Source organism: Bradyrhizobium sp. S3.2.6, assembly GCF_040546885.1.
Classification (GTDB): Bacteria; Pseudomonadota; Alphaproteobacteria; order Rhizobiales; family Xanthobacteraceae; genus Bradyrhizobium; species Bradyrhizobium cytisi.
The window spans coordinates 57,370-113,543 of sequence record NZ_JBEPOS010000003.1; the positions used below are offsets into that span (position 1 = coordinate 57,370).

Below are 56,174 nucleotides of genomic sequence, written 5' to 3' on the forward strand. Positions count from 1 at the left end.
AGCAGGGCAGCGCCGATCGAATATTTTCGCACTGGACCGACGCCGTGCGTGAGCAACAGCCAGCCCTCATCGAGTTCGATCGGTGAACCGCAGTTTCCGATCTGCACGAACTCCCAGGGAAATTGCGGCTTCAGGATCGCCTGACCGCCGTCCCATTGATGCAGATCGTCCGAATAGATCAGATAGAGGTTCTCATTGTCCTGACGCGCGATCATGGCGTACTTGCCGTCGATCTTGCGCGGGAACAACGCCATCCCCTTATTGCGTGCGGCGGTCCCGCGCAGCGGCGACATTCGAAATGACAGGAAGTCGCAGGTCTCGATCAGCTCCGATCGAATCGCCTTGCCGCTGTAGGCGGTATAAGTGGCGTAATAGGTCTTGCGGCCGCCATCGTCGAATTCAACGAAGCGGGCGTCTTCGATGCCGTTCGACTGGGACTCCGTAACCGGAAAGATGACGCGCTCACTGAGTTCCTCGTCCGGGTTGAACGTCAGTTCGATGTCGTCGCCATCTGGTTTGGGTATGCGAAGCTTGACCCGAGGGCTGGAAGCAAGGCGGGCTGTTGGATCGACGGTCAGACTGCCATCGGCGGCGATCGTGCCGGCGCGAAAGGTCAGTGACGATATATGGCCTTCACCGACGGCACGGAGGCTGAGAATAAAGCGCAAGCCGCCCCTCGGAGCGTCCGACTGGTCGGGATGCGGCACGATGCTGGGATTGAACAGTGCCGAGGCTTCGAACGAGTATTCGTTCAGAAAATAGGCTCCGATCAATTGGCGCTGGACGCTGGAAAAAGGCCCGTGCGCTGCCAGCGCTTGTTCCATGACGTCGGTACGCGCCTCGAACGTCTCCAGCAGGTTACGATGCCGGCCCTGAAAATTTTCCAGCACATCCGCTAATAGGCTGGCCGCAATCTTCGGGTCAAGCGCAAGAACCCGTTCGACGATGTGGTTGGCGCGGGTCTTATCGGTCGGGTTGAGATCGCGCGGTTCGGTCGCCGGCTTGAACGGGCGTACGATCACGCGCGCGGTGTCGGGACGCAGATAGAGCGCCTGCCGATTCAGGAAAGTGGCGTGCGACAAGATGTCCTCGGTTCGCTGGAGGGAAAAATGTAATCAGGCGCCGATGGCGCGAAAGGCCACGGGGGGTGTTTCGCTGACGTTGACGCGCGCAAGCTGACGAATATCGGCAAGACCGAGCAGATAGGACACGACTGACTCACCGCCTCGGTTTTCGTTGGCGCGGTCGGGATGCAATCCATCCCGGCAACTGCCGGTCTCGGCATCGACGAGCACGATCGATAGATCGTTGCGGCCGAGAAACCAGGCGAAAACGCTGGTTGCGATCGCTTTCCATTCGGCGTCGCCGTCTGCTCGCCAAGCGGTCAGGCAGGCGGCGATCGTCGCCGTGGCTTCCACCGGCTGCTGGTCGAATGGGCGAGGCGGTTGGCGCAGTTCGCCGAAGCCGGCGGTGCCGATGGGGCGGAAATGCCCGGTCGAAGCCGTTTGTTGTTTCATCAGCCAACGCAGGGATCGCATTCCGGCATCGAGGTAGTCAGGCGTTTGCGTGGCCATGCCTGTCAGCATCAAGGCCTGCGGCAAGCGCGCATTGTCATACGCCAGACACTCCTCGAACCACGTCCAGTCCGGCGTTTCGACCGACGCGAGGCTCGACATCAACCTGTCGGCGAGGAAGTGCCGGATTTCCAGGGCGCGCGCGTCATCGGGAACGACGGCGCAATAACCGTCCAGACCCAGCAGGGTGAAGGCCAATGCACGCGGCGAAGCAAAGGCCTCAACAGTCGGCAACGCCTTGGCAAACAAGGCTTCAGCCCATCGACGTCGCGACGGGCTTGCATCCTTCCGTGCGCACTCACCCAGCGCCCACAATGTTCGTCCATGGCTGTCTTCGGAGCCACGGTCTTCCAGCCAGGTTCGATTGAAGCCCATGAAGTTGCGAAAGCGTCTGGTGTCGGGATTCCACGCATGCTGCACGAATGCGGCAAAGCGGGCAGTCAAAACCTCAGGCAGACGTTTTTCGCCGGGATTGTTGAGGGCGCAGGCGAGCAGCAAGGCGCGCGCATTGTCGTCCACGCAATAGCCGTGCGCGCGATCAGGTACCGAATGCACCGCATGCTGGAACAGGCCGGTGTCGTCGCACATCGAAAGAAAGTGATCCAACTGCATGTCCGACGCCGCAGGGCTGTGCGCGATCGCAACCGGTCCGGTGCGCGCGATCACCTTGAGCCAGTCGCCCTGCCGCGCGTCTTCGAATACGGCAATATAGCGCTCGGCCGTGCGAACCCATGTCATCGATCGGCTGACGGCGTAGGCGCGCTCGCGCATCGCCTGACGACGAGGGGTATCGGTGAGCAATCGCGCAATTTCCTTGCCGGTCGCGGCAGAATTGCCGAAGGGAACGATGACGCCACGACCGTCATCCAGCAGCTCCAACGCGTGCCAATAAGGCGTCGAAACCACCGGCTTCCCGAGACCGAAGCTGTAGGCCAGCGTGCCCGACGTCATCTGCGCTTCGTTGAGATAAGGCGTGACGTAGACGTCGCACATCGAAATGAATTCGAGCAGCGTGGCCTGATCGACGAACTGGTCGAGGAATACGACGTGGTTCTCACCCCCAAGTTCGCGCACGCGCTTCATCAGGCTTTCGCGATAGGCCTCACCCTGGTCGCGCACCAGATTGGGATGCGTCGCGCCGAGTACGACATAGACCGCGTCCGCGCGGCGCTCCAGAATCGAGGGCATGGCGTCGATCATGACCTCGATGCCCTTGCTGGGGGAGAGCAGGCCGAAAGTCAGAATGACCGAGCGGTTGCTGAATCCAAGTTTGGCCTTGGCAGCATCGGGCTCGACAAAGGGAAAGTCGGGAATGCCGTGCGCAATGACCTCGACCTTGTCGTCCGGCACGCGATAGACGCTACGCAGCATCTCGCGTCCCTTGTTGGCCATCACAATGATTTTCGAAGATGCCTCGACGATACGCTCCATCACCGCGCGCTGGGCGGTGGTCGGCTTGGCGAGCACCGTGTGTAGCGTCGTGATAACCGGCATGCTGAGGCGTGAAAGCAGCTCGAGAATGTGAGCGCCGGCTTCCCCGCCGAAGATTCCGAATTCGTGTTGCAGGCAGACGACGTCGTAGCGACCGGCATTCAGGAAGGCTGCGGCACGCACATAGTCTCCAATGACGTCATCCTTGATCTGGAATGCGACCGAACCGGGATAGTCGTAGGCCTGTGCGTGGTCGTTCATGGCGATAATACTGGTCTCCAGGTCCGGCCTTGAATTCGAAATCGCGCGTTCAAGGTCGGTCGTGAAGGTGGCGATACCGCAGCGGCGAGGCAGTGAATTGCCGATCAGGGCGACGCGGCGAAGCGGCATCATTCGAGGCCTGCAAATTGCGGAACGGGGATCGCAGCTGGATTGGCAGGCTTGCCCGGTTGCTTGCTTAAACTCTGCAACAGGGAATCGATCGGGCGACTTGCAGGATACGCAATCAGCGCGCTCAATCCGTTATTGCCAACCTCTATGCTGGTGCAGCCGCCACCGATGAAGATGGCATGTCCGATAGCTGCCGCGGTTAAGCCGATTGCCGCATGGCCGTCGAGGGTGAGAATCCAGGTTTCCGGTTCTGCAAGCAGCGCCCAGCTTGACCCCTCGAGCAGTTCAAGCCGCTCGAGAACGAAATGCTTGCTCGCGACCAGTACCGTTCGGTTTACGGTCAAGGGCGTCGGATTGCCTGGCGTTGGAAGGGGCCATGGGTGGGCGACGGCGACCCCATTGTCTTCATGCAATTCGCGCTGCCGGCCGTAGTCGAATAGCCGGAATGTGGCGTCGCTGTGCTGCTGAATTTCAGCGAGCACGATGCCGGCGCCGACGGCGTGGATGGTACCGGCCGGGATGTAGATGACGTCGCCTTTGGCAACCGATCGCCAGTGAATGAGTTCGGCGATCGAACCGTTCTGGATCGACGCGCGCAATTGTTGTGGAGTTATCTGGTGCTTTAATCCAACGCCGATCTGCGCGTCGGGCTGGGCCGCGAGGATATACCATGCCTCGCTCTTGCCGTTCGGCATCCCCATCGCACGTGCGTAAGTGTCGTCGGGATGAACCTGGATCGACAATGGTTCGCTGGTGAACAGTAGCTTGAGGAGCAACGCCGGGGTGGGCGCATCCTTGTTGGCCCGCTCGAACCACAACTCTCCGACGGCACGACCAGACCCGTCGACGCTGCTCCACGGTTGCAGATCGCGAACCCCCCACGGTTTGTGGACGACCCGCACGGCGGCTTGTTCGGTAGGCATGAGATGTCCTGACCGGGGTGACGCGCACGTCAAGGCGACGTGCCGTTGGCCGTTGTCGACCGTAAGATTTGGCGTGGCTAAGCGTCGCGTGTCCGGACAGGCGCTTGAAGCGGGCCGGATGCTGAGTTCGTTAGGTGGCTACTCCCCGACTTGATTACAACGGTCGCGTTCTGCTTTACCCTCCTTCTCAGCAACCAATTGCGCTTCTGAGTCGTATTTGGTCTAGCTTAGCTGTTCGGGCGTCAGACTTCGGTCCGAGGGCCGGTCCACACGGAGAGCCCATCCCATTCGGCCGCCACACCTAGAGCATGGTGGGCGGAGACTGTTGACGAATCTGAAATTGGGAGGATCGACCATCGCGCGGATCACTCAGCGCCTTTACCCCCCAAATAGCTAGGAAATTCCTCGGAACTGAGCAGCCTTTACGGCTGCACCGCAACGTCACAGGTCTCGCAATTGAAGTTGGGGCCAAATTCGGTATGCACGGCCTTTCGATCGGCCTGAGCCAACCCCAATCAAACTTCGTCGCCTGGACGGCTGGCAAGGCTGCCTCCTTCGCGATGCCCTTGCCAGACCCGGTGCGGTTCGGAGTGTCGCCATCATTGCATATACGCCGCGATACGAATCCTCCGCGTGGCCAGGTCTCCAGTTCCTACGCTCCAGATCTGCCGCTGATTGACCCATGCATACTCTTTGGAGGCGGTGGTGAGCCGGATGTTTGCAAAGATATCGACCACCGGCTCGCCGTTTCGCAGTGCCGCCTGGCCATCGCCCGACAACGCAATCCGATGCCCATCGTCGGTGTCGACGATAACGTGCAGGTTGAGGTCGATGCGACCATCAGCGCGCATTCGCAAATAGTCGATGCCATGCTGGCGTCCCGAAAGGCGGCCCTGACAGGGTCCATCGATATGAAGGTCGAAGCGTGCTCCTTGCAGTGGGACCGCTTGCTTGCCGGCAAGGATATCGTCCATGCTTACGCCGTAGTCCGTTACGCCCGTGAGAGCGAGATCGCATTCGTATATCTTCTCGCCTCTCATTCCAGGATCTTGAGCCATTGCACTTCTCCGAGTTGTTCGACTGGGTTGCCGACATCCAGTCGAACCGGCGGCCGCCAAGGCGACATGTTCAGGACAAATTATTTCGCAGCCTCGCTTGCCGGCGCAGTTGGCGCTCTCAAGTCGGCTCGTGACAGGCGAAACCACATTGGCGGATGACTTCGAAGCAGGCCGAACGGCAGGCTTGTGGTATTTGGCTTCAGCTTGTGAGCCGAAGAGGGACATGATAGTGTTGTAGTTCGGGCCTTCGACAACCGCCCGATCAGCTTCCGAGCCAAGGTTGTTTCGCTCCATTACGGAGGTGAAACATGGCTTGCAGCAGCACCACCCGCGGCTCACCCGATACATCCCGCCCAAGTCTGCCCGCTTTTCCAGATCTTCGATGGTTCTGGCAACTCCCCCTCGCGCTCTTGACCGGAATAGCACTGGGGTTGGAGCGACGCCGTCAATACAGGGAACTTCTCGAGCTGGACGACCGATTGCTCGCCGACATGGGCCTATCGAGGACGGACGTTGAAGAAGTACGAAGGTGCTCCTTGTATGTGGACGCCTGGCGCGACAGCCGATGAGTCTCCAATATCCTTCCTGGTCCAGGCGGCGCGCGAGAGGCCGCCTGCGGACGGCGCGTCAACCCGATCGCCTGGGTCGAGATAACTTGATCTCGCTGGCGGTCGCTCCTCGTTGTCGAACTTCCGCCTCGGGCCGGAAGCTCAATGACTTCCGTCCGCGATCGATTTGAGCGCGTGAGAGCGCCGAGCCATTTTCACGTGAGGCGCTCCGCCCTAAACGAAAATCGGCTGATCACAGTGCCGGCCGGATCGCAGACCTCGAAATGCCAGTCGAGGTCCGGCCTGATGTCGCCAAACTTGATGTCGCGGATCATGTCGCACGCGGTCACGGCGGCTTCGTCCCAAAGTGCGCTTGCATCATTGCCGTCATGGGGAACCGACCATTCCTCCTCGATCCCGTTGGCCCAAATCCGGAGCCGGTAGGACGTCGTTGCGGGCTGGGAGTCGTGCATCGGCGCCACCATGAACCCGGCGGGAGCACGATCCTCTCTCAGTCACCGGTCGAAGCCGCGGACGGGACGGTGATGAGGGAGGCTATCTTATGTCGGATACCGGACACAACGGCAGGCGTTCGGTTCCCCGGGATGATGCAGTTCCAAGGTCCTTCAGCACGTCGTTGCGTCAGACCGCGCTGGTCTTGAACTCCAGCAGGTAGATATCTGCGCCGGCAGCATCCTTGACCTTCATGGACCACTGATCTCCGGGCAGGAGCTTGCCATCGAGATCGCGGAGCAGCTCTCCACATGCGGTCGTTGCTTCCACCCAGGCAGCGTCGCGGTCGGGCAGCTCCAGCCCGTCGTTCTGGATTTCCATGTTTCGACCATCGGCGACGACAAAGAAGAATCTCGGCATCTTTCCCTCGTGAGTCCGGTTCCGAACATTAAATGTTGCGTTTGCCCTAGTAATGCATCGGAATCGGGCGCCTAGTTAAACCGCGCTCGTGGAATTCAGCTCCTGGTATAAGTCGGAAACCGTACCGACGAAATGCCGGTTTGTAGCCTACCTAGAAATTCCCGTGGAGGCGTCAACTCGGAACGCTACGTCAATCCCCGCGGAAGACGGCCCAGACCGACCGGGCGGGATACACTATGCCGACCGCACCACTCGCCAACTCCCTGCTGGCCAGTCTGCCGCGGGCCGAATTTGAGCAACTTCGGCCCCAAATGACGGTGCTATCCCTTGCGCAAGGCAAGGTGCTCGCCGAGGTCGGCGACGAAATCGACCAAGTCTACTTTCCCTTCGGCGGCATGATCTCGCTCCTCACGATCATGAGAAATGGCAAGGCCGTCGAGACGGCGACGATCGGCAAGGACGGCGCGTTTGGCGCTTCTGCGACGTTCGGCCTGCACAAGTCGCAGGTTCGGGCGATCATTCAAATCTCGACGACCGCGGCCGTCATTCCCGCCGCGTCCATGAGACGGCACGGCGAGACCAGCAAAGCGCTTCAGCTGATGTGCCTGCGGTCCAACGAGAACCTGCTTGCCCAGGCCCGCGTGACAGCCGCCTGCAATGCCCTGCATTTGATTGAAGAGCGATTTTGCAGATGGCTGTTGCAGACCAGCTCGGTGACGCAAAACATGACCATTCACCTCACCCAGGAATTCCTCTCTGAAATGCTCGGCGTCCGCCGCACGTCGGTCACCGAGGTCGCGCAAAAACTTCAAGAGGCCGGGCTCATCAATTACTCGCGTGGCGTCATCAACATCCTCGACCTCGATGCCTTGAAAGCACGGTCCTGCGAGTGCTTTGAAACACTTCGCGAGCAGAATGTGATCTAGAGCTGTTTCCATTCCGATGGAATCGGAACATGGCTCCAGGTTTTTGCCTTGACATGCTCTCTTCGCGAACCGGCATCAGCTTCGCGCGAAAATGCTTTAATCGAACAGCCTGTTGATCGAGACCTGTGCCTCGAACTCACGCGCCTTTTCCAAAAGCGCCTGCGCCTCCGTTCCTCGAAGAAGCTTTGCTTTGGCACGGCATTCTTCCGCAGTTTTCCTGAGGCGCTCATCGAGCGAAAGCGTCTGCTTGAATCGTCTTCGCTTTGCGGTCATCGGCAAGCTCTTTTATCGACGTGATTTTAGTCCCGCCACGTGGCTGCTCAAGTCGGATTTTTCCGACCCAAATGTCGGATTCCGGACGGACAGGCTTCTTGCGCCTTGTTAACTTTTTCGTTTTCGGCGAGATGCTTTTCCTTTTTGGTGAGATGCGATGTCTGCATCGACAGTGGGTTCATTGATCACTATCGAACGGCCGCGTTGTCGAAGATGCCAGACGCGGATGGAGCTGCTGAGCGCGTCTCCCAAACCCGACAATTGCGAAAAGCGCATCTTTGAATGCCCGAAGTGCCGTTTCATCGAGACCAAGGTGATCGCCGATCCCCTGACCTCAAACGACATCAGGCGTCTGACCAGCCACCTTCAGCCTCCATCGTGACATCCAGGTCGATCGGGGGAGTCACGCCGTGACCGATAAGAGAGATTCCCGAAAGTGCAACAACATCGTCCTCATCGGCGCCGGCGCCGGAGCTCTCTCGATGTCGGTTGCCGACCACGTCGACGAAGCGGAGGCGCTGGACCTCGCAAAGCGGATCGCGGATCAGACGGGCCGCACGGTGTCAGTCCGGGACGCCCGAGGAGCGGTTCTTGGGAAAATTCCGGGATCTAAAAGGAACTAGGAGAATTGGCTTCGGCGCCGGACCATTCATTCTCCCCGCCGCACTCACGTATCCCCTCAATTCAGGCGACCGGGCCCCGCGAGCAGGCCCAGCACGATCGAAAACTATTCGTTCTGCGCGGAAATGCCGAGCCGCTCATAGGCGCGCTTGCGATAGGTCTGGGTCGAATGCAGGCTGATGCCGAGCGCTTGCGAGATCGCCTCCGAGCCGAGACCGAGCAGGATGTGCCGGCACACCTCCTGCTCGCGCGGCGTCAACGCGGAAAGTGGCGCGCACGTCGCAAACAACGCGGCGAGGTTCTGGCCGGGCGTTGCCGTCGCGGCCTTTACGACAAATCGTGAGACGCTCTTTCGCCCTTCGCGATTGCCGGTTTCCGAATACCATGGTACAATCTGCAGTTGTCGGGACGGCATTTCCGTCCCGCATTTGGGGAGATGTCTTATGAAATTGTCATCAGGCTTCGCCGTGCCGTCAGCCGTCGTTATTTTGTCAACTCTCTTGCTGTGCAGCACAAGCGGTACGGCAATGTCGCAAACCACAACAGGCTCCGACTCCTCGCTTCCCGCCGTCTCGGTCGAAGCGCCGAAGCAGATGGCAAGACCAACGGTTACATCGCCGCGGAGGTCAACGACAGCGACAGCCCACCGGACATCCGGCTCGTCAACCGCTCAAACCCCAGTGTTCGCGCCGAATACGGCATTGGGGCGGCTTGCCAGGCTGGAGAGATCCGCCAGCACTTGCAACGGTGGTTGCGAAACAAGTTACAGGGTCGGCAACGCGCCCTGGGTTGGATGTAGTATAAGTGGGGATCGCGATATCAGCAATTTCTCACCGACGTGCCGAGACACGCTGACCTACAACACCTACGCGCAGTGCGTCGACACCAAAACCTTCCTGGGCTCGACCTCCAGAGAGGCTCGGTGGCTTTGCAGCAGCCTGCTAGCCGGAGGCAAGTTGGCCGGCGAAAATCAAGTCGCCGAAATCAAGGGCCGCCGCTAGTCCACGCCGGCCCGTCGGCTGCGCCCGAGACACAGGATCGCATGGCTCGAGGGATTTCGAGCCATGCAGAGGCGGTTTGACGCTATTTCCCCAGTGCTGCGGCGACTTCGCCAACCAGATTCTCTGCCAGCGTGTGATAGCCCTCTGGCGTGAGATGTTGCCCGTCAGGCTGATGCGGCAGTCCGTGCAGCATCCCATTCGGGAGCATGACAACCTTGATTCCCATCGCGCTTAGCCGACTTTGGATGGCAGGGGTGTTGTCGGCGGCTAGCTTCCTCCGGTCGTTACCGCCGGGCTGAAGGATCACAACGCTAGTTCCTTTCGGGACCACGCGATCCAGTCGGGCCAGCATGCCTCCCGTGGTGTCACCGTTGACGCCAGCATTGATGACACGGACGTTGAGACCCTTCGAACGGAGAAGCGTTTCAAGCTGTGCGGGATAGGCTTGGCTACGCGACACACCCTTACCGAAGGTGTTGCTGGCCCCGAGGGCCACAACGGTTGCAGCGTGAGCGGCGCCAAGCGCGGAGAGCACCCCGAATGCACCAACAAGAATGATCTGGCCAAGCTTTGCTGCCACTCTCGCGTCCCCCGACAGGCATGAATTCCCGCCGCATGCTTATCACCAACTGCTCATTATGAGAACGCGGACGTCGGCTCGGGGCCAAAATGCGACCGTCCCGGAGCGCGGACCGCGTGTCCGCCTTGCTTTCGGAGAGCAGAACTTAGAGTACCCCTCAGTTCAGGCGACCGGGCCCCACGAGCAGGCCCAGCACGATTCCAAACAATTCGTTCTGCGCGGAAATGCCGAGCCGCTCATAGGCACGCTTGCGGTAGGTCAGGGTCGAATGCAGGCTGATGCCGAGCGCTTGCGAGATCGCCTCCGAGCTGAGACCGAGCAGGATGTGCCGGCACACCTCCTGCTCGCGCGGCGTCAGCGCGGAAAGTGGTGCGCACGCCGCAAACAACGCGGCGAGGTTCTGGTCGAGCGGCGCAGTCGCGGCCTGCCGGAAATGACGCGCGACGCTGGCGCCAATCGCCGGCGCGATCGCGTGTAGCCGCGCACGGTCGACGTCGCCAAAGCGGCCCTGCACGGCGATACGATAGAAGTTGACATAGAAGCAGGTGTCATCAGCCCAGATCGCGGTCGCGCATTTATCGACGATGCCGGAATCGTGAAAAAAGATCTTGCGGTAGCGCGCGCCATACATGCGCGGCGCGAACGACGGCAGCATGATCGGCGCGCTGCCCTCGGTTTCGAACAGCGCATCGCGATTGGGATCGGATTCGTGGAACTGACCGGCATAGGCGGCACCGAGATCGCCGCCGGTCGGGATGTTGCCGGCATCGAGCAGACAGCTCGCCGCACCGGCGCGCGTCAGCGCGAACACCATGCAATGGCCGACGCCGGCCTGCCGGCGCAGCGTGTCAATGAGGATGTTTGGAAAATCCGGACGGCCGATGGCGAGCACCGCGGGCGTGACGTCGCCAGCCGCCAAATTTGAGGCCATCGCGTGGGGCCGCATGGGTATCCTCCGCCAAGGTTGTTTTGGCGGACGATATCAGCAAGGGCGGTGCGCCGGAAGCGGCCCCTACCCCGCCGCCGCCTTCGCCGGCGCGACATTGATGGCGAGCTTGCCGTAGCGGTCGGTGAAGGCCTCGGTGTCGATCTCCTCGAGCTTGATCTCGCCGCTCATGACGCTCCTCTTCCAGGCCGCCTGTGCCGGATCGCTCTGGAACTCCGGCATCACCTCGCGGCCGAACAGCTCCAGCGATTCGCAGATGTGCTCGTGGCTGTTCTTGCCGGCCTGGTTGAGCAGGATGACCTGGTCGATATGCGACGATTGGAAGCGCTTCAGCTTCCTGCGGATCGTCTCCGGCGAGCCGATCAGGCCGCCGCGCAAGGCCGCCTCCTGCGCTTCCGGATTGTCGCGCTTCCACTTGTTGTACTCGTCCCACATGTTGACGGTGTAGGGCGCCGGACGCTGGCGGTTCTGCGAGGCGCCGTAGAAGCGCAGCGCGAACTGGAAGAAGGTGGCGCCGTCGGCACGCGCACGCGCCTCCTCGTCGGTCTTGGCGCACATGAAGAACGACACCAGCGCCATGTTCGGGTTGATCTCGTAGTCGGCGAGCTTGTGCAACCGCTTGGTCATCGCGTTGTAATAGGCGTGCACCCAGGCATGCGCGGCATCGGCGCTGACGAACTGGAAGCCGAGCGCGCCAAAACCATGACGACCCGCGCGCTCGATGGTCGGCAGCTGCGAGCACGCCATCCACAGCGGCGGGTGCGGCTTCTGCACCGGCTTCGGCACGACATTGCGCAAAGGGATGTCAAAGTATTTGCCGTGATGCTCGCTTCCCGCATCCCCGAACATCGGGAAGATCGCGGCGACGGCCTCTTCAAAGACCTCCTTCTTGGTCTCCATGTCGCGGCCGAACGGCGTCAGCTCGGTGATGGACGCGCTCTCGCCCATGCCGAATTCGCAGCGGCCGTTGGAGAGCAGGTCGAGCACCGCGACGCGCTCGGCAACGCGCGCCGGATGGTTGGTGGTGAGCTGGAGGATGCCGTGGCCGAGCCGGATGTTTTTGGTGCGCTGGCTCGCAGCAGCGAGGAAGGATTCAGGCGAGGGCGAGTGCGAATATTCTTCAAGGAAGTGATGCTCGACCACCCAGGCATGGTCGTAGCCGAGCCTGTCGGCGAGCTCCATCTGCGAGAGCGCGTCTTGATAGAGCCTGAGCTCGTCGCCGGCCACCCAGGGCCGCGGCAATTGCAGCTCATAGAAGATGCCGAACTTCATGGCGCCATCTCTCCCAAGTTCTCTTGCAATTTTTTTGCAAGTTTTTTTGCAAGTTTTCTTGCCCGCTTATTTCTTGTTGCGAGCATCTTAATGCGTGGGGCGGCGCTGTCTACGCAGTCGCAATTCCGCCCTGCGGGAGGACGCGCTTTTCGGCGCGGCGGCCATTCAGCACCGCACCGATGAAGGTGAAGCGCACCAGCAGATGGTAGCTCGCCAGCATCAAGGGAATCGCGACGACTAGAATGATTGCGAACTTGATCAGCCCGGGCCAGTCGCGCTGCGACAACGCGACCTGCAGCGCCATCACGATCGGCATGTGGATCACATAGAGCCAATAGGATGCATCGGCGAGATAGCGCCAGGTCGGGCTGAAGCCGGACATGAAGCGCAGCACGAGCCCGATGACTGCGAAGGTCGAGATCCAGATCGCCGGTGCATAGAGGATGGCAGAGACAAGCCTGAGCGTGGCGAAGCTGAAAGGCAGTTTCGGCGCGCCCGGTGAGGACAGGATCACGCCTGACAGCACGAAGCTGATCAGGATCAGGCCGAGCGCGAGCACAAGATACGGGAGCCAGCGTCGCTCGAGCAGCCGCAGCAGATCGACCTGCCGATGCAACAGCCAGCCAACGCCGAATGCGGTGCCGAAGCCGATCCAGGCCTGCGCATTGGTGATGAGCGATTGATCCGGCGTCCTCACGCCCATCACGTTGATCCATCGTTGATCGAGGCTGAAGGCGATGCCGATCGGGATCGCCAGCACCAGCGGCGCCAGCGGATGTCGCATGGTGCCGGCGAAGATGCGGTCAACAACCGCTCGCCAAGTGCCTGACACATCGAGCCAGACAATGGCGGCGCGCAGCAGCAGCATGGCGGCATAGAGCTCCAGCAGCACATAGAGAAACCAGAGATGGGTCAGGGGGAAATTCGGCAGCACCGGCGGCCAATTGCGCACGCCGTGGAACGGGCCGGCATTCGGCAGATAAGATGCCCAGATCACGATCAGGGCGATGGGCGTGAAGACGATCGGCCAGCCGATCACGAGCGGCAGGGCGATCCGCTGCAGCCTGTCCCGGATGAAGCCCGAGGTGCCTCGGCGATGAAAGCTCATGCGGGCGAAGAAGCCGGCCATCAGGAAGAAGGTCGTCATCCGGAAGACGTGGATGGTGAAGGACAGCAGGCCGAGCAGCAGGCTTGGATGGGTGTCCCTGACGAACCAGAACTGGGCCGAGGCGGGCAAAAATGACAATGTCGCGTGCAGGACGATGCCGAGCAGCAGGGCGCCACCCCTGAGCGCATCGAGCGCGTGCAGTCGTTCCGATACGGGGGCGCCGGTCGCATGGGACATGGATGGGCTCGTGCTGGTTGGCGAGGGGTTCTCGCCGGACAGTCTGCCTAATCGCGGCGCGGCCCTCTCGCCCGATCCAAAAATCGGCTAGCCGATTTCTCGGCGCGGCTGGGTGATCCCGGGATCGCAGCCGGTTTCCGGCCGGCTCAGCGCCTCGCGCCGGAATTCGGTCGGGGTCACGCCGGTCTCGGCCTTGAAGGCGCGATTGAAGGGGCCGATCGATTGGAAGCCGGCATCCATGGCGATGGTCAGCACCGGGACCTCCCGTTGCGTCACATCGGACAGCGCCAGCCTGGCATCCTCGATGCGATAGCGATTGAGGAACGCATTGAAGTTCCGATAGCCCAGCCCTTCGTTGATGGCCTGGCGAAGCCGGTGCTCCGGAACGTCGAGCCGTGCCGCGAGCGCTCCGATCGCAAGACCTTCCCGCCGGTAGGTCCGCTCCACACTCATCAGATGATCTAGGCGCCGCAGCAGGATCGGATCGACCACGAGCCTTCCTGCGGGAGGAGCACGATCGGCACCGCGTCCGCTACTGGATGCGATTGCCGCCATGGCGTCGTTGACGGGCACGGCCGGCTGCGCGGCAAAAGCCCCCAGTCCGGCAATCATGGCCACCACGAACAGGCTGAGCGCGGTCGGCAGACTGCCGGGCGCGCCGGGGACCGCGACAGGAATTGCGGCGAAGCCGGCGCCGGCGACGACAGCGATGAGTCCGACATTGATGGCCAGCATCGCCAGCCGAAGCCGGCGGCGCCGCGCGACCAGATCGGCGCGCCAGGTCTTGACCGTCTGAACCGCGGCCGCGAGAGCCAGCGCCAGATTGATCAACGCCAGGCCTCGCCCGCCGGCCCCGGCCAAAGCGGGCCAGTACGCCCAGCCAAGCGTGAGCGCAAAGCCAAAGGCCACGATGCCGAGCCAGAGCACGCCGTGCCATCGCCTCAGCACGAAATCGTCGTCGAACGCCGCGCGCGCCCACAGCCAGAACACGGCAGGTTGCCCGGACAGGATCGGCAACACCCACCACCATGACGATTTGGGAAACAACGGCGCGGTCGTGATGGCGTAGAGCACGCCACCGGCAGACATGGCCATGCCCAGCAACGCCTGCTGGCCGGTCGCACGACGCAACAGCGTAGCGACAATGATCAACAGGAACACGCCGCTCGTTGCGCCGCGAAGCCCGAGATCGATGGCCGTGAGCCCCATCGCGTTCACAACTCACATTCCCCCCGGTTCGAGATCGAACTCTCGCACCGCCCTCGCGCGGGCACAATCCAAAATTGCGCGGTGGTCGCGGCATAGGGGTGGCGGCCCCGCTTGAACCGGCGGGGCGAATGGTTAGTTTTGGGGAATCGCGAATCGCCTCGTTTCGCACCTTTCAAGACAGTCATGGCCACATTCACCCCGCATCAGGATGCCGCGCTGAAAGCCGTCGGCGACTGGCTCAAGGCAAAACCCGGCCGCAACGGCACGCCGCCGGTGTTCCGCCTGTTCGGCTTTGCCGGCACCGGCAAGACCACGCTGGCGCGGCACATCGCCGACGGCGTCGACGGCGAGGTGAAGTTCGCCGCCTTCACGGGCAAGGCGGCGCTGGTGATGCGCAACAAGGGGTGCGACGATGCCTCCACCATCCATTCGCTGATCTACCGCGCCCGCGAATCCGGCGAGGAGCAGCCGAGCTTTGAATTGTGGGACGACGCGCCGGCCTCCAAGGCCAAGCTGATCGTGATCGACGAATGCTCGATGGTCGATGCCGAATTGGGCCGCGACCTGATGTCGTTCGAGTGTCCGCTGCTGGTGCTCGGCGACCCTGCGCAGCTGCCGCCGATCCAGGGCGGCGGCTTCTTCACCAATACCGAGCCGGATGCGATGCTCACCGAGGTGCACCGCCAGGCCCAGGACGATCCGATCGTGCGGATGTCGATGGACGTCCGCGAGGGCCGCGAGCTCGACATCGGCCGCTACGGCGAGAGCGAGGTGGTATCGCGCAAGGAGCTCGATCCCGATCGCGTCATGGGCGCCGACCAGGTGCTGGTCGGCCGCAACAACACCCGACGCGCCTACAACATGCGGGTGCGGCAGCGCCAGAACATCGAGGATGTCTTTCCGGTCGCCGGCGACAAGCTGGTCTGCCTGCGCAACAACCGCAAGAAGGGCCTGTTCAACGGCGGCCTGTGGCGCGTGAAGTCGCGCAACACCTCGCGCTCGAAATCGCGCATCCTCAGCATGCGGCTCTCGCCCGACGAGGATTTCGGCCACAAGGTCACAAAGGTCTCCGTGCGCGCCGATTGCTTCGAGGGCGGCATCGAGCAGATCGCCTGGGAGCAGCGCAAGCCTTATGACGAGTTCGACTACGGCTACGTGCTGACCGTGCACAAGTCGCAGGGCTCGCAATGGGACGACGTCGTGCTGTTCGACGAGAGCTTTGCGTTCGGGGAGAGCCGCGCAAGGTGGCTGTACACGGGCATCACGCGCGCGGCGAAGCGGCTGAGCATCGTCGTCTAAAACCCCGCTCCGGCGATTGCCTCACTTCCCCGCCACGAAATAAAAATCTTCCCGGCCCGGCGGCGAGCCATACGAAAACGGCTGCTGCTCGTGCTTGGTGACGGTCCAGACATCGTCGCGCACGATGTCGAACAGCTTTCGGATCTCGATTTTCGGCACCTTGATCTCGCGGGCGAGCGCGCTGGAGAACGGGCTGTCGGCACCGTTGTCGCCGTCGATCGCGGTCTCGCCGTGCTTGGCGGCGTAGACCACCATGAAGCCGGCACCGGGCTCGATGTTGGAAAAGCCCTTGTCGACCAGCTTCAGCGACAGCGTGTGCTGCATGGTCGGCGCGAACGGATTGTCGCGGCAGGCGTCCAGAATCACCAGACGCACTTTTCTTGCCGCGCCCACCGCTGCGATCACCTGCTCCAGGGCGACGGCTTGAGTCTCGGCATCCCGGTCGACGGCGAGCTTGGCATCGATGGGAACGAGATAATTCACCCCGCCAATCTCGAAACCGTGGCCGGCATAATAGACCACCGCCCAATCGGCCTTCTCCGCTTCGTCGGCAAAGGTCTTCAGCGCGTCGAAGAACTTGTCGCGGGTGAGGTCACTGACGGAGATCACGGTCTGGAAGCCGACCTCCTTCAGCACGCTCGCGATCAGCTTCGAATCGCGCGGCGGATTGGGCAGAGCGTGGACGTTCTTGTAGGCGCCGTTGCCGATCACCAGCGCAACGCGGCGCCCGCTGGGCGCGCCGCCCGGCGTTTGCGGCGTCAGCGCGGCGAGCCGCTCCTGCGCGATGGTGCGGGCGCGGGCAACATCGAGCTCGTCGAACTTCGTCAGCGAATAGGCGGCCGAGCGATAATCGGCGCGGGCCTGGGCGAGATCCTTCTTGCGCTCGTAGACCTGGCCGCGGCCGGAATGCGCGCGGATATTGTTCGGGTTGAGCTGAAGCGCCGTGTTGTAGTCCTTCAGCGCGGCGTCGAAATCGCCCTTCATGAAATAGACGTCGGCGCGGTTGTTGATTGCGTAGACATTCCTCGGCTGCTTCTCGATCAGGCCGTTGCAATCGGCAAAAGCCTGATCGTACTTGCCCATCATGCCGTAGGTGGTGCAGCGGTTTCCGGCAATCTGTTGCGCGGCCGGATCGATCTTCTCGGCCTCCGCGAAATCGGCGAGCGCGCCGTCATAATCCTTCATCAGCGTGCGCACGCGGGCACGGTTGGTCCAGCCGAGGATGAATTTTGGCGTGTATTTGATCGACAGGCTGAAATCATCGAGCGCGCTTTGCAGCGCGCCGCGGCGCAGCTGGATAACGCCGCGATTGTTGTAGGGAACGCCGTAGGTCGGTCGCTTCTGGAGCGCGAGGTTGTAGTCGGCCATCGCAAGGTCGTCCTTGCCGGTGCGCTCATAGGCGAGGCCGCGCAGGTTGAGGATGACGGCATTGTCCGGGTCGAGGCCCGCGGCCGTGGACAGGACATCGATCGCGCGATCGTAGTCGCGCTTGTTGATCAGATTATTGCCGCGCACCGAGAGCGCGACCGCCTTGTCCTTGCCGGTGACACGATCGGCGTTGAGCAGGTTCTCGCAGGCCGTCGTCCGCGCCTGAAGGTCAGCCTGGCGGTCGCGGCAGGTGGCGAGGTCGTCGCCGGCTTGCGGCTCCGCCGCGGCGATCGCAAAGCTGGAGACGAGCATGACTGATATCAGGAGGACGACGCGCAGCATGTTGTCGGATCAGCTCCAGCCACCACATCTTAAGTCGATCGGCGATCGCGCCGGTTCATCTAGCCCGGAGTTCCCCACCGCGCCAAGCCGGGCCAAGGATTTCACGGGTTCGTGTCTCCAAAGCCGTAACAATCGCCCGGTCCGCCCGTATCTCCGATGTCTGAAAACGCCGGGCAGGCTGTTCGCCCGCCCTCAACCGCCCTAAACTGTCAGGCCTTCCGAAAGAGGATCCGCCATGCGCCGCTCCGTCCTGTCCCTGCTCGCCGCCACCACCGCCTTGACGCTGGCCTTTGCCGCACCGGCCCGGGCCGCGGAAGACGCCGTCGTGATCCCTGCCCCCGCAATGGACACAGCACCCGCAAGCGGCATCCAGACCGCGGTGATTGCCGGCGGCTGCTTCTGGGGCGTGCAAGGCGTATTCCAGCACACGGCCGGCGTCGTCAACGCGGTCTCCGGCTATGCCGGCGGCAGCAAGGCGACCGCCGATTACCAGACTGTCTCGGGCGGCCGGACCGGCCACGCCGAGTCGGTCGAGATCAAGTTCGACCCGAAGAAGATCTCCTACGGCAAGATCCTCCAGATCTACTTCTCGGTGGCGCACGACCCGACCCAGCTCAACCGCCAGGGCCCCGACAGCGGCACGCAATATCGCTCGGCGATCTTCACCACCTCAGACGAGCAGAAGAAGGTCGCGGAGGCCTATATCGCCCAGCTCGACGGCGCCAAGGTGTTCAGCAAGCCGATCGTGACCAAGGTCGGCGCGCTGGAGGCGTTCTACCCGGCCGAGGCCTATCATCAGGACTATCTGACGCTGCACCCGAGCCAGCCCTACATTGCCTATAACGACATCCCGAAGGTCGAGAACCTGAAAAAACTGTTCGCGGATAACTACATCGAGAAGCCGACGCTGGTGAGCGCCAGCAAGGCCACCAACTGATCGCGAGATCACCGAAAACAAGATCATCAGAAAACGGGAGACCCATGCCCGACACCAAGACGAAAATCACCGACGACAAGGTCATCAAGAGCGAACAGCAGTGGCGGCAGGAATTGTCGCCGATGCAGTACGCCGTGCTGCGCGAGAAGGCGACCGAGCGTCCCTTCTCCGGCGAATATGAGCACGATCACCGTGCCGGCACCTATGTCTGCGCCGGCTGTGGCAACGTGCTGTTCGAATCCGACGCCAAGTTCGACTCCGGCTGCGGCTGGCCGAGCTTCACTGCGCCTGCGGCCGAGAGCCATGTCGACGAGGAGCGGGATACGACGCACGGCATGGTCCGCACCGAGGTGCTCTGCGCCAAATGCAGTGGCCATCTCGGCCACGTCTTCCCCGACGGACCGGGACCGACCGGCCTGCGCTATTGCATCAACTCGGCTGCGCTCAAGCTGGAGCCGAAATAAGGTTGCGCGCCGCCGGTTCCCCGGTGGAACCCGGCGGCGCGATATGCTTTTCTTGTCTGGCGTGCAGCCGATGAGCCTAATCCGGCCGCCGCCAGGGAGGACACCATGTCACTCGGGACCATCCTGATCATCCTGGTGATCATCTATCTCTTGGGCGGCTGGTCTGGCCGGATCGGCGGCTATGGCTACGGCATGGGCCATTCCGGCATGGGGATCGGCGGCGTCGTTCTGGTCGTGCTGGTCGTCCTGCTGCTTCTTGGCAAGCTGTAAACCATATAACTCATTGAAACTACTTTTGTTATAGCCTCTGCGGGGCTGCCATGCGCGGATTCATCATCTCCCATCGCAGGGGTCGCATTTCTGTGAAAACAGCCTATATTAGTGGACGAAAATGATGTGCGGCGGGCTCGCCTGATTGTGGCCTCCGCCTCCCCAACCCCACGCGCTTAAAGCCCCAGACAAGATCACGAGGTCTTTGACCATGCGTCCACTGCGTCCGTTCAACTTCAACACCTCCGCCGAGCTCTTCCCCGCCGCCATCCGCAAGAAGAAGCGCGCGGGCTTCACCTATCGGCGGTTCGGCACCGCGGCCGAAGCCGTGCAGTTCGCGATGGAGCAGTTGCCGACGGATTCGCTGAATGGCGCGTATCTCCAGGTCGAGGAAGCCCGTTTCGACCAGAACGGCATCCGCTCGCTCTATGAGAGCGAGGCCTTCCCGCTGCCGCGCCACCGCAAGCCGGAGCCGGTCGCGGAAGCCGACGCCGACGCGGCGTAAATTTTCTTAAAGTCTCCGATGTGCGCAAAGCGCGATGGCCGAACGGCTGTCGCGCTTTTCGCTTTTCTTAAAGGGCGGGCTTCAGAGGCGCGGCTGCTTGTCGAGCCAGCGGCGCAAGAGGCGCACGTTGCGCATGTTGGCGCGGAACATGACGTCGAAGGCGTCGCCCGCGAACGGCACGATGCCGACCACGCCGTCGAGGGCGACATTACCGAGCATGCGGGCCGTAAGATACCAGGGCGCGCCGAGCGCGCGGGCCTCGCGCACGAGCCAGAGCGAGATCGCGGTGGTGATGATATCGCCGACGACAGGGATCAATCCGATCAACCCATCGATGCCGTAGCGGATATTGGTGCCGGGCAGGACGAAGGCGACGTCGAGCAGCTTGGCGAGCGCCTCAAGCCGCGCGATCCGCTGCTCGCGCGTCAGGTTGCCGAACGGATTGCCTTGGCCGAACTCAAAGCGAAACTCGCGGAACCCCTGCTCCAGGGTTTCGGGAGCGATCTCGTGGCCTTCCTGGTCGATGATCGGTCCGCGCGCCGCGCGGTCCGAAACATCGGCGCGCGACTGCGTTCCTGAGCGGGACTTGCGTGGCGCGAGAATGTCGTCGTCGGGCATGGTCATGTCCATCAGGAAACGCACGAGCACAACAGAGGTTGCTGCGCCGCGTCCGAAGGTCGCGCGCTCAGCTCGCCGCCGCCGCGGGCCGCGGCTCCTCGACATAGCGATGCACGAACCAAGAGGACAGCACCGCCGGCACGAAGCCAACCAGGCCGTACAGGATGAACTGCACCGCGCCCGAATCCGACCCGCGCGAGCCGTAGGTCAGCGATGCCAGGATGAAGGCGAACAGGCCGACCAGCAGCATCCGCCGCACCGGCCCGACGCGCCTGACATGGATCAGGATGTCGTCGACCGCGCCGATCATCAGCGAGGGCAGGAAGCCGAACAGATAGCTGTATTGCAGCGTCTTGAAGAATACGACGAACAGCTTGCCGACCTCGCCGAGACTGGTCTGGGCCCAGTAGCCGGACTGGTAGGTCGTCGTCAGCAGCAGCAGGAAGCCGCCCACGAACGGACCGACGAGCGCAAACACCAGATAGCGTTTCATCAAGAACTCCTCATACGCACGAGCTTTTATAGCAGCGCGGCGGGAACCTTGGATAGCGCGGTTGCGCGCTGTTTGGGGGAACAAGCAGCAAAGCGACGAGTTCAGACTGGAGGTTGAGATTCATCTGTCAGATCTGGAGCCGCCGATGTCTCGTAAACTGGTATTGCTGGCGACGATCACTCTCTCGGCTCTCGGCGGCCTGTCGAATGCGCCCGCCTTTGCGCAAGGCCATATGGGCACGCCGCAGGAGCAGAATGCCTGCTCGCGCGACGCCTCGCGGCTGTGCCGCAAGGATCTCGGCAATGACAATGCGGTGCAGGGCTGCCTGCAGGCGAACCGGGCCAAGCTGTCGAGGTCGTGCAGCAAGGTGTTCCAGACTCACGGCATGTGAACGTCTCACATTTTGCGTGACGGTCGCGCAACAATTGCGAATTCATTCGCGCCGCCCATTGCAGCTCTTTGACAATCGCGCATACTTCGCTCGGGCGGCGCAGCACTTTTCGATTCGAACATCAACAGATCGAGCGACCACATGCGGGACCAAGGTTCCCGGCGTGAAGACTGTGACATGCGGCAGATCAAGTCGCGTGCAGCGCCCCAAAACCAAGTGGTTCGACCCACGGAACTCGGGGACGCATTGTTCATGACACGCTACCAAACCATCGCTTCGCTCTTGAAGACCGCCGCTTCGCTGTTCGCTCTCACCGCCACCGCGATCGCCCTCCAGACATCACCCGGCCTCGCCTTCTCGTCCGAAGCACAGCAGATGTGCACGGGCGATGCGATGCGGCTGTGCTCCAGTGAGATCCCCGACATCACGCGGATAAGGGCCTGCATGGTCCAGAAAAAAGCGCAGGTCAGCCCCGGCTGCCGCGCCGTGATGGACCGCGAGCACGCAGCCGCCACTGCGGCACGCAAGCGGGAAGCGACCGCGCAGTAACCCATCTGCAAGTCATTCCGGGGCGGCGCGCAGCGTCGAACCCGGAATCCATCTCGCTGCACAGCGCGCGGCACGATGGATTCCGGGCTCGCGCGTCGCGCGCCCCGGAATGACGGAAGAGAACTAGGCCCGGCCTAATCGCCCCACTGCGCGAAGGCGTCGTTGAAGGCGCGTTCGCCGGGGGCGCCCTTCTCGATGGCGATGATGGCGCGGCGCTGGTTGGCGTAGACCAGCGGCACGTCAAACCACGAGCGCTCCTTCAGAAGCTGGACGTTGCGGGAGCGGTCGGCGTCGACATTGGAGAGGCCGACCAGGAAGAAGCCGTCGGTGACCTTGACCGCGAGTCCCGCGAGCGGCGTGCCGCGCGCCTGCTCGTTCGACTTCATCAGGATGCCCGGCACGTTGGAGACGCTGCCGCCCGGAAAGTCCGGCGGCAGGATGAAGGTCAGCTCGGCTGTGTGGCTCGCCGGCAGCGACGAGTCGGTGTTGCGGCGGAACGACATCGTCATCTTGAACTTGCGGTCGGGGATCTCGATGTCGGCGCGCACGGCGACGTCGGCCTTCTGGTTGCCCGAGGCCTTGATCGGCTCGAGCCGCCACACCACCGAGCCGACATATTGCTTGCCCTTCGGGTCGGACGGATCCTCGTCATAGAGCACGACCTTCTGCGCCACCGGCGCAGCCGGCTGGTCGCTCGCCGAGGGCTGGCCGACGCGATCCGGAATCTTCGGCTTGCTCTGCGGCTGCGCGGCATCCTTCGGCGCCTCCACCACCTGGGTGGGCGAGGGCTTGAACAGATTGGTCGCGGTCTGCACCAGCGACTTGCCCCACAGGATGCCGGCGCCGACCAGGATCAGCACGATGCCGATGGCGATCGCACTCTTGAACGGGAAGATGGAGCCGGCGCGCTTGGGCTTCCTGGCGCCGCGGTCGGCTGCGATGCGCGGACGCGGCGACGACGACTGCGGCGCGTAGCGCTCGGCCTCCTCTATCGACTCGTCATAGGAATAGGGCGCGTCGGGTTCGGCGGCGCGGTTCTCCAGGCTCGGCTCGAGCCGGTCGAATTCCGGCGAGGGCGACGGCACGTTGGCGTAAGTGCGGCGCGCGGCGCGGTTGGCCTGCGCGGCGGCGCCGCCGAGATCGTTGACGTCGGCGGTGATGTCGCGGAAGCCGCGTACGCCTGGCGCCGGCGGTGGCGGCGGTCCGCCATCCGGCGGGCGGCGCGAGGGCGAGCGATCGCGCCCGGCCGGCGGCTCCGGCGCAGCCGGCTGGCGCGGCGCATCGAAACGCGGGGCGCGGGGCGGACGCGGCGCGTCGTTCTGGTCGTCGCCGCCGAGCGGCGGGCGATCGCTGCGCGACGGCGGTGCGGCGGGACGGGCCCGCGGCGGCGCGGCCGACTGAGGAGATGCGGGCGGGTTGTTGTCGGCCGCACGGGCGCTGGCCCGTCGGAACGCATCGCCGCTGCCGCTCCCGCTGCGGGCGCCACCACCGGGGCGCGAGGCCTCGCGGGCACGCTGGGCGGCCTCCGATTCGACCTTGCGGACGGCCTCCTCCAGCGACAGCCGCTCGCGGGTGATCTCGGATTCGGAGAGCGGCGGCTGGACGCTGCGGAGCTGCGCGATCAGGGCCGTGCGCGCCCGCTCATAGAGCGCGCGCCGGCTTTCGCCGGGAGCGTTGGGGTCCAGGGCGGCAATAGCGCGGGCGATCAGCGGATAGTAATCAGCCATTTCTACTCAACTATACGCGCGTCCTGGTAAGAGATCGTTAAGCCTCAAACGGGTTTTGTACGAGGATAGTATCCTCGCGTTCGGGGCTGGTGGAAAGCAGCGCCACCGGGCATCCCACCAATTCCTCGATCCGGCGGACATATTTGATGGCCTGGGCGGGCAGATCGGCCCAGGACCGCGCGCCGGCGGTCGGCTCCTTCCAGCCCTCGATGGTCTCCCAGATCGGCTCGACCCGGGCCTGGGCGCCCTCGCCGGCCGGCAGATGGTCGATCTCCTTGCCGTCGAGCTTGTAGCCGACGCAGACATCGATCGAATCGAAGCCGTCGAGAATGTCGAGCTTGGTCAACGCCAGCCCGTTGATGCCGCAGGTTCGCACGGTCTGGCGGACCAGCACGGCGTCGAACCAGCCGCAGCGGCGCTTGCGTCCGGTATTGACCCCGAACTCGCGGCCGCGACGGCCGATCTCCTCGCCGACCTCGTTCAACAGCTCGGTCGGGAACGGTCCCTGCCCGACGCGGGTCGTATAGGCCTTGCAGATGCCGAGCACGTAGCCGACGCCACCCGGACCGATACCCGTTCCGGTCGCAGCCTGCCCCGCCACCGTGTTGGACGAGGTGACGTAGGGATAGGTGCCGTGGTCGACGTCGAGCAGCGCTCCTTGCGCACCCTCGAACAGGATGCGCTTGCCGGCACGCCGCTCGATGTCGAGCAGGCGCCAGACGGTCTCCGCATAGGGCAGCAGCTGGGGCGCCAGCGCGCTCAGCTCCTTCAGGATCTCGTTGCCGTCGAACTCCGGCAGGTTGAGGCCACGACGCAGCGCATTGTGATGCGCAAGGAGCCGGTCGATCTTGTGCGGGAGCGTGTCGAGGTCGGCGAGATCCATCAGCCGGATCGCGCGGCGGCCGACCTTGTCCTCATAGGCCGGTCCGATGCCGCGGCGGGTGGTGCCGATCGCGGTCGCGGAATTGGAGGATTCGCGCAAGGCGTCGAGCTCACGGTGCAGTGGCAGGATCAGCGTGACGTTCTCCGCGACGCGCAGATTCTCCGGGCCGACCGCGACGCCCTGGCTGCGCAGCTTGGCGACCTCGTCGAGGAAGGCCTGCGGATCGAACACGACGCCGTTGCCGATCACCGACAATTTTGACGGGCGCAGCACGCCGGAGGGCAGCAGCGCGAGCTTGTAGGTCTCGCCATTGATCACCAGCGTATGGCCGGCATTATGGCCGCCCTGGAAGCGCGCGACGATGTCCGCCTGCTCCGACAACCAGTCGACGATCTTGCCCTTTCCTTCGTCGCCCCATTGGGCGCCGACGACGACAACATTGGCCATTCGCGGGTAATCCTTCGAAGAATTTAGATGCGCCCAGCCCAATTCCCGGCCCGGAGCCGTTCGTACGCGAGGCACCAACCGGATAAAGGAAGCAGCCTCTCTAGGCAAGCAAGAACCGGGCTTTTTGAGGACCCAACGCCCGATCCAAGCCTTTGATATCCCCGGAAAATCCGGAAACCTTCCAGGGCGATGCTCTCCCTTCGACCAAAGCGTGAGGGGCAGCCCCGGCCGCTGCATGGTGGCGATGCATCCGCCCCGTTGCTGCGACCTCGATTTCCGTGTCTTTGAACCGGGCCGGGTCTCGACCGGCCCGGACGTCGCCGGGCCGGAGGCCTTGGCGTTGTTGCACGCGGGGCCATAACAATCACAATGTCCGCCACCGGCCAGACCACCAGCACCGAAACATCCGGCCAGCACTGGATTGCCAACCAGCCTTATCTGCTGCTTGGCATCACCGCGCTGTGCTGGGCCGGCAATGCGGTCGTCGGGCGCCTCGCCGCCGGCCACATCCCGCCGGTGACATTGTCCTTCCTGCGCTGGAGCTTCGCCTTCCTGCTGGTGCTGCCGTTCGCCTGGAAGCATCTCGCCCGGGACTGGCCCGCGATCCGCGCAAAGCTCGGCCTGATGGTCGTGCTGTCGATCACCGGCATCGGCGCCTTCAACACCCTGCAATATTGGGCGCTGGAGCATACCCAGGCGCTCAACACCTTGCTGTTGCAGTCGGCCGCGCCTTTGCTCGTGGCGCTGTGGTCGCTGGCCATCCTCGGCATCCGCCTCACCGCGGCGCAGGCCTTCGGCGTGGCTCTCTCGATGTGCGGCGTGCTGATCATCCTGCTGCACGGCGATTTCACCACACTGTCGAACATCGCCTTCAACAAGGGCGACCTGATCTTCATCGTCGCGCTCATCATCTTCGCGCTCTATTCGGTGCTGACCTTGAAGCGGCCGCCGATGCACGGCCTGTCGTTCCTCGCCTTCACCTTCGGCGCCGGCGCCGCTTGTCTCATTCCGCTCGAGATCTGGGAGCTGTCTGCGCGTCCCGTGATGAAGCTCGACGGACCGAACCTGCTGACCCTGTTCTATGTGTCAGTGTTTCCCTCGACGCTCGCCTATCTCTGCTTCAACCGCGGTGTCAGGCTGATCGGCGCCAACCGCGCAGCGCCGTTCTTCCACGTCGTGCCGGTGTTCGGCTCGATCATGGCGATGGCCTTTTTGGGCGAGCACCCGCAGGCCTTCCACTTCCTCGGCTTCGCGTTGGTGCTGTCAGGCGTGTTCGTGGCGTCGAGGAAGCAGGCGACGTAGACTCTTCCTTCAATGAACTCAACGCGAGAGGTTCGTGCGCGGAGCGAAAGAGCGCCCGCGATATGAAGAATGCGTCCAACATATTGACCGCCCATGGCGCCTCTTCGGGTCGTGCCTGCATTGTAGCATTGCGGCGGCGTGCCTTGTGTCACGACGCCAATCCGGCGCAAGCTCGCACCTGACGCCCATGACGATCGCTTCGCCCGCGCCACCTGCCTCGAGTCCGGCCGGCTGGCTCAACAACCAGCCTTATCTGCTGCTCAGCCTGAGCTCGCTGTTCTGGGCCGGCAACATCGTGCTTGCGCGCCATGTCGGCGCGCATGTGCCGCCGCTGACGGTGACGACGATCCGCTGGTTTGGCGTGTTCCTGATCCTGCTGCCGTTTTCATGGCCGCATCTGAAGCGCGACTGGCCGGCCTTGCGCAAAAGCCTGCCGCTGATGCTGTTCCTGTCGCTGGTCGGCTTCGCCTTCAACAACGCGATCTCCTACTGGGCCCTGCAATATACCGAGGCGCTGAACGCGCTGCTGATCCAGTCGGCAGGTCCCCTGTTCGTGGCGCTGTGGTCGCTGGTGCTGTTCGGCGTACGGCTGACCCGCGGGCAGCTCGCCGGCATCGCGATCTCGCTGCTCGGCGTGCTGGTCATCATCCTGCGCGGCGACCTCGCGGCGCTGGCGAGCATCTCGTTCAACAGGGGCGACATCATGTTCGCCTCCTCGCTGGTGGCGTTCGGGCTCTACTCCGCCTTCATCCCGCGCCGGCCGAAGGTTCATCAGCTATCGTTCCTGTCCTTCACCACCTGCTGCGGCGCCATGATGCTGCTGCCGACGGCGATCTGGGAGGTGTGGAGCGGCAATGTCATGCAATTCGACACCGTGACGCTGCTGACGCTCGGCTACATCTTGATCTTCCCCTCGACGCTCGCCTATCTGTTCTTCAACCGCGGCGTCGCGCTGATCGGGCCGAACCGCGCCGCGCCGTTCTTCCATCTGGTGCCGGTGTTCGGCTCGGCGATGGCGATCCTGCTGCTCGGCGAAAAGCTCCAGCCGTTCCACCTGATCGGTTACGCGCTGGTGCTCGCCGGCGTCGTCATCGCCTCGCGCCAGGGCTCGGCGGTGAAGTAATTCCGCAGCGCGGACGCACAACGAGTCTCGTGTCCCGGACAAGATGCAGCGCTCAAGCGCTGCATCGCAGAGCCGGGACCCAGTCTGCCGCATGGGCCCCGGTTCAGCAGCGCATCACGCCGCGAAGTGCGGCGCGCTGCACTGCGCCCGGGGCACGAGACAAACTCGTGGCTTCCGGTTTCAACGAGGAGACGCTAGGTTCCCCGCCAACGAAAAACGAGGGAACGTCCGAACATGCTGTCATCGCTCATGCGCGTTCTGCGCACCGCTGCCGTGCTGTGTCTTGCTGCCGCATCCGCCGCGCAGGCCGACAACTGGCCGAGCCGTAACATCACGCTCGTGCTGCCGTTTGCAGCCGGCAGCGGCACCGACACCACGACGCGGCTGATCTCGCAGCATCTGTCGCAGGCGCTCGGCGTCGGCATCGTCATCGAGAACAAGGCCGGCGCCAACGGCATGATCGCGGCGACCTATGTCGCGCGCTCCGCACCCGACGGCTACACGCTGTTGGTGACGACCAACACCACGCATTCGGCCAATCCCTATCTGCTCAAAAGCCTGACCTACGATCCGGTGAAGGATTTCACCCCGATCGCGCGCACCGGCGACCTGCCCTTCATGCTGGTGATCCACCCGGACGTGCCGGCCAGGACAGTCGCCGAGCTTGTCGCTTACGGCAAGGCCAATCCGGGCAAGCTGAGCTACGCCTCGGGCTCGTCCTCGGCGATCGTGTCGGGCGCGACCTTCGCCCACAATGCGGGGCTCGACCTCCTGCATGTGCCCTACAAGAGCTCGCCGCCGGCGCTCAACGATGTCATGGGCGGCCGCGTCTCGATGATGTTCGTGGACATCCTGACCGGACTGCCGCATGTCCAGGGCAACGCATTGCGGGCGCTCGCCGTCACCACCAAGGACCGCACGCCGCTGATCCCCACTCTTCCCTCGATGCAGGAGGCCGGCGTGCCGGACTTCGACATCTCGTCATGGCAGGGCTATTTCGGCCCAGCCGGCATGCCGAAGGAGATCGTGACCCGGCTCAACGCCGAGATCCGCAAGATCGTCGAGAAGCCTGAGATCAAGGCCCAGCTCGCCACCCTCGGCATGGACGCCTTCTCCGGCACGCCGGAGCAGCTCGGCACGTTCGTGAATGAGCAGCTGGTGCTGTGGGAGCGGCTGATCCGGGATGCGGGAATCGAGAAGCAGTAGGGGATGGTCCCGTGTCCCGGACGCGCTGCAGCGTGATACGCTGCTGCGCAGAGCCGGGACCCAGACTGCCGCTATTATGGGCCCCGGCCCTGCAGCGCACCGCTGAAGAAGCGCTGCACTGCGTCCGGGGCACGTGCCCGCCGGCGATCACCACGCACTCAAAAAGAAAAGGTGGGCACGACGCTTTCGCGTCTTTGCCCACCCTACGAATTCAGGGCAAGAATTTTACGCCGCGCGGACCTTGGCGAGGAAGCCGTCCACCGCGCTGCGCAGCGCGCCGGATTGGCTGTCGAGCTCGCGGGCGTTGGTGAGCACGTCGCTGGCCGCACTGCCAGTCGCTTCCGCGGCCGAGGTGACGCTGCCGATATTGGCGTTGATCTCGCTCGAGCCGGCCGCGACCGACTGGATGTTGCGGGCTATCTCGCGGGTGGCTTCGCCCTGCTGCTCGATCGAGGACGAAATGCCGGCGGTGATCTCGCTCATCTCGGCGATGGTCTGGGTGATGCCGCCGATCGCTGCGACCGCATCGCTGGTCGAGGTCTGCATCGCCGCGACCTGGGCGGAGATTTCCTCGGTGGCCTTGGCGGTCTGGTTGGCCAGCGCCTTGACCTCGGAGGCGACGACGGCGAAGCCGCGGCCGGATTCACCGGCACGCGCCGCCTCGATGGTGGCGTTGAGCGCGAGCAGGTTGGTCTGCGCCGCGATCGAATGAATGAGCTTGACCACCTCGCCGATCTTCTCGGCGCCGGTCGAGAGCTCCTGCACCGTGGCGTTGGTACGCTCGGCGTCGCTGACGGCGCGGCTCGCCACTTCGGTCGAGCGCGTCACCTGGCGGGAGATTTCCGCAACCGAGCTCGACAGCTCTTCGGCGGCAGCAGCAACCGTGCCGACATTGCCGGACGCCCTCTGCGAGGCCGCACCGACCGTTGCCGCCCGCGACGAGGCGTCGCTGGCGGTCGCGGTCATCGACTGCGCGGTCGACTGCATGCCGGCAGCCGCCGACGAGACCGAGCGGACGATGCCGTTGACGCTGCGTTCGAAGTCGTTGGCGATATCTTCCATCGCGCTGCGGCGTTCCGTCGCGGCGCGTTCCTTCGCCGCCGCGTCGGTCTGCTCGAGGTCGCGGATGCGGACCGCGTTGTCCTTGAAGATCTGGACGGTCGCGGCCATCGCGCCGACCTCGTCGCCGCGGCCGACGCCGGGAATGTCGCCCTCGAGCTTGCCGCCGGCGAGATCCTTCATGCGGGTGCCGAGCAGGGCCAGCGGACGGCTGATGCTGCGGCCGATCATCCAGGCAACGCTGCCGGCGACGATGACGATGCCGAGCATGGCGAGACCAAGCGACCAGAACACGGGGACCATCTTGGCGTCGATGTCGTCGAGATAGGCGCCGGTGCCGAGATACATGTCGAAGCCGGGAACGGCCACCGCGTAACCGATCTTGCGGATCGGTGTTTCCTGGCCGGGCTTCACGTATTCATAGTACAGCAGGATCGAGCCGTTGGCCTTGACGCCGTCCATCAGCTCGACCGACAGCCTGCGGCCATTGGTCACGACGTCCATGCGGTTGCTGCCGATCTGCTTCGGATCGGGCGCGAGCTGGGTGATGCCGTCATAGGACGTGCCGAACAGATAGCCCGAGCCGTTGTCGTAAGTCATCGCATTGCCGTAGCGGCGAAGCTCGGCCATGGCCGCATCCTTCGTCAGCTCGCCGGCATCGACGCGCTTCTTGAGCGCGGCTGCGTAGTTACGACCAAGATCGGCGATCGACCTGGTCTGGTCGATGCGCGCGTCGACCATGGCGCGCTTCATCAGATAACCGGCCAGGACTCCGGAGATGCAAAGGCCGAACAAGGTGACGCCGACAAGGATGCCAAGCTTGGGGGCGATCTTCAGATTGCTCAACTTCACGGGGTGGGCTCTCCGGGGAAAAAGGGACGCGGGCGCGCGAGTGAATCGATCGAAATTAAATCAACTTTTAGTGTGAGACCCCTTAGCAAGTTACTTACGCGCCTCCGTAGAAGCCCCGACGATGCCGGCAAAACCGGCAAATAATCACGAGTGCGACAACCGGGAATTGTACGCGACCGCGCCGATTTCGCGTAAAAGACGCAAAGGCCCGCCCAAAGGTGCTGGCCACAACAAGAACCGACAAACCAAATCGGGAGCAGGAAATGCCGAAATACAGGGTGGTGACGCCGAAGGGCGCGAGCTTCACGGTCGCCGGCAGCGACTATTCTTACGAGCGCGAGGCGCTCGATCCGATCGATGCCGAGATCGTCGAGGCGCCGGCCAACGAGGCGGAGTTCATCGCCGCCGCCAGGAATGCCGACGCGATCTACGCCAAGGGCATCCCGATCACCAAGACCATCATCGACGCGCTGGAGAGCTGTAAGGTCATCACGCTCGGCTCGGTCGGCGTCGACAGCGTCGACGTGAAGGCCGCGACCGCGCGCGGCATTCCCGTCACCAACATCCCCGACACCTTCATCGAGGAGGTCGCCGACCACGCCATGATGCTGCTGCTCGCAGGCTTTCGCCGCCTGGTCGAGCAGGACAAGATGGTGCGCACCGGCCGCTGGGCCGAGGGCCGGCCGGCGCTCTTGAAGATCCCGCGGCTGATGGGCCAGACGCTTGGCTTCGTCTCGTTCGGCCGCGTCGCGCGTGCCGTTGCGAAGCGCGCCGCACCGTTCGGCCTGCGCATGATGGCCTATGATCCCTTCATCCAGGAAACGCTGATGTGGGACCACGGCGTCATCCCGGCGACGTTGAACGAGGTGCTGTCGCAATCCGACTTCGTCTCGATGCATGCGCCTGCCCGGCCCGAAGTGCATCACATGCTGACCGAGAAGCATTTTCGGCAGATGAAGAAGGGCTCGATCTTCATCAATACCGGGCGCGGCGCCACCGTGGACGAGGAGAGCCTGATCAAGGCGCTGCAGGAGGGCTGGATCGCGCATGCCGCCCTCGACGTGCTGGAGAAGGAACCGCCGTCGCACAACAACCCCATCCTCAGCATGGAGAACGTGACCCTGACCGCCCATGTCGCCTCGGCCTCGGCACGGTTCGACGAGGCGCGCAAGCGCCGGGTGGGCTACGAATTGTCACTGGTGCTTCAGGGCATGTGGCCGGTAAGCTGCGTGAACCCGTCGGTGCTGCAAGACACCGCGCTCCGCCGCTGGCAGCCCGTCGGCATGGACCGCGGCCCGAACAGCTAAGGCGGCCGGCGCAAAGCGCGCCAAAAGACCAAAACGGCCCTTCACCGGCGATCAACGCCGGGAAGGGAGACATCATAGGGAGGAACTGATGAGGAACGACATCACACGTCGTGATGCCTTGGCGCTGGGCCTGTCCGCTGCAACGGTCGCTGCCACTGGTGTTGCAGCGCACGCTCAATCCGCGATCAAGGCCGCCGACGTCCCCGCGCCGAAACTGCCGATCGAGAAGGGCGCAAGCTTGCGCATGTTGCGGCCGGTACGCTTCGTTCAGGCCGACGAGGACGTGTTCCGCGCCAATGCGGCCAAGTTCACCAAGGAGACCGGCGTCGAGGTCAAGGTCGATTTCGTCGGCTGGGAGGACATCAACCAGCAGACCGCGGTCACCGCCAATTCCGGCGCCGGCCCCGACATCATCATCGGCTTCTCCGATGCGCCGCACATCTATATCGACAAGCTGATCGAGCTGACCGACGTCGCCGACTATGCCGGCAAGCGTTACGGTGGCTGGCTGCCGCTGGCGCAGCGCTACGGCAAGAAGAACAAGAGCGACACCTGGATCGGCCTGCCGTTCGGCGCGACCGCGGGTCCGCTGATCTACCGCAAGTCGATCCTGCAATCGGTCGGCTTCGACAAGGTGCCGGAAGACCATGCCGGCATCCTCGATCTCTGCCAGAAGCTGCAAAAGGCCGGCAAGCCCGCCGGCTTCGCGCTCGGCAACGCCAAGGGCGACGGCAACGGCTTTGCGAGCTGGGCGCTGTGGTCGCATAACGCCGCCCTGCTCGATGAGGAGGGCAACGTTATCATCAACAGCAAGGAGACGATCGCTGCGCTGAACTGGGTCAAGCAGCTCTACCCGACCTTCATCGCCGGCACGACCTCGTGGAACGACGTCAGCAACAACCGCGCCTATGCCGCGCAGGAAATCGCACTGACCGCCAATGGCGTCTCGCTGTATTTCTCGCTGAAGAACGATCCCGCGACCAAGGCCATCGCCGACGACAGCGAGCATCAGCTGCTGCCGAAGGGCGTGGCCAAGGTCTCGCCGATGGCCGGCCTGACGCTGAACGCCATGGTGTTCAAGCACAGCCAGTACCCCAACGCCGCAAAGGCCTTCCTGCAATTCATGCTGGAGAAGGACCAGTACGAGCCGTGGCTCAACGCCAACTCCGGCTACTGGGCGCAGCCGCTCGCGGCCTATGCCGAGGCCGCCGTGTGGTCGCAGGACCCGAAGGTGAAGCTGTTCAAGGACACCATGAACAGCACCTATTACGACGGCTATGCGGGCCCGATCTCGACGGCGACCGGCGCCGTCAGCGCCGACTACGTGCTGATCCAGATGTTCGCGTCGGTTGCGACCGGCGCGGCCACGCCGGAGGCCGCCGCCGCAGAAGCCGAGCAGCGCTGCAAGCGGTATTTCAGGCGGCAGAGGTAAGACGGAGCGACCGTCATTGCGAGGAGCCCTTGCGACGAAGCAATCCAGACTGCCAGCCGCAGAACCAGACTGGATTGCTTCCGCCTTCGCCAAGGCTTCGGCGGACAAGTCGCTTCGCTCGCAATGACGGTGTGGTGACACTTCAGACGGGACCAACGAACCGATGTCCGTGACCACCCTTTCCTCATCCGTGCTGGTCCAGCGGCAACCGAACTGGCTGGTGCGCCTGTTCGACTACAAGCCGTTCCTGGTCGTGATGTGCCTTGCGCCCGCGATCGGGCTGCTCGGGGTATTCCTGACCTATCCGCTTGGGCTCGGCCTCTGGCTCGCCTTCACCGACACCACGATCGGCCGCAAGGGCGAATTCATAGGCCTGGAGAACTTCCAGTACCTGCTCACCGATTCCCTGTGGTGGAACGCGGTATTCTACAGCGTGGTCTACACGGGCATCGCGACCTTCGGGAAGTTCGCGCTCGGCTTCTGGCTTGCGCTATTGCTCAACAACCATTTTCCGTTCAAGAGCCTGCTGCGCGCGATCATCCTGCTGCCCTGGATCGTGCCGACGGTGCTCTCGGCGCTGGCGTTCTGGTGGATCTACGATCCACAGTTCTCGATCATCTCCTATCTGCTGGTCGACGTGCTGCATTGGCGCACGAGCAACATCGACTTCCTCGGCTCGCCCTGGCCGGCGCGGTTCTCGCTGATCGCCGCCAACATCTGGCGCGGTATTCCCTTCGTCGCGATCTCGCTGCTGGCGGGGCTGCAGACCATCTCGCCCTCGCTCTACGAAGCCGCCATGCTCGACGGCGCCAGCGCCTGGCAGCGCTTCCGCTATATCACCTTCCCGATGATGATGCCGATCCTCGCCATCGTCATGACGTTCTCGATCATCTTCACCTTCACCGACTTCCAGCTGGTCTATGCCATCACCCGCGGCGGCCCCGGCAACTCGACCCATTTGCTGGCGACGCTGGCGTTCCAGCGCGGCATCGCCGGCGGCGAGCTCGGCGAAGGTGCGGCCATCGCGGTGTCAATGATCCCGTTCCTGGTGTTCGCGACGCTGTTTTCCTATTTCGGCCTGGCGCGCCGCAAATGGCAGCAGGGAGAGGCCAATGACTGACACCGCGCAAGCCTCCGCGGTCGCCGACGCGAAAGCGGCGCCCGACACCATGGCCTGGGATTCCGGGCTGCGGCGGCTGATGATGATCTATCTGCCGCTCGGCTGCTTCGTGCTGATCCTGCTGTTTCCGTTCTACTGGATGGCGATCACGTCGTTCAAGCCGAACGCGGAGCTGATGAACTACCGGGAGCACAACCCGTTCTGGATCTCCTCGCCGACGCTCGCCCACATCAAGCACCTGCTGTTCGACACCGCCTATCCGCGCTGGCTGTGGACCACAATGCTGGTCGCGATCGGCTCGACCACGCTATCGTTGATCGCGAGCACACTCGCTGCCTATGCCATCGAGCGCCTGCGCTTCCGCGGCAGTCCGTATGTCGGTCTCGGCATTTATCTCGCCTATCTGGTGCCGCCGTCGATCCTGTTCATCCCGCTCGCCACCGTCGTCGTGCAGTTTGGCCTGTTCGACTCGCCCCTGGCGCTGATCCTGGTCTATCCGACCTTCCTGGTGCCGTTCTGCACCTGGCTGCTGATCGGCTATTTCAAGTCGATCCCCTACGAGCTCGAGGAATGCGCGCTGGTCGACGGTGCGACGCGGCTGCAGATCCTGCGGCGGATCACGCTGCCGCTCGCGGTGCCCGGCCTGATCTCGGCCGGCATCTTCTCCTTCACGCTGTCCTGGAACGAGTTCATCTACGCGCTCGCCTTCATCCAGAGCGGCGCCAACAAGACCGTGCCGGTCGCGATCCTGACCGAGCTCGTCACCGGCGACGTCTACCAGTGGGGTGCGCTGATGGCGGGCTCGCTGCTCGGCTCGCTGCCGGTCGCGATCTTCTACTCGTTGTTCGTGGATTACTACGTGTCTTCGCTCACCGGCGCGGTAAAGGAATAGCTGTGCCTGCGGCGTTTGGCCCGGTTTCACAAAACTGCAATACGCGATCCGCATAAGACGGCCTCCCGTTAACAGGAGACGCACATGCGCGCGACTTTTCTCAGCACCGTCGCAACGGTCATTCTCACCGCGAGCACCGCGCTCGCACAGAGTGAGGGTGAATTCCCGGCCAAGCTCGCCGGCCACGTTGTGATGCCGGCCGCGACCTTCATCGATGCCCCGGCCGATGCGCCGGCCGATCTCAAGACCTCGGGCAAATACACCACCGGCAAGCGCGTCGACGCGCTCGGCACCGTGATGGGTAAGTCGTTTGAGCGTTCGACCGGCGTCTCGCTGCCGTTCAAGGGCCAGCCGCTGCAGGGCCATTCCGGCATCAAGACGATGCCCGACGGCAGCTTCTGGGTCATCACCGACAACGGCATGGGCGCGCGCGCCAACTCGCCGGACTCGATGCTGTACCTGAACCACTACAAGATGGATTGGGCGGGCGGCAAGATCGAGCGCGAAGCGACCGTCTTCCTGCACGATCCCGACAGACGCGTGCCGTTCCGCATCGTCCACGAGGACACCGAGAAGCGCTATCTCACCGGCGCCGACTTCGACACCGAAGGTTTCCAGATCATCGGCGACACCTTCTGGATCGGCGACGAGTTCGGCCCCTACGTGCTGAAGGCCGACAAATCAGGCAAGATCCTCGCCGTGTTCGAAACCATCGCCGACGGCAAGCCGGTGCGCTCGCCCGACCACTGGGCGGTGGCGACCCCGGGTGCGCCCGGCGCGACCTACACCAACGTCAACCTGCGCCGCTCCAAGGGCTTTGAGGGCTTCGCGTCCTCCAAGGACGGCAAATTCCTCTACGGCCTGCTCGAAGGTCCGCTGTGGGATGCCGACAAGAAGGATTGGGAGCGGGTCGACGGCAAGGAAGCGTCCCGCATCCTCGAATTCGACGTCGCCGCGGAGAAATTCACCGGCCGCTACTGGCAATATGTGTTCGAGCAGAACGGCAACGCCATTGGCGACTTCAACATGATCGACCCCAGCGCCGGCCTCGTCATCGAGCGCGACAACGGCGAAGGCACGCCCGACAAGGCCTGCCTGGCGGGCACCCGCGGCGAGAACTGCTTCCCTGACGTCGCCAAGTTCAAGCGCGTCTACAAGATTGAGCTGACGGAGGCCAATGTCGGCAAGCCCGTGCGCAAGATCGGCTATATCGACCTCCTGAAGATCCAGGATCCCGACAAGAAGGCGCGCAAAGCCCTCAACGACGGCGTCTACACCTTCCCGTTCTTCACCATCGAGAACGTCGATCGCGTCGACGACACCCACATCATCGTCGGCAACGACAACAATCTGCCGTTCTCGTCCAGCCGCGATCCCAACAAGGCCGACGACGACGAGTTCGTGCTGCTCGACGTCGCCGATTTCCTGAAGGCGAAGTAAGCTGGAGCTCTCTCAACACGGTCATCGCCCGGCTTGACCGGGCGATCCAGTATGCCGCGGCATCCGTGTGATACGGAAATGCCGCGGAGTACTGGATGCCCCGCCTTCGCGGGGCATGACGGGAGAGAAGGAGCGAAGCGGGTGATATCTAGCCCGACGGCACGATCACCATGCTCTTGTCCTTCGGCCAGCGGACGCGCCAGGCGAAGTTGATGTCCTTGACCTCGCCGGGCTTGGCGTCGAACGACCATTCCAGCACGCCGCGCTTGTCACGGATATCTCTTGCCGTGAGCGGCGTGGTCGCGGGCAGCATCTCGACGACGATCTCGTCATTCTCGCTAACCGGCAGCTGATCCTCGATCGCGACGTGAATCGGGAAGTCGTGGCCGTTGCGGATGGTGGTCTTGAAGGTGCGCTCATCGGTCTTCGAGGTCGTCACGATCAAGCCGGCCGAGCCCTCGTTGCGCTTGAGCACCGCGCGCTCGACCTTGACCTTGTCGTCGGCGCCGAAGCCGAGGCGCACGATGTCGTCCTTGACTGAGCCCGAGAGCTTGCCGCGGCCGACGAAAATGCCGTCGCGGTAGATCGCGACCTTGCCCGGCAGCAACGTCGTGTCGTCGGTCTGCTTGAAGCTGGCCTCGAGGAAGGCGGTGGGATCCAGCACCGGTGCAGCGCGCACCGCGAGATCGGCGGGCACGGTCATCGAGGCGATGCGCAGGCTCTTGGCGCCTTCGGCGGCGCCGAGGCTGACGCGGCCGGGGATTTTGAAGGTCGCCTGGAAGTCGCCGATCTCCGCAACGGCTTGCTGCTCGTCGGCACGTTGGGCCGGCAGATCAAATTCCTCCCTGCTTCGTGCCGCCTCCATCTTTCGCAGCATCGGCGCCGCCGCAGGCGCCGGCATGTCAGCGGCCCCTTCCAGTGCGCGCGGCTTCGGCACCTGCGGATATTGCGCCACCAGCGAGCCCAGCTCCGGCGCGCTGCCGCCGCGGGCGATACGGACGGTGGAAACGCCGAGCGTGACGTTCGACCAGTCCTCGCCGGTCGATTGCGTGACCTCGGCGCGGCGGACCAGCTCGAGCTGCGGCTTGCGGTCCTTGGCGCCAGTGTCGAGCCGGGCGTCATAGAGCGGCAGCCAGCGCGCATTGCGCACGGTGTACGTCACTCGCAGCGTTGCCTTTGTCGCGGCTGCCGAGGCGATGTCGATCCGCACCTCGAGCTTGCTCGGCGGCTTGGCGGATCGGTCGGCTTCGAGCTGCGCGACCTGGCGATCGATCTCGCGCTGTTTTCGTGCGGCGTCACGGATCGCCGTTTCAGCGGCTGCAACTTCCTCGCCCACGGCGGTGAAGGCCGCGCGCCACTCGGTAATCGGGCGCGCCTCGCCCTTCTCGCCGAGGCCGGCGGGAGAGGCTTCGGCAAAGCGCTGCGCGAATTTGCGCCGGGCGGCCGCCGCATCGATCGCGCCTTGCAGGTCGGCGCGCTCGTCCTTGAGCGCCTCGATGCGCTTCTCGAGCTCGGTAAGATTCACCGGCGGCGCCGCACGCGGCGGCCGCGCATCGATGGTGCCGATGGTGAGTTTTGCGCCGGCCTCACCCTCGACGCGCAAAGAGGATGGGTCGAGCGAGAGCGGAAAATCCTTGGCGACCAGCGTGCTGTCGCCGGTGGCGAGGTCGATCGCAATCACGCGGGTGACGGTGGCGCCATCAGGATAGACGGTGACGTTGTCGATCGCCGATGTGGCGTCCACATCGGCGGCCCATGAGGGCGAGGCGAGCGCTGCGGTCACCAGGACCAGGCTCGTCGTCGCCAGACATCTTGCGATCGTACGCATCAAATTTCTCCCTGCCGATATCGCCGCGTCGCCAGCCGGACGCGCAAAAACGTGCCACGCCATCGTGGTGAGACGCGGCAGGGAAGGAACCGGTTCGATTAGGGTTTCCGTTGGGCGCCGTTGCGGCGGCACCATGGCCGCGGAACGCGTCACCGCGCCGCGGCACAACCGAGTCGTAAAAGGCCGAGGTCAGGCTTGGCCGGGCGTACCCTGGCCAAAAATGCGGCGGAGCAAATCCGTCACGTTGCGGGCGCCGGCCTTCTTCAAGATGCTGGCGCGATAGCCTTCCACCGTGCGTGCGCTCAGATGCATCCGCCGGGCGACCTCCTTGTTGGTCCGGCCGGCAGCGAGATGCGCGAGCACATCGCCTTCGCGCGCGGTCAGGGGTTCGCAGCCGGGCAGCCAGCGCTGCCGGCTCGAATCGGGCTGGGCAGACTCGTCGATCGCAGCATCGATCCGACCGACGACGTCGTGGGTGCGGAACGGTTTCTCGATGAAGTCGGCCGCGCCGCTCTTGATGGCGTCGACCGCCATGGCGATGCTGCCGTTCGCCGAGGTCACCAAGACCGGCGCCATGCAATTTTCTTCGCGCAGGCGCTTGAGCACGTCGAGGGCGGAGCGATCCGGCGGCATCTCCAGCAATACGCAGGCCGGCATCCGCGCCTTGGCTTCCGACAGCAGCGATGCGCCGTCGGCGAAGCAGATCACGTTATAAGCGCTCTGCTGGAGCGCATTGGACAATTGTTCGCGGGAGGCAGCGTCGGTTTCAATGACGAATACCTCACCCTTGGAAACCATGTTTCCCGGCATAATCCCGATCCAGCAATGTCTTGGTCAAATGGCACGTGACGGCCGGAGGCCCCATCGCGCCCCGCCGTCATGAGCACGGCATTGGCGCCGGTGCTTCGCTTTCTCTTATGTATGTTCCACCTTGTTCCCGGATTTGACGGCTCGGGACAGAAACTTTACATTTCGGGACATCTGCGGGGAATGGCTGACAGGAATAGGTCGCATGACCGACCTCATTCGCAGCGCAGGCTTGAGCTGTTATCCGGAGGTCGCCCGGTCGGTCGGGCTCGACCCCGGGAAAATGATGCGCAAGGCCAGGCTGCCGTTGGCCGTCCTCGATCAGCCCGATACCCCCATCGCCGTCGCAAGTCTGCGTCGCCTGCTCGAATTGTCGGCAGAGGAATCCGGCGCCGAAGATTTCGGCTTGCGGCTGGCCGAGCGCGGAGGACTGACCAATTTCGGCGCGGTCGGCCTGATCGTGCGCGAACAGGCGACCGTCGGCGAGGCCATCGAGGCATTCTCGCGCTTCATCCATGTTCATCACGACGGCATGAAGCTCGAGATCGTCAGAGCCAAGCAGACTGTGACCGTCACATTGCATCTGCGCGGCCGGCAGCCGACCGCCCCGCGCCAGTCGATCGACATGGCGCTCGGCAGCGTCCATCGCATCATCCAGTCGCTGTTCGGCAGTGACTGGCGGCCGCAGGAAGTTCACCTGCACTACCCGCCGCCGCACGACCGCAAGTGCTACCGCGAGTTCTACGGCTGCCGCGTGATCTTCAACGCGGAGGAGGATTCGATCCTGCTGTCGGCGCACGACATGGAGCGCCGGATCCCGAGCGCGCATCCCCTCATCGCGAACTATCTGCGCAAGCGGATCGAGGCGATCGAAAACCGGCCGGCAAGCTGGGAGGGGAAGGTCGACGAGGTCGTGCGCATCCTGCTCGCGAGCGGCGACTGCACCGTCGAACGCGTGGCCGAGCATCTCGCCTGCACCCGCCGCACCATCCATCGGCACCTGGCCGAGGCGGGCACCAGCTTCTCGGCCATTCTGGATGCGCAACGCGCCGATCTCGTGATCCAGTTGATCGAGGACCCGGACCGGCCGCTGGCGGACATCGCCGCACAGCTCGGCTTCTCGGCGCAGAGCGCCATGGCCCGCTGGTTCCGCGGTCGCTTCGGCTGCACCATCACCGACTGGCGCAAGGGCGTTCGGCCGCAGGCGCAGCGGACCGAGGTAGCATCGGCATCAGCCGCTTAAGGCTCAGTGCGCGCAGGGCCGGTGGAATTGGAGGAGCCGCAGCCACGCCTCATACTGCATCATTGCGAGCGCAGCGGCGCAGCGAAGCAACCAGAGTCTTTCCGCGGAGACAGCCTGGATTGCTTCGTCGCAAGAGCTCCTCGCAATGACGGTGTCGAGGCAGTGTGCAACGTACGTCCAAACGAAAAAGGGCCGGGACGAAGCCCGGCCATTCCGCGATCATTCTTTTCCGCTGTCTCAGGTGTTCTTCAGCGCGACACGAAACTCGGCTTCGGTCTTGGCCTTGACCTCGTCGAGCGTGACGCCGTCGGCGAGCTCGATCAGCGCCATGCCGCCGTCGCCGTGCTTGTCGATGGTGAAGACGGCGAGATCGGTGACGACCATGTCGACCACGCGCTCGCCGGTCAGCGGCAGATTGCACTTCTTCAAGAGCTTGGAGCCGTCCTTGGCGGAATGCTCCATCACCACGACGACGCGCTTGACGCCGGCGACGAGGTCCATCGCGCCGCCCATGCCCTTGACCATCTTGCCGGGGATCATCCAGTTGGCGAGATCGCCGTTCTGGGCCACCTGCATGGCGCCGAGGATCGACAGATCCATATGGCCGCCGCGGATCATGCCGAAGGAATCCGCGCTCGAGAAATACGAGGTCGAGGGCAGCTCGCTCACGGTCTGCTTGCCGGCGTTGATGAGGTCGGCGTCCTCCTCGCCCTCGTAGGGGAACGGGCCCATGCCGAGCATGCCGTTCTCGCTCTGGAGGCTGACGTCGACGCCGTCGGGGATGTAGTTCGAGACCAGCGTCGGGATACCGATGCCGAGATTGACGTAGTAGCCGTCGCGCAATTCCTTCGCGGCGCGCGCGGCCATCTGTTCACGGGTCCAGGCCATGTGACTCTCCTTAGGCGGCGGTGCGCGGGCGGGTGTTGCGGAATTCGATGCGCTTCTGGGCCGTGCCGACCTCGACGATGCGCTTCACGAAGATGCCGGGCGTGTGGATGTGGTCGGGGTTGAGTTCACCGGCGGGAACCAGATGCTCGACCTCGGCCACCGTGATCTTGGCAGCAGTCGCCATCATCGGATTAAAGTTGCGCGCAGTCTTGCGGTAAATCAGGTTGCCGGCGGTATCACCCTTCCAGGCGTGCACGATGGCGAGGTCGGCGAACAGGCCGCGCTCCATCAGATACTTCTCGCCGTCGAACTCCTTCACTTCCTTGCCTTCGGCGATCAGCGTGCCGACGCCGGTCTTGGTGTAGAAGGCCGGGATGCCGGCGCCGCCGGCGCGGATGCGCTCGGCCAGCGTGCCCTGCGGATTGAATTCGAGCTCCAGCTCGCCGGCGAGGAATTGCTGGGCGAACAGCTTGTTCTCGCCGACATAGGACGAGATCATCTTCTTGATCTGGCGGGTTTCCAGCAGGCGACTGAGCCCGATGCCGTCGACGCCGGCATTGTTCGAGACAACTGTCAAACCCTTGACGCCGGAGTCGCGAATCGCATCCGACAGCACCTCGGCGATGCCGCAGAGGCCGAAGCCACCCGACATGATCATCATATTGTCCTTGAGAACGCCCTCAAGCGCCGACTTGGCGTCGGGATAGACCTTGTTCATGCAAAAACCCTCGACTGAAGCTGCGGCCTGCAGGCGTCGCGCCATTATTGGCGGCGATTATTAGGCGAAATCGTCCGAAGCCGTCAATGATACGGGGTTCTCCGTTCGGAGAGCCGGTGGTAGAAGCTGCCCACGCCGTGGGCAGACCCGCCCGCGGCCTTGAAAGCGACAAGAAAACCCATCAAGTTGCGGGGGTTGGGCGTGGGGGCGCGCAGGTTTCCCGCTCCGCCCTTCTGGCTCCAGCGACCAACCCGATCAGGACATGCCATTGACCATGGCCCAAGGAATGAAGCGCCTCGGGACGCCGATCGCGGCGCTGCTCGGCCTCGCGCTGATCGCCCTGCTCGCGACCTCCTGGCTCATCAACCGCGACGCGCTGCGCAAGGCAGTGGAAGCGCAGATCCGCGACGTCACCGGGCTCGAGCTCAGCGTGGCAGGCAACATCGACATTTTCGTGCTGCCGGCAAGCTACATCTCCTTCCATGACGTCGGCCTCAAGGGCGGCGGCACCGCCGACCCCGCGCTCCATGTCGACGTGCTCACCGCCAATCTCAGGCTCTTGCCGCTATTGCTGCAACGGTTCGAGATCGCCGACCTGACGCTGCTGCGGCCGCACATCCATGTCCGCCTGAAGCGGGACGGCGAGAGCAACTGGACACCCTTTATCCAGACCATCGCACGGACGATGAAGCCCGGCGCCGACAACCAGGTCTCGTTCTCCGAGATCAGGATCCAGGACGGGGTGCTCAATTACGAGGACGTTGCCACCAACGCCATCGAGAAGTTCGAGGATATCGACCTGTCGCTAGCCTGGCCCTCGATCTCGCGCTCCTTTGCCGCGACCGGACAATTCGACTGGCGCGGCGAGCGCGTCGACGGCTCCATCAGCATTGCCGATTTCGTCGCGGCCCTCTCCGGCGACCGTTCGGGCTTGAAGGCGCGGATCGCCAGCGCACCGCTCAAGCTCGCCTTCGACGGCAGCGTCGCCAACCGCACCAGCCCGATGATGGAGGGCACGCTCACCATCGACAGCCCCTCCTTGCGCAACGCGTTGCGCTGGACCGGCCAGCCGCAGCCCGGCAGCGGCGGCTTCGGCCGCTTCGCGCTGAAGGCGCGCGCCAATGTCGTCGGCGCCTCGATCGCGCTCACCAACGTCAATGTCGAGCTCGACGGCAACACCGCCGAAGGCGTGATCACCTACGCCAATAACGGCCGGCAGACGCTGCAGGCGACGCTCGCCGCCGACGCGCTGGACCTGACGCCCTATATCTCCACCTTCCGCCTGCTCGCGAGCGGCGCGCGCGACTGGAACAGGCAGCTGTTCGACCTTAATGGTCTCTCGACCACCGACCTCGATATGCGCCTGTCGGCCGCCAAGCTGACGGTCGGCCCCACGAAGCTCGGCCGCACCGCGATCGGTGCGAACTTGCGCAACGGCACGCTGGCGCTCTCGGTCGGCGAGGCCCAGGTCTATGGCGGCATCGCCAAGGGCTCGTTCGGCATCTCGCGCTCCGACACGGTCGCCGACATCAAGGCGCAATTCCAGTTCACCGACGTCGACCTCCAGGCCTGCGCCTCCGAACTGTTCGGCCTCAACAAGCTGTCCGGCCGCGGCAATATCAACGTGTCGCTGCTCGCTTCCGGCTCGAGCCCGTTCGGCCTGGTGCAGTCGCTCGACGGCACCGCCACCGTGACCGGCCACGACGGCGCGATTGCAGGCTTCAATGCCGAGCAGCTCTTGAAGCGGCTCGAGCGCCGGCCATTGTCCGGCGGCGGCAATTTCCGCAATGGCTCGACGCCGTTTGACAATCTCACCATTGCCGTGAAATTCGCCGACGGGATCGCTACCGCCGAGGACATCCGGATCGAGGGACCTTCGGCGAAGATCACGCTGACCGGTACCGCATCGGTGCCGACGCGCGAATACGACATGAAGGGCGTGGCGAGCCTCAACACAACGTCCGGCTTTCAACTGCCCTTCATGGTGCAGGGTCCCTGGGACGATCCGCTGATCTTCCCAGATCCCGAGGCCCTGATCCGCCAGTCGCCTGCGGCGTCTCCTTTCCTCGACCTACTGAAGCAGCGCATCACCGGCGGAAAGCGACAGGCGCCGGAGGGTTCGCCGACGGCGGAGAACGCCAAGGAGGGCGCGAAGTCCAACTAGCGTGAAAGGCAGCATCCAGCTGCCGATTGCGTCGCTGAAATCCAGTTCTTGTCCTCTCGTGCAACTGCTGCCACGCCATTCGATCCCGATGCCGCTTCGTGAGCGCCACTCTGTCCCAGCTCACGGGCCAGCACCTCGCGGTCACATGCGTCCTCCCAGAGCGAAATGGTGATGGCTGCGACACAGTTGCTGATCATGCTCGTCAACGCCCGCGCTTCCGACATGAAGCGGTCGATGCCCACCAACAGTGCGACGCCGGTCACCGGCAGATCCGGCATCACGGTAAGCGTCGCGACCAGCGCGACGAAGCCGCTGCCGGTAACACCCGCGGCCCCTTTGGACGTCAACAGCATCAGGCCGAGCATCGCCGCGATCTGTCCCCAGGACAGGTGAATGTCGCAGGCCTGGGCGATGAACATGGACGCCAGCGTGAGATAAATGGCGCTACCGTCCAGATTGAAAGAGTAGCCCATCGGCAATACGAGCCCTGACACGCCTTTCCGGCAACCCAGCTGCTCCAGCTTGCGCAGCGCGCCGGGCAAGGCCGGCTCGGAGGACGATGTGCCGAGCACGATCAGCAGCTCCTCCTTGAAGTAGCGGATGGTCTTCCACAGGCTGAAGCCGTTCAGCCGCGCCAGAGTGCCGAGCACGACGACCACGAAGACGGAGCAGGCGACATAGAAGGTCAGGATCAGCAGTCCGAGCGAGCCGATCGAACGGATGCCGTAGCGGCCGACCGTGAACGCCATCGCTCCAAAAGCGCCGAGCGGGGCAAGCTTCATGATGAAGCCGAAGGACACAAACAGCACCTGTGAGAACGAGTCGATGGCCTTTGTCACCGCACCACCGCTGTCGCCGGCACGGCCAAGGCCGAAGGCGATCAGCACCGAGACCAGCAGCACCGGCAGCACTTCACCATCGGCGAAGGCGCCGAAGAATGAATGCGGGATGATGTGCAGCACGAAATCGGCAAATCCGGACGCCCCCGCCTGCTTGCTGAATTTCGCCGCCACCGTTGGATCCAACGTGCTGACGGAGACATGCATCCCCTCGCCCGGCTGGATCAGCGACACGGCGGTCAGGCCAGCCAGCAATGCGAGCCCGGTCAGCAAGTAAAACAGCGCCATCGACTTCATCAGCGTGCGGCCGATGTCGCGGGAATCGCTGATGCTGCTGATGCCGCTCACGATGGTGCAGAACACGATCGGCGCGATCATCATCTTGACCAGCTTTACGAAGCCGTCTCCGAAGGGTTTTACCGCGGCACCGAATTCGGGCCAGAAATGGCCGGTGAGGATACCGAGCGTGAGACCGATCAGCACCTGGACATAGAGAATCCGGTAGAATGGTTTTCGCACCTCAGTGGTTGGGTGCCCGGCCAGCGCTTCCTGCATTCTCGTTTCTCCCGTGGCTCTGATTCATGGCTCTGATTGATTCTTGGCTCTGATTTTTCTTGATGGCTTCGGAGGCGGCCAGGCTTCAGGCCGCCAGGACTGGATGGGGCTCGTGCGACCGGCGGGCGAAGACGTGGCCCTCGAAAATTCGCCGGGCTGTCCGCTGCACCCGGGCAACCGGGCCGGGCTCCAACCGAACCGCGAGTTGGCCGGAAGGATGGGCAAGCGTGATCGTCACGGGCGGCGCCAGCAGTCCGACCATTTCCGCGGCGATCGTTCCGGGCGTCACACACGCAGTCGCGATCGCGACAGCGCCGGTCACCGCCAGCGCGCTATGGCAGTCGTGCGGCATGAAGTACCGGGTGTTCAATGTCGCCTCGACCGCGGTCGCAATCAGAATCGGTTTCGGAATCACCATTGACGCGGAATCCGGAAAACCCATCCGGCGGCCAGCCTCGATGCGCAAGTTCTCGAGCCGCGCGCGGAAGCCGCCCTCGGCGAAAGCCGAGGGTGCCTCGCGGCCGGTCCATCCCAGATCGGCCGCGCGGACAAGCATGACGGGCATGGCTGCGTCGATACAGGTGACGTCGATCCCTTCGAGGCGATCGATCGGACGTCCTGTCGGCAGCAGGCGACCGGTGCGTGCGCCGGCCGCGTTGGGGAACGACAATTCTATGGGCGCGGCCGTTCCCGGTACACCGTCGATCCGCGCCTCGCCTTCGTAGGTCACCCTGCCGCCGGGAGTGGCAACCGTCGCATCGATCAGTTTGCCGGTGTTGACATTATGGATGCGCACGTGAGTGCGATCCGCGGCAGCGGCGACCAGGCCGGCTTCAATTGCGAACGGCCCCACCGCCGCCAGCATATTCCCGCAGTTCGGCGCGGTATCGACGATCCCTTCACGGACCCGCACCTGGGCGAAGAGGTAGTCGACATCGGCACCAGCTACCGATGCCGGTCCGACGATCGCGACCTTGTTGATAACGGCGTTGCCACCGCCGATGCCGTCGATTCCAAGATCGTGTCCTCCTCCCATGACGGACAGCAGGATCGCATCGCGCAGCGTGGGTTCGGCCGGAAGGTCGCTGGCCAGAAAGAACGGCCCGCGCGAGGTACCCCCGCGCATCACCACGCAGGGAATAGCAATCTGATCGTTCATCGGGGCGCTTCCTTCGGGCGACATTTTCGCTCGGCCCCACGATCCCGCGATCCCACTCTTTTGTAAAATGCAAAGATTTGATGTATTATTCCGATTATCAACATAACGGAGCCCAGCCATGAATGCCGAACTTCTCGACCTGAAGGCGTTCATCACCGTCGCGGAGATGGGCAGCTTCGTCCGCACCGCGAAGGCGCTGAACCTGTCTCAGCCGGCGCTGAGCCGACGCATTCAGAAGCTGGAGGAAAGCCTGGGCGCGCCGTTGCTCGAGCGGTCCACGCGCCACGTCAATCTCACCATGACGGGCCGCGACTTCCTGCCGAAAGTGCGCCGCCTCATCGACGAGTTCGAAACTTCGGTGCTGGCGATCCAGGATATCGGCGCGCGAAGTTCAGGTCTGGTCTCGGTGGCTGCGGTGCCGACAGCGGTATTCTATTTCCTGCCGCGGGCGATCGGCCGATTCGCCGAAGCATATCCGCGCATTCGCGTCCGGATTCTCGACATCGGCGCCAATGAAGGACTGGAAGCGGTCGCGCGCGGAGAAGCCGACTTCGGCATCAATTTCATTGGCGCTTCGCATGCCGAAATTGAATTCGAGAAACTGGTCGAAGACCCTTTCGTGCTGGCCTGCCGCCATGACCATCCATTGGCATCGCGCAAACAGGTGAGCTGGTCGGAGATTGTGCCGCACCGTGTCATCACGGTGGGTCGCAACAGCGGCAATCGCGCGTTGATCGACAATGCGATGGCGCGGCACGGCTTGCAGCTCAACTGGACCTACGAAGTCGCTCACCTCTCCGGTTCGCTTGGCTTGGTCGAAGCGGGACTGGGCGTTGCTGTGCTACCGAGGCTCGCGACGCCAGCCGCCGGCCATCCGATCATTCACACCATTCGGTTGATCGAGCCGGAGGTATCGCGGACGATCGGAATCGTGCGGAGGCGCGGAGCAACGCTATCTCCGCATGCAAGCCAGCTTCTGAAAATGCTTCTCGAGGCATGGCGCTCACCCCTGCGAACGAGCGGGCAAGGCAGGCCGCGCCCCCCATCCGCCGGGGCAAGCTCGAATGCCGCTTCGATAGGCCTGAAGCGGAAACGCTGACAACTCGCCCGTCGCGGTGCCGGACTGTTCCTGCCCCCTGTCGTGTTCTCAAAGGATTTCCAGATCTCCGCCGGAGCACCGCGGCGCGGCCGCTTGCATTGCGTTCGGTCCTCACACCGCTTACAACAGCCGATCTTTCAGCAATCCGGCGTGTGTGCGGCGGATGGTGGGCGAAGCAAGCGCGCACGAGGCGAATTGATTGCCACGAATTGATGCAGCGTTTAGATCGATGCGGGATTAAGCATCTTCACAGCCCTCAGCCCACGACCTATGTCTGACAAGAAGCCGCTAGATCGGATAGCGGCCATGCGCTAGTGTTTTATCCGACCGGTTAAAACACCGGCGGCTTGAGGGAGAAAAACGTGAAATTCAAGGTTATTGGCGCAGTATCACTGGCGGTCGCTGCGGCCGGGCTGTTTGCAGCCGCTGCACCCGCATTTGCGCAGCAAAAGACGATTACGGTCTGGTGGGGCAAGGGCTTCTATCGGTCCGAAGACGACGCGCTTCTCGATACGATCAAGAAGTTCGAAGCCAAGACCGGCATCAAGGTCGAATTGTCGCAGTACGCGATCCAGGACATGATTCCGAAGACGGTCGCCGCACTCGACGCCGGCACCGTGCCCGATGTCGCCTATTCCGATTCTTATGACGTGCAGGCGCAGGGCAAGTGGGCCTATGAGGGCAAGCTCGAGGACCTAACCGACGTGATGGAGCCGATCAAGGGCCGGTTCGTGCAGAACACGCTGGACGCCTCGATCCTCTATAATGACGTCACCAAGAAGAAGGCCTATTACGGCTTCCCGCTGAAGCAGCAGAGCATGCACGTCCAGATCTGGAACGACATGCTCGAGAAGGCCGGCTTCAAGCAGAGCGACATCCCGACCGACTGGGCGGGCTATTGGACGTTCTGGTGCGACAAGGTCCAGCCGGGGATCCGCAAAGCCACCGGCCAGCGCATCTATGCTGTCGGACAGCCGATGGGCGTGGAATCCACCGACGCCTTCCAGTCGTTCTACACTTTTATGGACGCCTACCACGTCAAGCTCGTCGACGACGACGGCAAGTTGCTGGTCGACGATCCCAAGGTCCGCGACGGCCTGATTCACGCGCTGAAGGACTACACCGACACCTACATCAAGGGCTGCACCCCGCCGTCCTCCACGACCTGGAAGGATCCGGACAACAACGTCGCCTTCCACAACAAGACGATCGTGATGACCCACAACTTCACGATTTCGATCGCAGCGAAGTGGTACGAGGACTCCCAGAATCAGGCCCTGACGCCTGAGCAGCGCGAGGCCGGCAAGAAGGCCTATGAGCAGGACATCATCACGGCGTCCTTCCCGAAGGCCCCGGACGGTTCGACCATCCGCTACCGCTCCGACGTCAAGACCGGGCTGATCTTCACCGCGGCCAAGAACAAGCCCGAGGCCAAGCAGTTCATCAGTTTCCTGCTGCAGGAAGAGAATGTCCGCCCCTATATCGAGGGCGCGCTCGGCCGCTGGTTCCCGGTGACGAAGGAAAGCCAGGCGAGCCCGTTCTGGCAGGCCGATAAGCACCGCAAGGCGGTCTACGCCCAGTTCACCGGCGGCACCGCACCGTTCGACTTCACCAAGAACTGGAAGTTCACGATCCTCAACAACGAGAACGTCTGGGCCAAGGCGATGAACCGGGTCGTCAGCGAGAAGGTCCCGGTCGACAAGGCCGTCGACGAACTGATCGCCCGCATCAAGCAGGTTGCAGGCTAGGTTCGATCCCCTCCCTCTCCCCGTTCTTCACGGGGAGAGGGTCGGGGTGAGGGGCTCTATCCGCGAGTCGCGCTTGCGGTGAGTCCTGTACCCCCTCACCCGGATCGCCCGAGGGCGATCCGACCTCTCCCCGCAAGCGGGGAGAGGTTTAAGATCTAAGAAGAGTCCTACAAGAATGGCGATCACGCTCTCTGGCGATCAGTCGATCCCCGCCCCGCCCCTGTCGCCGCGGCTGACCCCGGCGCAGGTCTGGGGCATCGTGCTGCTCGCGCCCTATCTGCTCGTTTTCCTCGCCTTCGTGGTCTATCCCGTCTGCTACGGGCTGTGGCTGGCGCGGGCCCCGTCGAACTATGTCGCGCTCTATAACGACCCGATCTTCGCGCGCGCCGCGGTCAACACGCTGATCTTCCTGGTCATCGGTATCAACATCAAGATGCTGATCGCGCTGTTCCTGTCCGGCTTCTTCGCCGAGCAGCGCACCTGGATCAAATGGCTCTCCGTGATCTTCATCCTGCCCTGGGCGGTACCGTCGATCCCGACCATCCTGTCGGTGCGCTTCATGCTCAATCCCGAATGGGGCATGGTCAACCACTTGATCTTCACCTTGACCGGCGACGACGGCCCGAACTGGCTGAACGATCCGACCGTGGCGCTGAGCATGGCGATCGCTGTCCACATCTGGAAGTCGCTGCCGTTCTGGACGCTGATCCTGATCACCGGACGGCTTGCGATCGCGCACGATCTGTTCGAGGCCGCCGAAGTCGACGGCGCCAGCTGGTGGCAGAAATTCCGCTTCATCACCTGGCCGTCGATGCAGACGCTCTACGTGACCTGCACGCTGCTCTCGATGATCTGGACGCTCGGCGATTTCAACAGCGTCTATCTGCTCACCGGTGGGGGACCTGCCGACCTCACGCATGTGCTGTCGACGCTCGGTATCCGCTATCTCCGGCTCGACCAGCTCTCGCTCGCGATGGCCTCCATCGTCTGCGCGATGCCGTTCGTCCTGCCGCTCGTGTACTTCATGATGAAACGGTTGTCGCGATGAAGCTCCCCGGCGTAAGCGAATTTTCCTGGCGCGACGTCGCGACCGAAGCGCGGCTCTTGCTGATCGGCATTCCCGTCTTCCTGTGGACGATGATCCCGATCTACCACATGTTCCTGTTCGCGATTTCCCCGAAGGAGGACGCGTTCTCGGGCAAGCTGTGGCCGGACCATCCGACGCTGCACAACTTCGAGATCGTGTTCAAGCAGCAGCATTATTTCCTGCGCGACTTCTACGTCCAGTTCTGGAATTCGCTGGTGATCGCGGCGGCGGTCGGCGCGCTGACGCTGGTCATCGCCACGGCCGCGGCGTTCTCGATCTCGCGGCTGAAGGTGCCGGGCGGGCGCATGGTGCTGAACCTTGCGCTGTTCACCTATTTCATCCCGGCGGCGTTCCTTGCCGTGCCGATGTACCGCACCATGGGCAATTACGGCCTGCTCAACAATCACTGGGCGCTGATCCTGGCGATGGTGACGATCGCCAGTCCGTATGCGATCTGGGTGCTGAAGCAGGCCTCCGACAAGCTGCCGGTTGAGCTGGATGAAGCCGCGGTGATGGACGGCGCCACCACGCTTCAGATCTTCCGCCTGGTTTATCTGCCGCTGATGATGCCCTCGCTGGTCGCGATCGGTACCTATGCGGTGCTGCTCGCCTGGAACGAATATCTCTACGCGTTCCTGCTGCTCTCGAACGACCAAGAGATCACGCTCCCCGTCGCACTCGGCAACTTCCTCGCTGCGGACGATTCGCCCTGGGAGCTGCTGATGACCACCGGCTTCATTTACGCGCTGCCGCCGGCCGCGGTCTATTACGCCTTCCGCCGCTACATGGTGGGCGGGCTGACAGCGGGCGCCGTGAAGTCCTAAACACCGGCTGCGGCGCTGCACCTGATGAAGGCCGGCAGCGCCGCAGAGGCCCTCAGGCCGCTTTGCGTACAGTCTGCAGAAACTCCGCGACAGCTTGCTTGAGCGCGTGCGCTTGATCCTGCAATGCTGAGGCCGCTGAAAGCGTAGCTTCGGCGCCGGCGTCGGTCTCTCCGGCCACGGTGCGGACCGCGCCGACCTGGTCGGTCACCGCCGCTGTGCCATTCGCCGCCTGCTCGACATTGCGAGCGATCTCGTTGGTCGCGGCCCCCTGCTCCTCGACGGCCGAGGCGATCGTTGTCGCGATCTCCGTCATCTCGGAGATGGTTTTTCCGATCTGACCGATCGCGGCGACGGACTGTCCGGTCGAGCCCTGAATCTCGGCGACGAGCCCCGCGATCTCCTCGGTGGCGCGCGCGGTCTGGGTTGCAAGGCTCTTCACCTCGTTTGCCACGACGGCAAAGCCCTTGCCTGCATCGCCGGCGCGTGCCGACTCGATCGTGGCATTGAGAGCGAGGAGATTGGTCTGGCTCGCGATCGCCTGGATCAGCTGAACCACCGTACCGATCCGCTCGGCGGAATCCGATAGCGCGCGCATCAGCGCCTCGGTGCGGGACGCTTCCTCTTTGGCCTTGTCCGAGACCGATACGGAGCGCGCGACCTGGCTCGAAATCTCCCTGATCGAGGCAGCGAGTTGGTGGGTCGCGGCCGCAACGGTCTGCACATTCGAGGACGCCTGGGCCGAAGTCGCGGCGACCTGCTCGGCGAGCGAGCGGCCGCGCTCGGCGACGCGGGCGAGACTCTGGGCGCTATGCCCCATCTCCTCGGCGCGGCTCGAGACGCCACCAATAACGCCCTCCATGCCGCTATCGAAGCGATCGGCAAGCTGAGCCATCATCGATGCTCGTTCCGTCTCGGCGGCGGCGCGCTGCGCGGCTGTGCCCTGCTCCATCCGCCGGACAGTCTGCGCGTTCTGGCGGAACACTTCGACCGCTTCAGCCATGCGGCCAATTTCGTCGCCGCGCTCGCCACCCGGGATTGCCTCATCGAGCTCGCCCGCCGCGAGGCTCTGCATGCGCAAGGTCATCTGGCCGATTGGCCGCGACACGCTGCGCCCGATCAGCCAGGCCAGCAATGCGCCCAAGGCGAGCGCGGACGCGGCGACGGTGAACACGAGATTGCGCGTATGATCGACCGATTCCGCCGTCAGCCGGCTCTGCTCGGTGCGCATCGCACCAAGGGCCTTGCTGATCTCGGCGGCCTTGGCGTCGATTGCACTGCTGGATTTGATGAGGTCGGCTTGCGCCTTGCGCAGCTCGCCCATCGCCGCCGAAAGTTCCGTCAACGTCGCCGATTGGTCGGCAATGACCTTCTTCAAGGCTGCAATCAGGCTCTTCAATCGCGGCGCCTCGACCTCGGCGATCTCAGCCTCGCTGTCGACAATTGCGGTCAACACATAGCCGACCGTCAGCGCAGCATCATCAGCATCGCCCTGGACCTGAGTCATGGTAAAACGCAGCACCGCGACGCGCATCGCATCCACCGTGCCAGCCAGACGCAGCGGCTGGAGCAGGCGGTCGGGCTGGTTGGCGAGCGTCGCATTGATCGCACCGACGTCGAGGCCAGCCGAAGCGCCAAGCGCCTCGGCCTTGGTGCTCGCATTGCGCAGACGATCGACAGCGCCGGCGACCGCCGTGAAGGATTTTCGATAGGTTCCAAGCGCATCCACCAGCGCACCTCGGCCGGAGGCAATCGCCGGCAGACGAGAAAATTGCTGATCGACCTGATCAAACGTCGCGCCAAAGCCGTCGATCGCCTTCATTGCGCTATCGCGGTCACCGAGATTGCGCGTCCGAATGAATTTCTCGACGTTGACGTTCGCCGAGAGCAGCGCGGCGTGCACCTTCGCCATGCCGGCATCGCCGTCGGCGCTGGTGACGAGCTCGCCGACGGTGCCACCGATCTCAGCCAGCCGCAGCACGGCGAGCAGCGCCAATACGCAGAGGAAACCCAGAACCAGCGCGAAGCCGCCGAAGATGCGTGGGCGGACGCCGATGCGCGACAGAAGCAATGACAGGTTCATGATGTTTCCTGGAAGATTACGGCGTAGCCCGGATCCGGGCGAGCAGATCCTTGCCGAAGCGCTTCTCGAATTCAGGCTCCAAGGGCTTAACGGCATCGATGAAGGGCTGGCGATCGACCTTTTCGATGATCTCCATGCCGCCCTTGCGCAGCTCCTCGAGCTTCTTCGTCTCGTCCGCGACGCCGCTCTGCCAGGTCGCTTCCGCACCGGCCTTGGCTGCAGCAATGATGGCCGCCTGGTCGGCAGGCTTGAGGGCCTGGAACACATCGCGATTGGCGACGAAGGCGATGGGCGCGAAGAAATGTCCGGTCAGGCTGGCGTACTTCTGCACCTCGTCGAGATGGCTGGTGGCGATCGTCATGATCGGGTTTTCCTGCCCGTCGATTCGGCCGTCCTTCAATGCGGAATACACCTGCGTGAACTCCATCGGCACGACCTCGGCGCCCAGCGCCTTGAAGGTCATCTGATAGACGTCGTTCGGCAGGACCCGAATCTTCAATCCCTGGAGGTCCGCGGGAGAATGAATCGGCCGCTTCGAATTGGTGACGTTGCGAAAGCCCTGCTTGCCGATCGCGAGCAGGACCAACCCCTTGTCGGCGAAATGCTTGGCGAAGAGAGCCCCGACCGGCCCTTCCGCGACCGCCTTGGCTTGCGCAGCATCGCGGAACAGAAACGGCACGTCGAATACGCCGAATTCCGGCACGGCGGAGCTGACCACCGAGCCAGACAACGTCGCCATGTCGACGACGCCACTGCGCATTGCGGCAAGGATCGCTGTCTCGCTGCCCAGCGTGATGCCACCACGTTCATCGAGGATGATCCGGCCCGGCGCTATCTCGACGAGCTTGCGGCGAAATTCGTCCGAGCCAATTTGTTGCGGCGACTGCGGCGCGCCGTTGTACAGCAGCGACACCATCTGCGTCGCGCCAGCCGACGGCCGAACGGCAAGACAGAACAATGCCAGCGCAGTGCTGGCCACACCAATATAAAGCCGCTTCATCGCCCTCTCCCCAAGCGAGGCGACGATAACCAGATTAGCTATATGAATTGTTAACCTAGATTGAGGCGGTGCCCGAGCACCGCAAGTCAGCTCTCCGCGCTCTTGCGCCGATACGCGAGCAGCAGCGCGATCGTCGAGCCGATGAAGTAACCGGCAGTGGCGCCGGAGATTGCGCGTCCGGCGATGATGGCCATCGCGCGATCGCTGGCGTCGATCGCCGAGATCACCCCGACGGCATATTGCGCCGAGAATACGATGAGGTTGCGGATCAGGGCAGACGCGCTCCCCGGACGGATCATCAGTCCGCTGGTGTGATCGACCTCAAACGGACGAGGCGTCACCACGCCAACGGGCAACAGCACCAATGCTGCCACGATCCAGGCGACCAGCGGCCACGCATTGCTCTGATGCCCGAATCCGATCCGCGAGATTCCCCAGGCGATGAAGACGACCGGCACGATCAGCGCACGCCAGATCGGAATCGTGCGCGGCTGCATTGCCTTGATGCCCTGCCAGACCAGATAGGCGAACAGGATCCAGACCCAGGGCGGGGTGTGGATCAGGATCTGATAGACGAACGTCATGACGACCTCCGGATCACAGCGGCGCCGCGCTCTCGCCCTGCGAGCTCGACAGCTTTGAGGCGAGCGAGGCAATGACGATGACGACCGCGATCAGGGCGATCACCAGCGTGCAGATCGCATTGATCTCGGGCTTCACCCCCAGTCGCACCTCGGAATAGATCCGGATCGGCAAGGTTGCCGATCCAGGCCCCGTGGTGAAGCTGGCAATCACGAGATCGTCGAGCGAGAGGGTGAAGGCGAGCATCCATCCGGCAACGATCGCTGGCGCGATCAACGGCAATGTCACCGACAGGAAGGCGCGGACGGGGGCGCAGCCGAGGTCCATCGCCGCCTCCTCCAGCGAGCGGTCGAGCGAGCCCAGGCGCGACTGCACGACGACGGCGACGAAGCACATCGTCAGCGTGGTATGGGCGATCGTCACCGTCCAGAAGCCGCGCTCGGCGTTCAGCGCGACGAACAGCAGCAGCAGCGACAATCCCGTGATCACCTCCGGCATCACCAGCGGCGCATAGAGCATGCCGGAGAACAGCGTACGCCCGCGAAAGCCCTCGCCGC

Annotated in this window: 52 protein-coding genes and 1 pseudogene (2 of these 53 only partly in view); 24 read left to right on the forward strand and 29 right to left on the reverse strand. The window is 63.6% G+C overall.

All coding sequences use genetic code 11. From position 1 onward, the window contains the following. From ABID58_RS08025 to ABID58_RS08040, 4 genes are all read right to left on the reverse strand, one after another. Window positions 1-1,082 carry the 5' portion of a glycoside hydrolase family 130 protein gene (locus tag ABID58_RS08025; RefSeq protein ID WP_354032237.1) on the reverse strand. Its footprint begins 214 nt before the window's first position, so 1,082 of the gene's 1,296 nt are visible here — the first part of the coding sequence; it begins with the start codon at window positions 1,080-1,082; the stop codon falls past the left edge of the window. Between the two features lie 33 nt (window positions 1,083-1,115). After that, on the reverse strand, window positions 1,116-3,398 hold the full coding sequence (locus ABID58_RS08030) for a glycosyltransferase family 4 protein (protein ID WP_354032238.1): 2,283 nt from the start codon (window positions 3,396-3,398) through the stop codon (window positions 1,116-1,118). Then, window positions 3,395-4,318 carry a class I mannose-6-phosphate isomerase gene (locus tag ABID58_RS08035; protein WP_354032239.1) on the reverse strand — a complete coding sequence of 308 codons (924 nt, stop codon included), beginning with the start codon at window positions 4,316-4,318 and terminating at the stop codon, window positions 3,395-3,397. The genes ABID58_RS08030 and ABID58_RS08035 overlap by 4 nt, the downstream gene beginning before the upstream one ends. A gap of 599 nt (window positions 4,319-4,917) precedes the next feature. Next, window positions 4,918-5,376 carry a DUF3237 family protein gene (locus ABID58_RS08040; RefSeq protein ID WP_354032240.1) on the reverse strand — a complete coding sequence of 153 codons (459 nt, stop codon included), beginning with the start codon at window positions 5,374-5,376 and terminating at the stop codon, window positions 4,918-4,920. A gap of 308 nt (window positions 5,377-5,684) precedes the next feature. Here ABID58_RS08040 and ABID58_RS08045 point away from each other — a divergent pair, with 308 nt between their 5' ends. Continuing rightward, on the forward strand, window positions 5,685-5,945 hold the full coding sequence (locus ABID58_RS08045) for a YjiS-like domain-containing protein (protein WP_354032241.1): 261 nt from the start codon (window positions 5,685-5,687) through the stop codon (window positions 5,943-5,945). 194 nt (window positions 5,946-6,139) lie between these two features. On the opposite strand, the gene ABID58_RS08050 is transcribed toward ABID58_RS08045, so the two are convergent. Together ABID58_RS08050 and ABID58_RS08055 are read right to left on the reverse strand one after the other, a co-directional pair. Beyond that, window positions 6,140-6,397 carry a DUF6894 family protein gene (locus ABID58_RS08050; protein ID WP_354032242.1) on the reverse strand — a complete coding sequence of 86 codons (258 nt, stop codon included), beginning with the start codon at window positions 6,395-6,397 and terminating at the stop codon, window positions 6,140-6,142. A gap of 169 nt (window positions 6,398-6,566) precedes the next feature. Next, window positions 6,567-6,797, reverse strand: a complete 231-nt coding sequence (locus ABID58_RS08055; RefSeq protein ID WP_354032243.1) for a DUF6894 family protein — start codon at window positions 6,795-6,797, stop codon at window positions 6,567-6,569. 236 nt (window positions 6,798-7,033) lie between these two features. Here ABID58_RS08055 and ABID58_RS08060 point away from each other — a divergent pair, with 236 nt between their 5' ends. After that, complete coding sequence (locus ABID58_RS08060; RefSeq protein ID WP_354032244.1) at window positions 7,034-7,723, forward strand: Crp/Fnr family transcriptional regulator; 690 nt, start codon at window positions 7,034-7,036, stop codon at window positions 7,721-7,723. Window positions 7,724-7,819: 96 nt separating this feature from the next. On the opposite strand, the gene ABID58_RS08065 is transcribed toward ABID58_RS08060, so the two are convergent. Both ABID58_RS08065 and ABID58_RS08070 read right to left on the reverse strand, forming a co-directional pair. Then, window positions 7,820-7,996, reverse strand: a complete 177-nt coding sequence (locus tag ABID58_RS08065) for a hypothetical protein (protein WP_354032245.1) — start codon at window positions 7,994-7,996, stop codon at window positions 7,820-7,822. Between the two features lie 727 nt (window positions 7,997-8,723). Beyond that, window positions 8,724-8,933: pseudogene (locus ABID58_RS08070) on the reverse strand (response regulator transcription factor); the annotation flags it as partial. A gap of 120 nt (window positions 8,934-9,053) precedes the next feature. Between ABID58_RS08070 and ABID58_RS08075 the strand changes: the two are divergent. Continuing rightward, window positions 9,054-9,416 (forward strand): hypothetical protein, encoded by a 363-nt coding sequence (locus ABID58_RS08075; protein ID WP_354032246.1) that lies wholly within the window; start codon window positions 9,054-9,056, stop codon window positions 9,414-9,416. A 284-nt stretch (window positions 9,417-9,700) separates the two neighbouring features. Here ABID58_RS08075 and ABID58_RS08080 read toward each other — a convergent pair whose 3' ends face one another. From ABID58_RS08080 to ABID58_RS08100, 5 genes are all read right to left on the reverse strand, one after another. Further along, window positions 9,701-10,198 (reverse strand): GDSL-type esterase/lipase family protein, encoded by a 498-nt coding sequence (locus ABID58_RS08080; protein ID WP_354032247.1) that lies wholly within the window; start codon window positions 10,196-10,198, stop codon window positions 9,701-9,703. 157 nt (window positions 10,199-10,355) lie between these two features. Continuing rightward, window positions 10,356-11,144, reverse strand: a complete 789-nt coding sequence (locus tag ABID58_RS08085; RefSeq protein ID WP_354032248.1) for a helix-turn-helix transcriptional regulator — start codon at window positions 11,142-11,144, stop codon at window positions 10,356-10,358. Between the two features lie 66 nt (window positions 11,145-11,210). Further along, complete coding sequence (locus tag ABID58_RS08090) at window positions 11,211-12,416, reverse strand: LLM class flavin-dependent oxidoreductase (RefSeq protein ID WP_354032249.1); 1,206 nt, start codon at window positions 12,414-12,416, stop codon at window positions 11,211-11,213. 109 nt (window positions 12,417-12,525) lie between these two features. Then, on the reverse strand, window positions 12,526-13,761 hold the full coding sequence (locus ABID58_RS08095; protein ID WP_354032250.1) for an acyltransferase family protein: 1,236 nt from the start codon (window positions 13,759-13,761) through the stop codon (window positions 12,526-12,528). An 87-nt stretch (window positions 13,762-13,848) separates the two neighbouring features. Further along, a complete protein-coding gene (locus tag ABID58_RS08100) occupies window positions 13,849-14,970 on the reverse strand; it encodes a helix-turn-helix domain-containing protein (protein ID WP_354032251.1) in 1,122 nt (373 codons plus the stop codon). A 183-nt stretch (window positions 14,971-15,153) separates the two neighbouring features. On the opposite strand from ABID58_RS08100, the gene ABID58_RS08105 reads away from it, so the two are divergent. Then, on the forward strand, window positions 15,154-16,269 hold the full coding sequence (locus ABID58_RS08105) for an ATP-dependent DNA helicase (protein ID WP_354032252.1): 1,116 nt from the start codon (window positions 15,154-15,156) through the stop codon (window positions 16,267-16,269). Window positions 16,270-16,290: 21 nt separating this feature from the next. On the opposite strand, the gene ABID58_RS08110 is transcribed toward ABID58_RS08105, so the two are convergent. Next, window positions 16,291-17,979, reverse strand: coding sequence for a tetratricopeptide repeat protein (locus tag ABID58_RS08110; RefSeq protein WP_354032253.1), 1,689 nt, complete (start codon window positions 17,977-17,979; stop codon window positions 16,291-16,293). 235 nt (window positions 17,980-18,214) lie between these two features. Between ABID58_RS08110 and msrA the strand changes: the two genes are divergently transcribed. From msrA to ABID58_RS08130, 4 genes are all read left to right on the forward strand, one after another. Beyond that, window positions 18,215-18,916 (forward strand): peptide-methionine (S)-S-oxide reductase MsrA, encoded by a 702-nt coding sequence (gene msrA / locus ABID58_RS08115; protein WP_354032254.1) that lies wholly within the window; start codon window positions 18,215-18,217, stop codon window positions 18,914-18,916. Window positions 18,917-18,960: 44 nt separating this feature from the next. Beyond that, window positions 18,961-19,380 (forward strand): peptide-methionine (R)-S-oxide reductase MsrB, encoded by a 420-nt coding sequence (gene msrB / locus ABID58_RS08120; RefSeq protein WP_354032255.1) that lies wholly within the window; start codon window positions 18,961-18,963, stop codon window positions 19,378-19,380. 105 nt (window positions 19,381-19,485) lie between these two features. Further along, on the forward strand, window positions 19,486-19,650 hold the full coding sequence (locus ABID58_RS08125) for a DUF3309 family protein (RefSeq protein WP_148754539.1): 165 nt from the start codon (window positions 19,486-19,488) through the stop codon (window positions 19,648-19,650). Window positions 19,651-19,861: 211 nt separating this feature from the next. After that, window positions 19,862-20,155, forward strand: coding sequence for a hypothetical protein (locus ABID58_RS08130; RefSeq protein WP_148754538.1), 294 nt, complete (start codon window positions 19,862-19,864; stop codon window positions 20,153-20,155). Window positions 20,156-20,236: 81 nt separating this feature from the next. On the opposite strand, the gene ABID58_RS08135 is transcribed toward ABID58_RS08130, so the two are convergent. Both ABID58_RS08135 and ABID58_RS08140 read right to left on the reverse strand, forming a co-directional pair. After that, window positions 20,237-20,779 (reverse strand): DUF4112 domain-containing protein, encoded by a 543-nt coding sequence (locus ABID58_RS08135; RefSeq protein ID WP_354032550.1) that lies wholly within the window; start codon window positions 20,777-20,779, stop codon window positions 20,237-20,239. Between the two features lie 61 nt (window positions 20,780-20,840). Continuing rightward, window positions 20,841-21,266 carry a DUF5413 family protein gene (locus tag ABID58_RS08140; protein ID WP_354032256.1) on the reverse strand — a complete coding sequence of 142 codons (426 nt, stop codon included), beginning with the start codon at window positions 21,264-21,266 and terminating at the stop codon, window positions 20,841-20,843. A gap of 145 nt (window positions 21,267-21,411) precedes the next feature. Here ABID58_RS08140 and ABID58_RS08145 point away from each other — a divergent pair, with 145 nt between their 5' ends. Both ABID58_RS08145 and ABID58_RS08150 read left to right on the forward strand, forming a co-directional pair. Next, a complete protein-coding gene (locus tag ABID58_RS08145; protein WP_187435237.1) occupies window positions 21,412-21,657 on the forward strand; it encodes a hypothetical protein in 246 nt (81 codons plus the stop codon). Window positions 21,658-21,909: 252 nt separating this feature from the next. Then, window positions 21,910-22,206, forward strand: a complete 297-nt coding sequence (locus ABID58_RS08150) for a hypothetical protein (RefSeq protein WP_354032257.1) — start codon at window positions 21,910-21,912, stop codon at window positions 22,204-22,206. 134 nt (window positions 22,207-22,340) lie between these two features. Here ABID58_RS08150 and ABID58_RS08155 read toward each other — a convergent pair whose 3' ends face one another. Beyond that, window positions 22,341-23,933 (reverse strand): hypothetical protein, encoded by a 1,593-nt coding sequence (locus tag ABID58_RS08155; protein ID WP_354032258.1) that lies wholly within the window; start codon window positions 23,931-23,933, stop codon window positions 22,341-22,343. Window positions 23,934-23,970: 37 nt separating this feature from the next. Further along, complete coding sequence (locus tag ABID58_RS08160; RefSeq protein WP_354032259.1) at window positions 23,971-25,263, reverse strand: adenylosuccinate synthase; 1,293 nt, start codon at window positions 25,261-25,263, stop codon at window positions 23,971-23,973. A gap of 369 nt (window positions 25,264-25,632) precedes the next feature. Here ABID58_RS08160 and ABID58_RS08165 point away from each other — a divergent pair, with 369 nt between their 5' ends. The 3 genes from ABID58_RS08165 (at window position 25,633) to ABID58_RS08175 (ending at window position 28,894) form a co-directional block, all read left to right on the forward strand. After that, window positions 25,633-26,565: a DMT family transporter gene (locus ABID58_RS08165; protein WP_354032260.1), complete on the forward strand. Its 933-nt coding sequence runs from the start codon at window positions 25,633-25,635 to the stop codon at window positions 26,563-26,565. Between the two features lie 187 nt (window positions 26,566-26,752). Beyond that, entirely contained in the window at window positions 26,753-27,688 is a 936-nt protein-coding gene (locus tag ABID58_RS08170; RefSeq protein WP_354032261.1) for a DMT family transporter, read from the forward strand. Window positions 27,689-27,922: 234 nt separating this feature from the next. Continuing rightward, complete coding sequence (locus ABID58_RS08175) at window positions 27,923-28,894, forward strand: Bug family tripartite tricarboxylate transporter substrate binding protein (RefSeq protein ID WP_354032262.1); 972 nt, start codon at window positions 27,923-27,925, stop codon at window positions 28,892-28,894. 225 nt (window positions 28,895-29,119) lie between these two features. Here the strand turns inward: ABID58_RS08175 and ABID58_RS08180 are convergent, their stop codons facing one another. After that, window positions 29,120-30,805, reverse strand: coding sequence for a methyl-accepting chemotaxis protein (locus ABID58_RS08180; RefSeq protein WP_354032263.1), 1,686 nt, complete (start codon window positions 30,803-30,805; stop codon window positions 29,120-29,122). 263 nt (window positions 30,806-31,068) lie between these two features. On the opposite strand from ABID58_RS08180, the gene ABID58_RS08185 reads away from it, so the two are divergent. The 5 genes from ABID58_RS08185 (at window position 31,069) to ABID58_RS08205 (ending at window position 36,996) form a co-directional block, all read left to right on the forward strand. After that, window positions 31,069-32,112 carry a C-terminal binding protein gene (locus tag ABID58_RS08185; RefSeq protein ID WP_354032264.1) on the forward strand — a complete coding sequence of 348 codons (1,044 nt, stop codon included), beginning with the start codon at window positions 31,069-31,071 and terminating at the stop codon, window positions 32,110-32,112. Between the two features lie 88 nt (window positions 32,113-32,200). Beyond that, window positions 32,201-33,544 (forward strand): ABC transporter substrate-binding protein, encoded by a 1,344-nt coding sequence (locus tag ABID58_RS08190; protein WP_354032265.1) that lies wholly within the window; start codon window positions 32,201-32,203, stop codon window positions 33,542-33,544. 163 nt (window positions 33,545-33,707) lie between these two features. Next, a complete protein-coding gene (locus ABID58_RS08195; protein WP_354032266.1) occupies window positions 33,708-34,664 on the forward strand; it encodes a carbohydrate ABC transporter permease in 957 nt (318 codons plus the stop codon). Then, entirely contained in the window at window positions 34,657-35,556 is a 900-nt protein-coding gene (locus ABID58_RS08200; RefSeq protein WP_502916390.1) for a carbohydrate ABC transporter permease, read from the forward strand. Before ABID58_RS08195 ends, ABID58_RS08200 begins: the two co-directional genes overlap by 8 nt. Before the next feature lie 84 nt (window positions 35,557-35,640). Continuing rightward, window positions 35,641-36,996, forward strand: a complete 1,356-nt coding sequence (locus tag ABID58_RS08205) for an esterase-like activity of phytase family protein (protein WP_354032267.1) — start codon at window positions 35,641-35,643, stop codon at window positions 36,994-36,996. 148 nt (window positions 36,997-37,144) lie between these two features. On the opposite strand, the gene ABID58_RS08210 is transcribed toward ABID58_RS08205, so the two are convergent. Both ABID58_RS08210 and ABID58_RS08215 read right to left on the reverse strand, forming a co-directional pair. Continuing rightward, window positions 37,145-38,824 carry a mucoidy inhibitor MuiA family protein gene (locus ABID58_RS08210; protein ID WP_354032268.1) on the reverse strand — a complete coding sequence of 560 codons (1,680 nt, stop codon included), beginning with the start codon at window positions 38,822-38,824 and terminating at the stop codon, window positions 37,145-37,147. Window positions 38,825-39,013: 189 nt separating this feature from the next. Further along, on the reverse strand, window positions 39,014-39,634 hold the full coding sequence (locus ABID58_RS08215; protein WP_148756290.1) for a response regulator transcription factor: 621 nt from the start codon (window positions 39,632-39,634) through the stop codon (window positions 39,014-39,016). Window positions 39,635-39,836: 202 nt separating this feature from the next. On the opposite strand from ABID58_RS08215, the gene ABID58_RS08220 reads away from it, so the two are divergent. Further along, entirely contained in the window at window positions 39,837-40,874 is a 1,038-nt protein-coding gene (locus ABID58_RS08220) for an AraC family transcriptional regulator (RefSeq protein ID WP_354032269.1), read from the forward strand. A gap of 237 nt (window positions 40,875-41,111) precedes the next feature. Here ABID58_RS08220 and ABID58_RS08225 read toward each other — a convergent pair whose 3' ends face one another. Both ABID58_RS08225 and ABID58_RS08230 read right to left on the reverse strand, forming a co-directional pair. Then, window positions 41,112-41,762: a CoA transferase subunit B gene (locus ABID58_RS08225; protein WP_100176475.1), complete on the reverse strand. Its 651-nt coding sequence runs from the start codon at window positions 41,760-41,762 to the stop codon at window positions 41,112-41,114. A 10-nt stretch (window positions 41,763-41,772) separates the two neighbouring features. Continuing rightward, window positions 41,773-42,480: a CoA transferase subunit A gene (locus ABID58_RS08230; protein ID WP_148756292.1), complete on the reverse strand. Its 708-nt coding sequence runs from the start codon at window positions 42,478-42,480 to the stop codon at window positions 41,773-41,775. A gap of 274 nt (window positions 42,481-42,754) precedes the next feature. Between ABID58_RS08230 and ABID58_RS08235 the strand changes: the two genes are divergently transcribed. Further along, entirely contained in the window at window positions 42,755-44,644 is a 1,890-nt protein-coding gene (locus ABID58_RS08235; protein WP_148756300.1) for an AsmA family protein, read from the forward strand. Here ABID58_RS08235 and dctA read toward each other — a convergent pair. Then, window positions 44,641-46,038, reverse strand: coding sequence for a C4-dicarboxylate transporter DctA (gene dctA, locus ABID58_RS08240; protein WP_354032270.1), 1,398 nt, complete (start codon window positions 46,036-46,038; stop codon window positions 44,641-44,643). The genes ABID58_RS08235 and dctA overlap by 4 nt on opposite strands. An 85-nt stretch (window positions 46,039-46,123) precedes the next feature. Next, entirely contained in the window at window positions 46,124-47,197 is a 1,074-nt protein-coding gene (locus ABID58_RS08245; RefSeq protein WP_354032271.1) for a 4-oxalomesaconate tautomerase, read from the reverse strand. A gap of 118 nt (window positions 47,198-47,315) precedes the next feature. Here ABID58_RS08245 and ABID58_RS08250 point away from each other — a divergent pair, with 118 nt between their 5' ends. The 4 genes from ABID58_RS08250 (at window position 47,316) to ABID58_RS08265 (ending at window position 51,955) form a co-directional block, all read left to right on the forward strand. Further along, the gene (locus ABID58_RS08250; protein WP_354032272.1) at window positions 47,316-48,296 is read left to right on the forward strand and encodes a LysR family transcriptional regulator; all 981 of its coding nucleotides are present in this window, start codon (window positions 47,316-47,318) and stop codon (window positions 48,294-48,296) included. Between the two features lie 362 nt (window positions 48,297-48,658). After that, a complete protein-coding gene (locus ABID58_RS08255) occupies window positions 48,659-50,044 on the forward strand; it encodes an ABC transporter substrate-binding protein (RefSeq protein ID WP_354032273.1) in 1,386 nt (461 codons plus the stop codon). Between the two features lie 175 nt (window positions 50,045-50,219). Further along, window positions 50,220-51,092, forward strand: a complete 873-nt coding sequence (locus ABID58_RS08260; protein WP_354032274.1) for a carbohydrate ABC transporter permease — start codon at window positions 50,220-50,222, stop codon at window positions 51,090-51,092. After that, window positions 51,089-51,955: a carbohydrate ABC transporter permease gene (locus ABID58_RS08265; RefSeq protein WP_354032275.1), complete on the forward strand. Its 867-nt coding sequence runs from the start codon at window positions 51,089-51,091 to the stop codon at window positions 51,953-51,955. Before ABID58_RS08260 ends, ABID58_RS08265 begins: the two co-directional genes overlap by 4 nt. A gap of 52 nt (window positions 51,956-52,007) precedes the next feature. Here the strand turns inward: ABID58_RS08265 and ABID58_RS08270 are convergent, their stop codons facing one another. From ABID58_RS08270 to ABID58_RS08285, 4 genes are all read right to left on the reverse strand, one after another. Then, a complete protein-coding gene (locus tag ABID58_RS08270; protein WP_354032276.1) occupies window positions 52,008-54,035 on the reverse strand; it encodes a methyl-accepting chemotaxis protein in 2,028 nt (675 codons plus the stop codon). A 16-nt stretch (window positions 54,036-54,051) separates the two neighbouring features. Further along, window positions 54,052-55,035 (reverse strand): TRAP transporter substrate-binding protein, encoded by a 984-nt coding sequence (locus ABID58_RS08275; RefSeq protein ID WP_354032277.1) that lies wholly within the window; start codon window positions 55,033-55,035, stop codon window positions 54,052-54,054. Between the two features lie 86 nt (window positions 55,036-55,121). Further along, a complete protein-coding gene (locus tag ABID58_RS08280; protein ID WP_148753959.1) occupies window positions 55,122-55,619 on the reverse strand; it encodes a DUF6622 family protein in 498 nt (165 codons plus the stop codon). 13 nt (window positions 55,620-55,632) lie between these two features. Continuing rightward, window positions 55,633-56,174 carry the 3' portion of an ABC transporter permease gene (locus tag ABID58_RS08285; RefSeq protein ID WP_148753960.1) on the reverse strand. It continues 271 nt past the right edge of the window, so the window shows 542 of its 813 coding nt (coding positions 272-813); the start codon falls outside the window, past its right edge — the gene reads right to left on this strand; it ends in the stop codon at window positions 55,633-55,635.

Excerpts from the sequence above, each read along its gene's own strand:
- ABID58_RS08210 (WP_354032268.1), bottom strand. The coding sequence starts at position 38,824 with ATGCGTACGATCGCAAGATGTCTGGCGACGACGAGCCTGGTCCTGGTG.
- ABID58_RS08260 (WP_354032274.1), top strand. The coding sequence starts at position 50,220 with ATGGCGATCACGCTCTCTGGCGATCAGTCGATCCCCGCCCCGCCCCTG.
- ABID58_RS08195 (WP_354032266.1), top strand. The coding sequence starts at position 33,708 with ATGTCCGTGACCACCCTTTCCTCATCCGTGCTGGTCCAGCGGCAACCG.
- ABID58_RS08205 (WP_354032267.1), top strand. The coding sequence starts at position 35,641 with ATGCGCGCGACTTTTCTCAGCACCGTCGCAACGGTCATTCTCACCGCG.
- ABID58_RS08145 (WP_187435237.1), top strand. The coding sequence starts at position 21,412 with ATGTCTCGTAAACTGGTATTGCTGGCGACGATCACTCTCTCGGCTCTC.
- ABID58_RS08165 (WP_354032260.1), top strand. The coding sequence starts at position 25,633 with ATGTCCGCCACCGGCCAGACCACCAGCACCGAAACATCCGGCCAGCAC.
- ABID58_RS08155 (WP_354032258.1), bottom strand. The coding sequence starts at position 23,933 with ATGGCTGATTACTATCCGCTGATCGCCCGCGCTATTGCCGCCCTGGAC.
- ABID58_RS08110 (WP_354032253.1), bottom strand. The coding sequence starts at position 17,979 with ATGCTGCGCGTCGTCCTCCTGATATCAGTCATGCTCGTCTCCAGCTTT.
- ABID58_RS08130 (WP_148754538.1), top strand. The coding sequence starts at position 19,862 with ATGCGTCCACTGCGTCCGTTCAACTTCAACACCTCCGCCGAGCTCTTC.
- ABID58_RS08225 (WP_100176475.1), bottom strand. The coding sequence starts at position 41,762 with ATGGCCTGGACCCGTGAACAGATGGCCGCGCGCGCCGCGAAGGAATTG.
- ABID58_RS08160 (WP_354032259.1), bottom strand. The coding sequence starts at position 25,263 with ATGGCCAATGTTGTCGTCGTCGGCGCCCAATGGGGCGACGAAGGAAAG.
- ABID58_RS08035 (WP_354032239.1), bottom strand. The coding sequence starts at position 4,318 with ATGCCTACCGAACAAGCCGCCGTGCGGGTCGTCCACAAACCGTGGGGG.
- ABID58_RS08170 (WP_354032261.1), top strand. The coding sequence starts at position 26,753 with ATGACGATCGCTTCGCCCGCGCCACCTGCCTCGAGTCCGGCCGGCTGG.
- ABID58_RS08150 (WP_354032257.1), top strand. The coding sequence starts at position 21,910 with ATGACACGCTACCAAACCATCGCTTCGCTCTTGAAGACCGCCGCTTCG.
- ABID58_RS08050 (WP_354032242.1), bottom strand. The coding sequence starts at position 6,397 with ATGCACGACTCCCAGCCCGCAACGACGTCCTACCGGCTCCGGATTTGG.
- ABID58_RS08060 (WP_354032244.1), top strand. The coding sequence starts at position 7,034 with ATGCCGACCGCACCACTCGCCAACTCCCTGCTGGCCAGTCTGCCGCGG.
- ABID58_RS08245 (WP_354032271.1), bottom strand. The coding sequence starts at position 47,197 with ATGAACGATCAGATTGCTATTCCCTGCGTGGTGATGCGCGGGGGTACC.
- ABID58_RS08030 (WP_354032238.1), bottom strand. The coding sequence starts at position 3,398 with ATGATGCCGCTTCGCCGCGTCGCCCTGATCGGCAATTCACTGCCTCGC.
- ABID58_RS08235 (WP_148756300.1), top strand. The coding sequence starts at position 42,755 with ATGGCCCAAGGAATGAAGCGCCTCGGGACGCCGATCGCGGCGCTGCTC.
- ABID58_RS08055 (WP_354032243.1), bottom strand. The coding sequence starts at position 6,797 with ATGCCGAGATTCTTCTTTGTCGTCGCCGATGGTCGAAACATGGAAATC.
- ABID58_RS08125 (WP_148754539.1), top strand. The coding sequence starts at position 19,486 with ATGTCACTCGGGACCATCCTGATCATCCTGGTGATCATCTATCTCTTG.
- ABID58_RS08215 (WP_148756290.1), bottom strand. The coding sequence starts at position 39,634 with ATGCCGGGAAACATGGTTTCCAAGGGTGAGGTATTCGTCATTGAAACC.
- ABID58_RS08140 (WP_354032256.1), bottom strand. The coding sequence starts at position 21,266 with ATGAAACGCTATCTGGTGTTTGCGCTCGTCGGTCCGTTCGTGGGCGGC.
- ABID58_RS08135 (WP_354032550.1), bottom strand. The coding sequence starts at position 20,779 with ATGACCATGCCCGACGACGACATTCTCGCGCCACGCAAGTCCCGCTCA.
- ABID58_RS08185 (WP_354032264.1), top strand. The coding sequence starts at position 31,069 with ATGCCGAAATACAGGGTGGTGACGCCGAAGGGCGCGAGCTTCACGGTC.
- ABID58_RS08075 (WP_354032246.1), top strand. The coding sequence starts at position 9,054 with ATGTCTTATGAAATTGTCATCAGGCTTCGCCGTGCCGTCAGCCGTCGT.
- ABID58_RS08045 (WP_354032241.1), top strand. The coding sequence starts at position 5,685 with ATGGCTTGCAGCAGCACCACCCGCGGCTCACCCGATACATCCCGCCCA.
- ABID58_RS08095 (WP_354032250.1), bottom strand. The coding sequence starts at position 13,761 with ATGTCCCATGCGACCGGCGCCCCCGTATCGGAACGACTGCACGCGCTC.
- ABID58_RS08230 (WP_148756292.1), bottom strand. The coding sequence starts at position 42,480 with ATGAACAAGGTCTATCCCGACGCCAAGTCGGCGCTTGAGGGCGTTCTC.
- ABID58_RS08275 (WP_354032277.1), bottom strand. The coding sequence starts at position 55,035 with ATGAAGCGGCTTTATATTGGTGTGGCCAGCACTGCGCTGGCATTGTTC.
- ABID58_RS08220 (WP_354032269.1), top strand. The coding sequence starts at position 39,837 with ATGACCGACCTCATTCGCAGCGCAGGCTTGAGCTGTTATCCGGAGGTC.
- ABID58_RS08100 (WP_354032251.1), bottom strand. The coding sequence starts at position 14,970 with ATGGGGCTCACGGCCATCGATCTCGGGCTTCGCGGCGCAACGAGCGGC.
- ABID58_RS08200 (WP_502916390.1), top strand. The coding sequence starts at position 34,657 with ATGACTGACACCGCGCAAGCCTCCGCGGTCGCCGACGCGAAAGCGGCG.
- ABID58_RS08065 (WP_354032245.1), bottom strand. The coding sequence starts at position 7,996 with ATGACCGCAAAGCGAAGACGATTCAAGCAGACGCTTTCGCTCGATGAG.
- ABID58_RS08250 (WP_354032272.1), top strand. The coding sequence starts at position 47,316 with ATGAATGCCGAACTTCTCGACCTGAAGGCGTTCATCACCGTCGCGGAG.
- ABID58_RS08175 (WP_354032262.1), top strand. The coding sequence starts at position 27,923 with ATGCTGTCATCGCTCATGCGCGTTCTGCGCACCGCTGCCGTGCTGTGT.
- dctA (WP_354032270.1), bottom strand. The coding sequence starts at position 46,038 with ATGCAGGAAGCGCTGGCCGGGCACCCAACCACTGAGGTGCGAAAACCA.
- ABID58_RS08085 (WP_354032248.1), bottom strand. The coding sequence starts at position 11,144 with ATGCGGCCCCACGCGATGGCCTCAAATTTGGCGGCTGGCGACGTCACG.
- msrA (WP_354032254.1), top strand. The coding sequence starts at position 18,215 with ATGCGCCGCTCCGTCCTGTCCCTGCTCGCCGCCACCACCGCCTTGACG.
- ABID58_RS08105 (WP_354032252.1), top strand. The coding sequence starts at position 15,154 with ATGGCCACATTCACCCCGCATCAGGATGCCGCGCTGAAAGCCGTCGGC.
- ABID58_RS08040 (WP_354032240.1), bottom strand. The coding sequence starts at position 5,376 with ATGGCTCAAGATCCTGGAATGAGAGGCGAGAAGATATACGAATGCGAT.
- ABID58_RS08270 (WP_354032276.1), bottom strand. The coding sequence starts at position 54,035 with ATGAACCTGTCATTGCTTCTGTCGCGCATCGGCGTCCGCCCACGCATC.
- msrB (WP_354032255.1), top strand. The coding sequence starts at position 18,961 with ATGCCCGACACCAAGACGAAAATCACCGACGACAAGGTCATCAAGAGC.
- ABID58_RS08265 (WP_354032275.1), top strand. The coding sequence starts at position 51,089 with ATGAAGCTCCCCGGCGTAAGCGAATTTTCCTGGCGCGACGTCGCGACC.
- ABID58_RS08190 (WP_354032265.1), top strand. The coding sequence starts at position 32,201 with ATGAGGAACGACATCACACGTCGTGATGCCTTGGCGCTGGGCCTGTCC.
- ABID58_RS08090 (WP_354032249.1), bottom strand. The coding sequence starts at position 12,416 with ATGAAGTTCGGCATCTTCTATGAGCTGCAATTGCCGCGGCCCTGGGTG.
- ABID58_RS08280 (WP_148753959.1), bottom strand. The coding sequence starts at position 55,619 with ATGACGTTCGTCTATCAGATCCTGATCCACACCCCGCCCTGGGTCTGG.